The 55649-nt window shown below is 71.3% G+C and carries 56 protein-coding genes (2 of these 56 cut by a window edge); 31 read left to right on the top strand and 25 right to left on the bottom strand.

Annotation, left to right across the window (positions count from 1 at the left end):
- Positions 1-189 carry the final stretch of a tetratricopeptide repeat protein gene (locus GQF42_RS12870; RefSeq protein WP_158919770.1) on the top strand. It extends 192 nt beyond the left edge of the window, so only the last 189 of its 381 coding nucleotides appear in the window; its start codon lies off the left edge, out of view; its stop codon occupies positions 187-189.
- An 82-nt stretch (positions 190-271) separates the two neighbouring features.
- Here GQF42_RS12870 and GQF42_RS12865 read toward each other — a convergent pair whose 3' ends face one another.
- The gene (locus GQF42_RS12865) at positions 272-595 is read right to left on the bottom strand and encodes a DUF6343 family protein (RefSeq protein WP_158919769.1); all 324 of its coding nucleotides are present in this window, start codon (positions 593-595) and stop codon (positions 272-274) included.
- A gap of 127 nt (positions 596-722) precedes the next feature.
- Between GQF42_RS12865 and GQF42_RS12860 the strand changes: the two genes are divergently transcribed.
- The 3 genes from GQF42_RS12860 (at position 723) to GQF42_RS12850 (ending at position 3007) form a co-directional block, all read left to right on the top strand.
- Positions 723-1679: an acyltransferase domain-containing protein gene (locus tag GQF42_RS12860; protein ID WP_158930084.1), complete on the top strand. Its 957-nt coding sequence runs from the start codon at positions 723-725 to the stop codon at positions 1677-1679.
- An 84-nt stretch (positions 1680-1763) separates the two neighbouring features.
- Positions 1764-2483: a class I SAM-dependent methyltransferase gene (locus GQF42_RS12855; protein WP_158919768.1), complete on the top strand. Its 720-nt coding sequence runs from the start codon at positions 1764-1766 to the stop codon at positions 2481-2483.
- Between the two features lie 65 nt (positions 2484-2548).
- Positions 2549-3007, top strand: a complete 459-nt coding sequence (locus GQF42_RS12850; protein WP_158919767.1) for a DoxX family protein — start codon at positions 2549-2551, stop codon at positions 3005-3007.
- Positions 3008-3100: 93 nt separating this feature from the next.
- On the opposite strand, the gene GQF42_RS12845 is transcribed toward GQF42_RS12850, so the two are convergent.
- A complete protein-coding gene (locus tag GQF42_RS12845; protein ID WP_158919766.1) occupies positions 3101-3883 on the bottom strand; it encodes an RNA-binding S4 domain-containing protein in 783 nt (260 codons plus the stop codon).
- 191 nt (positions 3884-4074) lie between these two features.
- On the opposite strand from GQF42_RS12845, the gene GQF42_RS45850 reads away from it, so the two are divergent.
- The 3 genes from GQF42_RS45850 to GQF42_RS12835 are packed head-to-tail and all read left to right on the top strand — an operon-like array spanning position 4075 to position 5521.
- Positions 4075-4359: a hypothetical protein gene (locus GQF42_RS45850; RefSeq protein ID WP_233273333.1), complete on the top strand. Its 285-nt coding sequence runs from the start codon at positions 4075-4077 to the stop codon at positions 4357-4359.
- Positions 4360-4399: 40 nt separating this feature from the next.
- Positions 4400-4789 (top strand): M20/M25/M40 family metallo-hydrolase, encoded by a 390-nt coding sequence (locus tag GQF42_RS45845; protein WP_325100410.1) that lies wholly within the window; start codon positions 4400-4402, stop codon positions 4787-4789.
- 36 nt (positions 4790-4825) lie between these two features.
- Positions 4826-5521, top strand: coding sequence for a uracil-DNA glycosylase (locus tag GQF42_RS12835; protein WP_158919765.1), 696 nt, complete (start codon positions 4826-4828; stop codon positions 5519-5521).
- A 10-nt stretch (positions 5522-5531) separates the two neighbouring features.
- On the opposite strand, the gene GQF42_RS12830 is transcribed toward GQF42_RS12835, so the two are convergent.
- Positions 5532-6185: a GntR family transcriptional regulator gene (locus tag GQF42_RS12830; RefSeq protein WP_158919764.1), complete on the bottom strand. Its 654-nt coding sequence runs from the start codon at positions 6183-6185 to the stop codon at positions 5532-5534.
- 191 nt (positions 6186-6376) lie between these two features.
- On the opposite strand from GQF42_RS12830, the gene GQF42_RS12825 reads away from it, so the two are divergent.
- Entirely contained in the window at positions 6377-7831 is a 1455-nt protein-coding gene (locus GQF42_RS12825) for an NCS1 family nucleobase:cation symporter-1 (RefSeq protein WP_158919763.1), read from the top strand.
- Positions 7832-7835: 4 nt separating this feature from the next.
- Positions 7836-8558, top strand: a complete 723-nt coding sequence (locus GQF42_RS12820; protein WP_158919762.1) for an aspartate/glutamate racemase family protein — start codon at positions 7836-7838, stop codon at positions 8556-8558.
- 68 nt (positions 8559-8626) lie between these two features.
- Here the strand turns inward: GQF42_RS12820 and GQF42_RS12815 are convergent, their stop codons facing one another.
- Both GQF42_RS12815 and GQF42_RS12810 read right to left on the bottom strand, forming a co-directional pair.
- Entirely contained in the window at positions 8627-9085 is a 459-nt protein-coding gene (locus tag GQF42_RS12815) for a GNAT family N-acetyltransferase (RefSeq protein WP_158919761.1), read from the bottom strand.
- Entirely contained in the window at positions 9082-9498 is a 417-nt protein-coding gene (locus GQF42_RS12810; RefSeq protein ID WP_158919760.1) for a RidA family protein, read from the bottom strand. Before GQF42_RS12810 ends, GQF42_RS12815 begins: the two co-directional genes overlap by 4 nt.
- 209 nt (positions 9499-9707) lie before the next feature.
- Between GQF42_RS12810 and GQF42_RS12805 the strand changes: the two genes are divergently transcribed.
- From GQF42_RS12805 to GQF42_RS44910, 5 genes are all read left to right on the top strand, one after another.
- Positions 9708-10469: a nucleotidyltransferase domain-containing protein gene (locus GQF42_RS12805; protein ID WP_158919759.1), complete on the top strand. Its 762-nt coding sequence runs from the start codon at positions 9708-9710 to the stop codon at positions 10467-10469.
- Positions 10470-10611: 142 nt separating this feature from the next.
- Positions 10612-12675 carry an FUSC family protein gene (locus tag GQF42_RS12800; protein WP_199272662.1) on the top strand — a complete coding sequence of 688 codons (2064 nt, stop codon included), beginning with the start codon at positions 10612-10614 and terminating at the stop codon, positions 12673-12675.
- Between the two features lie 348 nt (positions 12676-13023).
- On the top strand, positions 13024-14190 hold the full coding sequence (locus GQF42_RS12795; protein WP_158919758.1) for a cytochrome P450 family protein: 1167 nt from the start codon (positions 13024-13026) through the stop codon (positions 14188-14190).
- Between the two features lie 138 nt (positions 14191-14328).
- Positions 14329-14973: a DUF899 domain-containing protein gene (locus GQF42_RS12790; RefSeq protein WP_158919757.1), complete on the top strand. Its 645-nt coding sequence runs from the start codon at positions 14329-14331 to the stop codon at positions 14971-14973.
- A gap of 153 nt (positions 14974-15126) precedes the next feature.
- The gene (locus GQF42_RS44910) at positions 15127-15303 is read left to right on the top strand and encodes a hypothetical protein (protein ID WP_199272661.1); all 177 of its coding nucleotides are present in this window, start codon (positions 15127-15129) and stop codon (positions 15301-15303) included.
- A 258-nt stretch (positions 15304-15561) separates the two neighbouring features.
- On the opposite strand, the gene GQF42_RS12785 is transcribed toward GQF42_RS44910, so the two are convergent.
- Entirely contained in the window at positions 15562-15960 is a 399-nt protein-coding gene (locus tag GQF42_RS12785; protein ID WP_158930080.1) for a hypothetical protein, read from the bottom strand.
- A gap of 176 nt (positions 15961-16136) precedes the next feature.
- Positions 16137-17033: an ATP-binding protein gene (locus GQF42_RS47670; RefSeq protein ID WP_407699490.1), complete on the bottom strand. Its 897-nt coding sequence runs from the start codon at positions 17031-17033 to the stop codon at positions 16137-16139.
- Positions 17034-17272: 239 nt separating this feature from the next.
- On the opposite strand from GQF42_RS47670, the gene GQF42_RS12775 reads away from it, so the two are divergent.
- Together GQF42_RS12775 and GQF42_RS12770 are read left to right on the top strand one after the other, a co-directional pair.
- Positions 17273-18133 (top strand): helix-turn-helix domain-containing protein, encoded by an 861-nt coding sequence (locus GQF42_RS12775; protein ID WP_158919756.1) that lies wholly within the window; start codon positions 17273-17275, stop codon positions 18131-18133.
- Positions 18134-18388, top strand: a complete 255-nt coding sequence (locus GQF42_RS12770) for a DUF397 domain-containing protein (protein ID WP_067042896.1) — start codon at positions 18134-18136, stop codon at positions 18386-18388.
- Positions 18389-18513: 125 nt separating this feature from the next.
- On the opposite strand, the gene pdxR is transcribed toward GQF42_RS12770, so the two are convergent.
- Entirely contained in the window at positions 18514-19989 is a 1476-nt protein-coding gene (gene pdxR, locus GQF42_RS12765) for a MocR-like pyridoxine biosynthesis transcription factor PdxR (RefSeq protein WP_158919755.1), read from the bottom strand.
- A gap of 46 nt (positions 19990-20035) precedes the next feature.
- On the opposite strand from pdxR, the gene GQF42_RS12760 reads away from it, so the two are divergent.
- Positions 20036-20554, top strand: coding sequence for a carboxymuconolactone decarboxylase family protein (locus GQF42_RS12760; protein WP_158919754.1), 519 nt, complete (start codon positions 20036-20038; stop codon positions 20552-20554).
- Between the two features lie 118 nt (positions 20555-20672).
- Here GQF42_RS12760 and GQF42_RS12755 read toward each other — a convergent pair whose 3' ends face one another.
- From GQF42_RS12755 to GQF42_RS12745, 3 genes are all read right to left on the bottom strand, one after another.
- A complete protein-coding gene (locus GQF42_RS12755; protein WP_158919753.1) occupies positions 20673-22160 on the bottom strand; it encodes a glutamate synthase subunit beta in 1488 nt (495 codons plus the stop codon).
- A 111-nt stretch (positions 22161-22271) separates the two neighbouring features.
- Positions 22272-22751, bottom strand: coding sequence for an anthrone oxygenase family protein (locus GQF42_RS12750; protein WP_158930078.1), 480 nt, complete (start codon positions 22749-22751; stop codon positions 22272-22274).
- A 230-nt stretch (positions 22752-22981) separates the two neighbouring features.
- A complete protein-coding gene (locus GQF42_RS12745) occupies positions 22982-23683 on the bottom strand; it encodes a DUF2293 domain-containing protein (RefSeq protein WP_158919752.1) in 702 nt (233 codons plus the stop codon).
- Between the two features lie 915 nt (positions 23684-24598).
- Between GQF42_RS12745 and GQF42_RS12740 the strand changes: the two genes are divergently transcribed.
- On the top strand, positions 24599-25231 hold the full coding sequence (locus tag GQF42_RS12740; RefSeq protein ID WP_158919751.1) for a nucleoside/nucleotide kinase family protein: 633 nt from the start codon (positions 24599-24601) through the stop codon (positions 25229-25231).
- A gap of 118 nt (positions 25232-25349) precedes the next feature.
- Here the strand turns inward: GQF42_RS12740 and corA are convergent, their stop codons facing one another.
- On the bottom strand, positions 25350-26477 hold the full coding sequence (corA, locus tag GQF42_RS12735; protein WP_158919750.1) for a magnesium/cobalt transporter CorA: 1128 nt from the start codon (positions 26475-26477) through the stop codon (positions 25350-25352).
- A gap of 216 nt (positions 26478-26693) precedes the next feature.
- Between corA and GQF42_RS12730 the strand changes: the two genes are divergently transcribed.
- A complete protein-coding gene (locus GQF42_RS12730) occupies positions 26694-27488 on the top strand; it encodes a methyltransferase (RefSeq protein WP_158919749.1) in 795 nt (264 codons plus the stop codon).
- Positions 27489-27630: 142 nt separating this feature from the next.
- On the opposite strand, the gene GQF42_RS12725 is transcribed toward GQF42_RS12730, so the two are convergent.
- Both GQF42_RS12725 and GQF42_RS12720 read right to left on the bottom strand, forming a co-directional pair.
- Positions 27631-28566 carry a carbohydrate kinase family protein gene (locus GQF42_RS12725; RefSeq protein WP_158930076.1) on the bottom strand — a complete coding sequence of 312 codons (936 nt, stop codon included), beginning with the start codon at positions 28564-28566 and terminating at the stop codon, positions 27631-27633.
- Positions 28551-29459 carry a pseudouridine-5'-phosphate glycosidase gene (locus GQF42_RS12720; RefSeq protein ID WP_199272660.1) on the bottom strand — a complete coding sequence of 303 codons (909 nt, stop codon included), beginning with the start codon at positions 29457-29459 and terminating at the stop codon, positions 28551-28553. Before GQF42_RS12720 ends, GQF42_RS12725 begins: the two co-directional genes overlap by 16 nt.
- Before the next feature lie 108 nt (positions 29460-29567).
- Between GQF42_RS12720 and GQF42_RS12715 the strand changes: the two genes are divergently transcribed.
- Positions 29568-29999, top strand: coding sequence for a VOC family protein (locus tag GQF42_RS12715; RefSeq protein WP_158919748.1), 432 nt, complete (start codon positions 29568-29570; stop codon positions 29997-29999).
- A gap of 12 nt (positions 30000-30011) precedes the next feature.
- Here the strand turns inward: GQF42_RS12715 and GQF42_RS12710 are convergent, their stop codons facing one another.
- Positions 30012-30566: a methylated-DNA--[protein]-cysteine S-methyltransferase gene (locus GQF42_RS12710; RefSeq protein ID WP_158919747.1), complete on the bottom strand. Its 555-nt coding sequence runs from the start codon at positions 30564-30566 to the stop codon at positions 30012-30014.
- Between the two features lie 41 nt (positions 30567-30607).
- Positions 30608-31480 carry a glycerophosphodiester phosphodiesterase gene (locus GQF42_RS12705; protein ID WP_158919746.1) on the bottom strand — a complete coding sequence of 291 codons (873 nt, stop codon included), beginning with the start codon at positions 31478-31480 and terminating at the stop codon, positions 30608-30610.
- A 281-nt stretch (positions 31481-31761) separates the two neighbouring features.
- Here GQF42_RS12705 and GQF42_RS12700 point away from each other — a divergent pair, with 281 nt between their 5' ends.
- The 6 genes from GQF42_RS12700 (at position 31762) to GQF42_RS12675 (ending at position 40023) form a co-directional block, all read left to right on the top strand.
- Positions 31762-32619, top strand: a complete 858-nt coding sequence (locus GQF42_RS12700; RefSeq protein WP_158919745.1) for an MHYT domain-containing protein — start codon at positions 31762-31764, stop codon at positions 32617-32619.
- Positions 32620-32668: 49 nt separating this feature from the next.
- On the top strand, positions 32669-34807 hold the full coding sequence (uvrB, locus tag GQF42_RS12695) for an excinuclease ABC subunit UvrB (protein ID WP_158919744.1): 2139 nt from the start codon (positions 32669-32671) through the stop codon (positions 34805-34807).
- Positions 34808-34963: 156 nt separating this feature from the next.
- Positions 34964-35542: a TerD family protein gene (locus GQF42_RS12690; RefSeq protein ID WP_158919743.1), complete on the top strand. Its 579-nt coding sequence runs from the start codon at positions 34964-34966 to the stop codon at positions 35540-35542.
- A 58-nt stretch (positions 35543-35600) separates the two neighbouring features.
- On the top strand, positions 35601-37553 hold the full coding sequence (locus GQF42_RS12685) for a TerD family protein (RefSeq protein ID WP_158919742.1): 1953 nt from the start codon (positions 35601-35603) through the stop codon (positions 37551-37553).
- Positions 37554-37774: 221 nt separating this feature from the next.
- Positions 37775-38776, top strand: coding sequence for a TerC/Alx family metal homeostasis membrane protein (locus GQF42_RS12680; protein WP_158919741.1), 1002 nt, complete (start codon positions 37775-37777; stop codon positions 38774-38776).
- 146 nt (positions 38777-38922) lie between these two features.
- The gene (locus GQF42_RS12675) at positions 38923-40023 is read left to right on the top strand and encodes a calcium:proton antiporter (protein WP_158919740.1); all 1101 of its coding nucleotides are present in this window, start codon (positions 38923-38925) and stop codon (positions 40021-40023) included.
- Here GQF42_RS12675 and GQF42_RS12670 read toward each other — a convergent pair.
- Positions 40013-41284 (bottom strand): MFS transporter, encoded by a 1272-nt coding sequence (locus GQF42_RS12670; protein ID WP_158930072.1) that lies wholly within the window; start codon positions 41282-41284, stop codon positions 40013-40015. The genes GQF42_RS12675 and GQF42_RS12670 overlap by 11 nt on opposite strands.
- Before the next feature lie 209 nt (positions 41285-41493).
- Between GQF42_RS12670 and aroQ the strand changes: the two genes are divergently transcribed.
- Positions 41494-41967, top strand: a complete 474-nt coding sequence (gene aroQ, locus GQF42_RS12665) for a type II 3-dehydroquinate dehydratase (protein WP_158919739.1) — start codon at positions 41494-41496, stop codon at positions 41965-41967.
- Positions 41968-42015: 48 nt separating this feature from the next.
- Here the strand turns inward: aroQ and GQF42_RS12660 are convergent, their stop codons facing one another.
- From GQF42_RS12660 to GQF42_RS12640, 5 genes are all read right to left on the bottom strand, one after another.
- Positions 42016-42768 carry an amino acid ABC transporter ATP-binding protein gene (locus tag GQF42_RS12660; protein WP_158919738.1) on the bottom strand — a complete coding sequence of 251 codons (753 nt, stop codon included), beginning with the start codon at positions 42766-42768 and terminating at the stop codon, positions 42016-42018.
- Entirely contained in the window at positions 42765-43685 is a 921-nt protein-coding gene (locus tag GQF42_RS12655; protein ID WP_158919737.1) for an amino acid ABC transporter permease, read from the bottom strand. Before GQF42_RS12655 ends, GQF42_RS12660 begins: the two co-directional genes overlap by 4 nt.
- Entirely contained in the window at positions 43682-44566 is an 885-nt protein-coding gene (locus tag GQF42_RS12650) for an ABC transporter substrate-binding protein (protein WP_158919736.1), read from the bottom strand. Before GQF42_RS12650 ends, GQF42_RS12655 begins: the two co-directional genes overlap by 4 nt.
- A 384-nt stretch (positions 44567-44950) precedes the next feature.
- Positions 44951-45607 (bottom strand): MBL fold metallo-hydrolase, encoded by a 657-nt coding sequence (locus GQF42_RS12645; RefSeq protein ID WP_158919735.1) that lies wholly within the window; start codon positions 45605-45607, stop codon positions 44951-44953.
- 46 nt (positions 45608-45653) lie between these two features.
- Positions 45654-46340: a maleylpyruvate isomerase family mycothiol-dependent enzyme gene (locus GQF42_RS12640; RefSeq protein ID WP_158919734.1), complete on the bottom strand. Its 687-nt coding sequence runs from the start codon at positions 46338-46340 to the stop codon at positions 45654-45656.
- 224 nt (positions 46341-46564) lie between these two features.
- On the opposite strand from GQF42_RS12640, the gene uvrA reads away from it, so the two are divergent.
- A complete protein-coding gene (gene uvrA / locus GQF42_RS12635) occupies positions 46565-49612 on the top strand; it encodes an excinuclease ABC subunit UvrA (protein ID WP_158919733.1) in 3048 nt (1015 codons plus the stop codon).
- 150 nt (positions 49613-49762) lie between these two features.
- On the opposite strand, the gene GQF42_RS12630 is transcribed toward uvrA, so the two are convergent.
- Positions 49763-50674 carry a carbohydrate kinase family protein gene (locus tag GQF42_RS12630; protein ID WP_158919732.1) on the bottom strand — a complete coding sequence of 304 codons (912 nt, stop codon included), beginning with the start codon at positions 50672-50674 and terminating at the stop codon, positions 49763-49765.
- On the bottom strand, positions 50671-51801 hold the full coding sequence (locus tag GQF42_RS12625) for a LacI family DNA-binding transcriptional regulator (protein ID WP_158919731.1): 1131 nt from the start codon (positions 51799-51801) through the stop codon (positions 50671-50673). Before GQF42_RS12625 ends, GQF42_RS12630 begins: the two co-directional genes overlap by 4 nt.
- 486 nt (positions 51802-52287) lie before the next feature.
- On the opposite strand from GQF42_RS12625, the gene GQF42_RS12620 reads away from it, so the two are divergent.
- On the top strand, positions 52288-52713 hold the full coding sequence (locus GQF42_RS12620; RefSeq protein ID WP_158919730.1) for a Rieske (2Fe-2S) protein: 426 nt from the start codon (positions 52288-52290) through the stop codon (positions 52711-52713).
- Between the two features lie 59 nt (positions 52714-52772).
- Here the strand turns inward: GQF42_RS12620 and GQF42_RS12615 are convergent, their stop codons facing one another.
- Positions 52773-53720: a hypothetical protein gene (locus tag GQF42_RS12615; protein ID WP_158919729.1), complete on the bottom strand. Its 948-nt coding sequence runs from the start codon at positions 53718-53720 to the stop codon at positions 52773-52775.
- Between the two features lie 392 nt (positions 53721-54112).
- Here GQF42_RS12615 and GQF42_RS47665 point away from each other — a divergent pair, with 392 nt between their 5' ends.
- Both GQF42_RS47665 and uvrC read left to right on the top strand, forming a co-directional pair.
- On the top strand, positions 54113-54565 hold the full coding sequence (locus tag GQF42_RS47665) for an acyl-CoA-like ligand-binding transcription factor (protein WP_375998794.1): 453 nt from the start codon (positions 54113-54115) through the stop codon (positions 54563-54565).
- Positions 54475-55649 carry the 5' portion of an excinuclease ABC subunit UvrC gene (gene uvrC, locus GQF42_RS12605; RefSeq protein ID WP_158919727.1) on the top strand. 955 nt of this gene lie beyond the right edge of the window, so 1175 of the gene's 2130 nt are visible here — the first part of the coding sequence; its start codon is at positions 54475-54477; the stop codon falls past the right edge of the window. The genes GQF42_RS47665 and uvrC overlap by 91 nt, the downstream gene beginning before the upstream one ends.

Genomic DNA, 55649 nt, shown 5'->3' with positions numbered 1-55649 from the left:
CTGCGGCCCGCCGAGCTGGAGTTCACCATCGTGCTGGAGCGTGAGCCGGACAACGCGTTCGCGCACTTCGCACTGGCCCGCACCTACGAACGCCAGGGCCGCTCCGACCAGGCCAAGCGTCACTTCCGGCTGGCGGCGGCACTCGACCCCAACCCGAGCTACCTCAAGGCGGCACGCTTCGACGACTGAGCGGCGGCGCGGGCCCTGGCGCGCGTCCGTCCCGGTCCCTGCGCCGGCCACCGATGCCGGTTTCCCGGCAGGCGCGGGACGCTCACGGATGCCTGTGCCGCGGCGGGCGGGGGAACGGCGGCCGGGCCGCCGGGGGCCCATACCGGGGTCCGTCCTGCGGCGGCTGGTACGGCGGTACGTCGCGGCCCGGCTGGTAGTGCGGGCCCTGCCGCATATGTCGGAGGATCATGGTCATGTCGACGGTGACCACCAGCCACAGCACTCCACAGGCCGCCGCCCAGCCGGGGCGGCCGACGAGCGCGAACGCGGCCGTGCCGAAGATCGCCCAGACCAGCCCCCACAGGCTCAGCCAGAAACGCGCCCGCAAGGCACTGCGCGCGGTCGACGGTTCACTGCCGGTACGCATGGGATACCACTCCTTCTAGAAACGTACTCTTCGGTGACGGCGTTCACCAACAGCGCGCCTTTCGCTCGCTCGTCCCGTGCCTGGTGGTGTGCCCGTCGTCCGTCCGTTCTCACTGGAGGGGGACCCCTTGCTGCCGGACGCCGACGATCTGCCCGGACTGCTCCTGGACCTCGCCGTGCCGCACGAGGACATCAACGGCCTGGTGGCACAGCGGCGCAGGATCACCAGGGATCCGGGCCTGCTGCGACTCCTCGAGGAGTGTGTCGAGGAACTGTTCCGGGGCCCTGAGGGGACCGGCCACCCGCCCGACCTCGCCGAACTCTTCGACGGGGCACCGGCCGATCTGAACCGCACCTTCCCCGTGTACGTCTTCGCCGCCGCGGTCCCGCGCGCCCTCGACCGGCACCGGGAACGCGGCATCCCGCCCGAGATCTCCCGGCGCACCCTGGCCGACCTGGGCCGACACATGGCGGCGCACCGCAGACGGCACGGCACGACCGGTGTGCGGGCGGGGCGCTGGCTCGTCCGGCACTTCCGCGGTGAGCTGTTTCAGCTGGGCCGCTTGCAGTTCGAGCGGGCGCGGCTCGGGCGGCGCTCGGCACCGGTGATCGCGGCGGCCGGACTGGACGCGGTGCCCGGCACACCCTGCCTGAACCTGCACATCCCCGACTTCCTCGGCCCGTTGACGCCGTCCGCCTGCGACCGTTCGCTGGTGTGGGCCCGGGAGTTCTTCGCCCTGCACTTCCCCGAGGAGCGGCCGGTGGCGGCGCTGTGCCACTCCTGGCTGCTCGACCCGCAGTTGAGGCGCTATCTGCCGGTCGACTCCAACATCATCCGTTTCCAGGACCGGTTCCATGCCGTCCGTGAGGACAGCGAACCGGCCGACACCGAGCCCGTCCAGTTCGTCTTCGGGGACCCCGACCTGGCGGTGGCGCAGTTGCCGCGGCGCACGTCCGTCGAGCGCGCGGTGGGGGACCATCTGCGGGCGGGCGGGCACTGGTACATCGGGCACGGATGGTTCCCGTTCCCGGTCGGGCAGGCCCAGGTGCGGCGGGCCCAGGCCCGGCAGGCAACGGTCGAATAGCTCGGCGTAACTCGAACGGGTGAACCGGCGGGGGAGGGGAACGGGGGTGCGGGGGCGGGCCGTTGTCCGGGCATGACGGTGGAAATGCGTGAGGGACACGAGGGCACGGGACCTGGAGCGATCACCCCGGACGGCTGCGCGGTCGAGCTGTACGAGCGGCTGCCGGTGGGCGACGAGCCGGACATCATCGCCGCGGCGGTACCGGCCGGGGCGCGCATCCTGGAGCTGGGCAGCGGAGTGGGCAGAATGACCCACCCTCTGCTCGAGCGGGGCTTCACGGTCACGGCGGTGGACGAGTCCGCAGAGATGCTGGCCCGGATCCGCGGGGCACGCACGCTGTGCACCCCGATCGAGGAACTGGACCTGGGCGGCGAGAAGTTCGACGTGGTGATGCTGGCCTCGTTCCTGGTGCACGCCGGTGACGAGGAGGTGCGCAGGGCCCTGCTGCGTGCCTGCGCCCGGCATGTGGCGGAGGGCGGCTGTGTGCTCATCCAGCGGGAGGGCGAGGACTACCACACGAACGTGCCCAGGGAACGGGTCGATCCGAGCGGCTTCACCCTACGGATCGTGTCGGCGGAGCCCGTTGGAGACGGCGTGAACGCGGTCCGTGCCGAGTACGCATTCCCCGATGCGGTCTGGACCCAGACGTTCCTGGCCAGGCCTCTGACGAAGGAGCAGTTCGAGGCGGCACTGGCGGAAGCGGGGCTGGAGGTGGACACGTATCTGACACCGGACCGGATATGGGTGCGGGCGGTGCCGAAGCCTGGCGGACGCCCGGTCGCGCCGGACGGACGGGGCCGATGAGTTTCCGGGCCCTGCCAGGTCCACCTGAGTGAAAGCAAACGGCACGTTCTTCCCAGGAGACCTACATGTCCCAGGCCACCGCTCCCATCGGCTCCACGACGTCCGCCGCCTCTGCCGACCCCACCGGCTCGCACACCGGCCGGACGCGGCCGGCTCGGGTGGCACTGCGCTCGGTGCAGGTCCTGCTCGCCTTGTTCTACGGCATCGCGAGCGCCCTGCCCAAGCTCGTCGCGCACTCCTCGGCCGTCGAGTCCTTCGACAGGATCGGCTGGGGCAGCGGGGCCATGTACACGATCGGCGCGCTCGAACTCGCCGGAGCGGTCGCCCTGTTGATACCGCTGCTCCAGTCCGTGGCCGCAATCGCGCTCGGCGCGCTCATGGTGGGTGCGTTCATCGTCCAGATCACCGTTTTCAACGGTCAGAACGCGGAGACCCCGCTGATCCTGATGGTGCCGCTCATCGTGATCGCCTGGGCGCGCCGCAGGTCCACCGGGGAACTGCTGCGGTTGGTGCGGCGCAGGTGAGCCCGGTCCGCGCAGGCGCCGGTGGGCCCGGGGGCCGGGCGCGGAGCCCGGTCGACGCCGTTGGTGCGTGCCTGCGGGGCATCGCCCTCGGATTCACCGTCCCCGGGGACGCCCATCGGTCCCGCCGGACCCGGACCCGGATCCACCGCGCCGGCCGGCTCCTCCGGTTCCACGACGTCCCCCCGAACCACCATGGCCACCCGATCCGGCGCCGTCAGTGCTGTCCCGGCCGCCCGACCCGGCACCAGCCCGGCCCCCGGCCCCACCGGGGCCGCCGAGACCGGTGAAGCCGCCGCTGGCGCCCGTGCCTCCGAAAGCACCGAAGCCGCCCGGTCCGCCGGGACCCCCGAGGCCGCGGAGGCGCTCCATGTCGCGGCGGTCCCGCTTGGTGGGGCGGCCGGCGCCACGGTCGCGGAGGCCGGCGGGGGCGGCGGTCTCGCGGAGCGGGGGCGGAGGGGAGTTGTCGATGTAGCACTGGGCGGCCACGGGCGCGCCGACCCGCTTGCGGATCAGGCGCTTGACGATCACGATCCGTTCCCGGCCCTCCTGCCGCAGGCGCACCTCGTCGCCGATGCGCACGGAGTAGGCGGGCTTCACCCGCTCACCGTTCACGTGCACATGGCCGCCCCGACAGGCGGTGGCGCCCAGGGAACGCGTCTTGATCAGGCGTACGGCCCAGATCCAGCTGTCGATCCGGACCGTTTCACCGGTCGCCGGGCCCGCGGCCTCGGCGGCGGCCGTCGCGGCGGCGATCTCGGGATCGAGGGGTGACCGGTCGGCGGAAGGGTCGGCCCCGGCGGTCTCCCGTGCGAGGCCCGCTCCGTCCGGTCCGCCGGTGCCGCGCTTCACGCTGTCGTCCGCATCCTCGGAAGCCATGCCCCGACCTTAGCTCGCGGGGCCGGTCGCGCCGGACGTGTTTTTCCGGGAGCCGGGAGTGCAGGGGCACAGGGGTGAGCGGGGAGCAGGGTGTGCTGTCGGGCCGTACCCCCTGGCCCACCCCCGGATGCGCCGCACCCGCGCACCCCGGAGGCTGTTGTCGGTGATCGAACTCGAGTGCGGGAGGTGACATGGACGCCGCGGACAGGGTGGACGCGTTGATGGAGGGCCTGCAGGCCGATCTGGTGCGGCTGGCCCGGATTCCTTCCGTCGCCTTTCCCGGCTACCCGGCGAAGCCGGTGCACGCGGCGCACGACCTCCTCGTGGAACTGCTGCGCGGCGTCGGCGTGGAGCGCATCGAGCGAATCGACCTGCCCGGCACCGCGCCGGTGATCTTCGCGGAGATCCCCCCCGGCGGATCCCGCCGCACCGACCGTCCTGCTCTACTCCCACTACGACGTCCAGCCGGCCGGTGACGAGGAGCTGTGACTCTCGCCGCCGTTCGAGCCCACGCCGATCGAGGGCGGTCTGCGGGGCCGTGGCATCGCGGACGACAAGGCGAACGTCATCGCGCACCTCGGGATGCTGCGGGCGTACGGCGGGCGGCCACCGGTCGGGGTGAAGATCGTGTTCGAGGGGCAGGAGGAGTACGGCAGCCCGTTCGACGCATACCCGCCGACCGAACCGGAACGGTTTGCCTGCGACGCCATGGTGATCGCCGATCTCGGGAATCTGCGGCCCGGCACTCACTCTGACCACCGGGTTGCGCCGGCCTTCGCCCCGCTCGCGGACCTCGCCGGGGTCTGCCGGGCGGTCGTGGTCAACACCTGGCAGACGGCGAGCGGCTGGATGAACCTGCCCACGCCCATCTGCGGGTGCACGGCGCCGGGCGCCGGATGCGGCTGAACCCTGCCCGGCGGGGAGGGGGCATACGGTGGGCGCATGGACGACAGCAGCGCCCTCGCCCGGCTCGACCGGCGTGTCGCGGACTGCCGGGCCTGCCCCCGGCTGGTCGAGTGGCGCGAGGAGGTGGCGCGGACCAAGCGGGCCGCGTTCGCCGACTGGACGTACTGGGGACGGCCGGTGCCCGGTTTCGGTCCGGCCGACGCCCGGCTGCTGATCATCGGGCTGGCCCCGGCGGCGCACGGCGGCAACCGCACCGGCCGAATGTTCACCGGAGACCGCTCCGGAGACGTGCTCTACCAGGCGTTGTACGACGTGGGGCTCGCCTCGCAGCCCACCTCCGTCAGCGCCGACGACGGACTGGAGCTGTACGGGGTCAGGGTCACCGCGCCGGTGCACTGCGCCCCGCCCGCCAACAGGCCGACCCCCGGTGAGCGTGACACCTGCCGTTCCTGGCTGGTCCAGGAGCTGGAGCTGCTGCGGCCGACGCTGAGGGCTGTCGTCGTCCTCGGTGCCTTCGGCTGGCAGGCCGCGCTGCCCGCGTTCGCCGAGGCGGGCTGGAGCGTGCCCCGGCCCCGCCCGGCCTTCGGCCACGGCACCCGGGTCGCGCTCGACGGCCTGGACCTGTTCGGCTGCTTCCACGTCAGCCAGCGCAACACCTTCACCGGGCGGCTCACCCCCGAGATGCTGCGCGAGGTGCTGCGCACGGCAGCCACGGCTGCCGGGCTGCCGTAGCGCACCTTGGTCAGAGGGCGTCCTGCCCGAACAGGTGCCGTACCGTCGAGCGGTAGTTGGCGCGGACGTGGCCGAGGGCGTGGGCCCGGGCCTGCTCGGGGTCGCCGGAGGCGATGGCGTCGTACAACTCGCGGTGTTCGGCGAGGAGTTGGGGCCACTCCTCGTTGCGTCGAGTGAGCCAGCGCAGCCGGCCGTCGACCGGCTCCATGACCGAGATCAGCAGGCTGTTGCCGGCCAGGGTGCGAATGCGGTCGTGGAAGCGGGTGTTGATGTCCGTGATCGCCTCGGCGTCGCCCTCCTTCGTCGCCCGCGCCGCCTGCTCCAGCAGCTCCCGCAGCTCCGCCAGGGCCTGCGCCGTCACCCGGGTCGCCGCCAACCCTGCCGCGTACACCTCCAACGCCTCGCGCAGCTCGAAGAGTTCCCTGACATCGGTCGGGGTCAGCCGGCGTACGACCGTGCGGCGGGCCGACTCGAACAGGACGAAGCCCTCGGCGACCAGGGCGCGGATCGCCTCACGCACCGGCACCCGCGAGACGCCGAACCGCTCGGCCAGCTCCCGCTCGACGAGCCGGTCGCCGGGGGCCAGGCGCCCGGCGATGATGTCCTCCCGCAGGCTCGCCAGGACCCGCTCGCGCACCGCGCCCAGGGGTTCGATCTTCGTCATGGGCCCATCTTCGCCGACGCGAGGCGACTTTTACCGGGCCGTAACGGCAACGACATCGGTCCGAACGCTTGACGGCGGCACCATGTCGGCAGTTTGGTATACCAAACGCGGCTCGCTGCGGTCTCCAAGGCCTGCAGCCTGTCCGGGTTTCTGCGGTATGGCCCCTTCGTCCCCCCTGTTCAGGAGGCCCCGTGTCCCTCGCCGACCGCGCCGAAGCCACCGGCGCCCCCGCGTTCGTCCCCGACCCTCGCCTCGTCAACGAGGACCTGGCCCCCGCCGAGCAGCGGAACTGGAAGGTCTTCGACCTGTTCGCCATGTGGATGTCCGACGTCCACAACCTCGGCAACTACACCTTCGCCGCCGGCCTGCTGGTCCTCGGCATGAACGTCTGGCAGGTCTTCACGGCCCTGCTCGTCGGCTTCGTGCTCATCTACGTCGGCATGAACCGCATGGGCAGGATCGGCCAGCGCCACGGCGTGCCGTTCCCCGTCGTCAGCCGCATCAGCTTCGGTGTGTGGGGCGCAAACATCCCCGCACTGATCAGAGCCGTGATCGCCATCATGTGGTACGGCATCCAGACCTATCTGGCCTCCGTCGCGGTCAACGTGATGCTGCTCGCCGCCTGGCCGGGTCTCACGTCCCTCACCCACCACTCCTTCCTCGGCCTCGACGCGCTCGGCTGGATCTCCTTCGTCTCACTCTGGCTGGTCCAGTGGCTGATCATCAGTCAGGGCATGGAGGCGGTGCGCAGGTTCCAGGACTTCTGCGGCCCGGTGATCTGGCTGGTGATGATCGCGCTGGCGGTCTGGGTCCTGGCCAAGGCCCACTGGAGCATCTCGCTCACCTCCACCCCGCATCCGGTGAGCAGGGGCGAGCAGTGGCGCCAGTGGTTCGGCGCGATCGGCCTGATCCTCGCCACCTACGGCACGCTGATGCTCAACTTCTGCGACTTCTCCCGCTTCGCACCCGACTACCGGACCGTCCGGCGCGGCAACTTCTGGGGCCTGCCCATCAACTCCACCGCCTTCGTCGTCGTGTCGGTGATCGTCACGGCCGGCTCGCTGAAGGCGTTCGGACAGGCCATCACCGACCCGGCGGAACTGGTCGCCAAGGTGGGCAACACCTGGGTGCTGGTCGTGGCCGCGTTCGCCTTCGCGGTGGCGACCATGGGCGTCAACATCGTCGCCAACTTCGTCTCACCCGCGTACGACCTCGCCAACGTCTGGCCGCAGAAGATCACCTTCAAGGTCGGCGGCATGATCAGCACGGTGGCCGCACTGGTCGTCACTCCTTGGAACCTCTTCTCCAACCCGACCGTCGTCAACTACTTCCTCGGCGGTCTCGGTGCCTTCCTGGGCCCTCTGTTCGGCGTGATCATGATCGATTACTACTGGGTCAAGCGCGGCAAGGTCGACGCCGATGCCCTCTTCGACGCCCGCCCGGGCAGCCCGTACCACTACCGCAAGGGCGTCAACCCGAAGGCGCTGTGTGCGTTCCTGCCCTCCGCCGCGGTCGCCGCCGTGCTGGCGCTGGTGAAGAGCTTCAGCGATGTGGCGCCGTACTCCTGGTTCATCGGCACCGCACTCGCCGCCGCCCTGTACACGCTGGTGAACCGCCGTGAGCGTGCGGCGCAGCAGGAGGCCTGAGGCCATGCGGATCATCGTCACCAACTGCAACACCACGCAGGAGATGACCGAGGAGATCGTCCGAGGCGCCCGGGCCGCCGCGGGCCCGGGCACCGCCGTGGCGGGTCTGACCCCCGCCTGGGGCCCGGCGTCCGCCGAGGGCTGGCTCGACAGCTACCTCTCGGCGGCGGCCGTCCTGGACGCGCTGCGCACCTACGACGGACCGCCGTACGACGCCGTCGTCCTGGCCGGATTCGGCGAGCACGGCCGGGAAGGCGTACGGGAGTTGGTCGACGTCCCGGTCGTGGACATCACCGAGGCCGCCGCCCACCTCGCCTGCCTGCTCGGCCGCCGCTACGGCGTCGTCACCACCCTCGACCGCTCGCGCGGCCAGATCGAGGACAGCCTGGAGACCGCCGGCGTGGCCCGAAACTGCGCCGCCGTCGTCGGCACCGGCCTGGGTGTCCTCGACCTCGCCGACGACCCCGGCCGCACGGAGTCCGCGTTCCTGACGGCGGCCGAACGGGCCCGGGACGCCGGGGCCGAGGTCCTCGTCCTGGGCTGTGCCGGCATGACGGGCCTGCAGCGCACGGTGGGTGAGAAGCTCGGGCTGCCGGTGGTGGACGGCGTGGCGGCGGCGGTCCGGCTCGCCGAGTCCCTGGTGTCCCTGGGCCTGACGACCAGCAGGGCGGGCAGTTACGACAGACCGTTGCAGAAGGAGAGGAGGTGGGGTCGGCCGCCCCGGTGAGCCGTGAGCCGTGAGCCGTGAGCTGGTGAGCTGGTGAGCTGGTGAGGTGCCGATCTGTTGGGCCGGTGTCAGGGAGCGGGCCGCCAGACATAGCGCACGTCCGGCTCCCGCTCCTCGTTGCCGCTGCCGTCGGTGAACTCGACGGCCGTGAAACCGTGCCGCTCGTAGAACCGGTGGGCGGGCTTGTTGACCTGGAAGGTCCACAGGGTCAGCCCACCTGGGCTGCGCTCCTTGGCCAGCGCGACGAACCGGTCGCCGATGCCCCGTCCCCGCCACGCGGGATCCAGGTACAGCTGGGACAGTTCCTCCTCGCGCAGGACCATCACCCCGACGATCCCGCCGCCGGCCGCCTGCGCCACCCAGGTCTCGCGCAGCGGCACCACGACCTCCCGGAAGTACTCCCGTACCTCGTCGTCGTTGCGTGGCCGGACGACGGTGGGCAGCGCGGCGGTGAAGGACCGCAGCCAGACGTCGGCACCGGCCCGGGCGTCCGCCGCCACGGCCCGCCGGAGAACGACGTCGGTCATGACAGGCCCGCCTCCTGAGGCACCACGGCCGTGGCAGTGATCTCCACCAACTGCCCGGGGTACCCGAGGCAGGCGACGCCGAGCAGCGTCGACGCATGCGGTCCGGTGCTCAGTTCCGATGCCTCCACCACGTCCCACACCGCCGACAGATCGGCCGGCTCGCTGCTGACGACGTACACATCCGTCGCGATCACATGAGTCAAGTCGCTGCCGACAGCCTGCAGTTGCTCCCGCAGGTTGGCGATCACACGCTCGGCCTGCCGTACGGGATCGCCCGGGCCGACGATCCTCCCGTCCGCGTCCAGCGGCACGGCCCCGGCGAGAAAGGCGAGCCCGGTGCCCGCCTCCACCACCGAGGCGTGCGCGTAGGCGGGCGGTGGGAAGAGACCGGCGGCGTTCACTCGTCGGATCATGGCGGCTCCTCGAGGGGCGGCGGAAATCGTCGGCCTCCGATCATCGACGGCCTGCACGGCCGGCGCACCCGGTTTTCCGCCGTCCCGCACCCCCTGGCCCGTGCGTCACGCCCCCCGGCGGTTGAACGCCCCGTTCCCCGAGTCGCCGGGAGTCCCGCCCGCGCCCTACGCTGCCTTGGCCGTGCCCGTGCGACCGGAGGTCCTGCTCCATGTCCCGCCTGCCCGACCCCGAGTTCCTGGCCGCCACCGCCGACCGCCTCGCCGCCCTGCCCACCGTCCGGGCCGTCGCCCTCGGCGGTTCCCGGGCGCAGGGCACGCACCGCCCCGACAGCGACTGGGACATGGCGATCTACTACCGCGGCCCCTTCGACCCGGAGGACCTGCGGGCCGTCGGCTGGCAGGGCGAGGTCGGCGAGGTCGGTGGCTGGGGCGGCGGGGTGTTCAACGGCGGGGCCTGGCTGAGTGTCGACGGGCGCCGGGTCGATGTGCACTACCGCGATCTCGACGTGGTCGAGCACGAGCTGGCGGAGGCGGAGGAAGGGCGGTTCCGGGTGGAGCCGTTGCTCTTCCATCTCGCCGGCATTCCCACGTACCTGATCGTGGCGGAACTGGCCGTCAACCGGGTCCTCCGAGGCACACTCCCGCGCCCGGCGGGCTACCCGGCCAAGCTGCGCGCCGCCGCCGAGCGGTGGTACGGCACCGCTCGCGCCACCCTCGCCTACGCAAAGTCCAACCACGCTCCCCATGGCCGCCTCACGGAGACCGCCGGGGCCGTGGCCACGGCTGCCGCTCAGGCCGCGCACGGGGTGCTCGCGGCACGGGGAGAGTGGGTGACCAACGAAAAACGGCTGCTGGAGCGGGCCGGGCTGCGCGAAATCGACGATGTGGTGGGTGAGTTGCGGGGCGAGCCCGCTGTGCTGATCCGTGCCGTCACCGAAGCCGAGAGGATCCTCGGGGCATTGCGTTCATAAAGAAACCGGCCACCCGGGCATCTTTCACATGCGCGAAACCTGACCGCCCGGTTCTCCTCGCAAACCCGCCCTACCGTGGAAGCACGGTCCGCCGGCCACCGTCGTCCGAGGCCCACCCCGCCGTCGTACGAACAGGAGCCCCGTGTCCCGGCCCGCCGTACCCCTCTGGCTCGCCCACGCCCTCAGCGCCCAGCGCGGTCCCGTCCCCTGGAGTGCGGTGACCCGCGGCGCCCTCGCAGCGGGGCCCTTGCTGCTCGCCGCAGTGGTGGCGGACCGACTGCCCATGGGCGTCCTCGCCGCCATCGCCGCGATGCTCGCCGGCATCAACGACCGGCCCGGCAGCCGCCGTGCCTCCGTCAAGCGGCTCGGGGTGCCCGCGCTGGCCGGGGCGCTCGGCCTGCTCACGGGGACGTACGCCGGGCAGGCGCTGGCCGCCGTACCGCTGACCCTGGCGCTCACCCTGCTCGGGCTGGTCGCCGGCGGCATCAGCGCGGTCGGACCCGTCGCCTCCGCCGCCGGAACGCAGTTGCTGGTCGGCGCAGCGCTCGGCGCCGGGATGCCCGCGTCCGAGAGCGGCTGGCAGCGGACGCTCGCCTTCCTCGCCGGGGCCGGCTGGCTGATCCTGCTGAGGCTCGCGCTGCCCACGCCCGGTTCACTCGCCGGGGACTTCCGGTTCGACGGGGAGCGGCAGGCTGTCGCCGAGGTGTACGACGCCGTCGCCGCTCTGGTCGAGACCGTGGGCGGGCCGCGGGCCACCGCGCGGCGGACCGCGCTCACCACCGCCCTCGACCACGCGCAGGACGCCCTGGCGGGGCCCCGGTTGCGCCGGTACGCCAGTTCCGTCGCCGAGCGCCGACTGCACGCGCAGTACGCCGCAGCGCTGCCGCTGGCCGAGGCCGCCACCGCACTGTACTGGGCGGGGGAGCCCGTCTCCGCGCGCGCGGCGGAAGGCGCCCGGCAGCTCGCCGCCGCCGTCCGCGGCAACACCGGCACCGGTCCGCTGCCCGCTCCCAGCCGGTCCGTTCCCGCCTTGCGCGCCCTGGACGACGCCCTGCTGCGCGCCGCCGAGGTTTTCGACCAGGGTGCGGGGGCCCAGCACCGGCTGTTCGCCCGGCGCCGAGGTGTCCGGGACGCGGTCCGCGCCGCGTTCGGCACCGGTGGACGCGAGTACGGGCTGCGGGTGGCCCTCTGCTTCGGGGCCAGCGCCGCCATCGCCCAGGCGCTGCACCACACCCGCTGGTACGGCCACCACCAGCACTGGTACTGGCTGCCCGCCACCGCCGTCTTCCTCGTCAAGCCCGATCTCGGGCCGCTCGCCTCCCGCGTGCTGTGCCGGGCCGCCGGGACCGTGCTCGGCGCCCTGGTGTTCGCCGGGCTCGCCGCGCTGCTGCCGCGCCCGGCGGGGCTGATCGCTCTGGTCGCGGTCTGCGGGGCGCTCGTCCCGGTCGCCACTCGGCACTTCGCCGCACTGACCGCCGTCGTCACCGTGCTCGTCCTCGCCCTGATCATGGTCGGCGGCGAACCGCAGGCCTCGCTCAGCCGGATCGGCGAGACGCTGCTCGCGTGCGCGCTCGTGCTGGTCGTCGGGCATCTGCCGATGCCGGGGGAGCGCGGCGGCGGGGTTCGGGCACGGCTCGCCGCGGCGGCACGCGCCGCGCACGCCTATCTGGAGCACGTCGTTGGGGAGTCCGGCTCTCTTGGTGGGTCCGGCGATTCCGGCAGGACGAGCGACCTCGGCGATTCCGGGCAGGCTCGTGACCTCGGCGAATTCGGCAAGCATCGCGACCTGGGCGACCTCGGTAGGTCCCGCGACCTCGGTAGGTCCCGCGACTTCGGTAGGTCCTGCGACCTCGGTAGGTCCTGCGACCTCGGTAGGTCCCGCGACGTCGGTAGGCCCTGCGACCCGGGTCAGTCCGGCAGCCGTGTCGAGCGGTGGGCGCTGCGTCGGGAGGCCTACCGAACCCTCGCCGAGGCCCGCACCGCGATCGCCCTCGCCGCCGCCGAACTGCCCGCCCTGGCCCGGCACACCGCGGGCACCGACGCCGTCGCGGACTTGCTGGAGCGACTTGTCGACACGACCACGGCCTGTGCCGTCCACCTCGACGACACCGGCACGCTCACGCCCCGGCACATCCGGCAACTACGGGAGGCGCTGGGCGAATTGGAACGGCAGGGAGTGGAGCTGCGGCCGCCCGTGGCCGCATAGCCGCCCGGTGAGTCCATGCGCGTGGCACCCGCAGACCTCGTCCATGGCGAGGAAGAGCGGACCGGGCATCATCACCACTGCCCTGGCCCGACACTTCCCCCTGCACCGTCACTGACCCCGACCCCGACCCCGACCCCGACCTCGGCCCCGACCTCGGCCCGGGCCTCGCCGCCACCGCCGCCCCGCCCGTACGAACGGCCTGCCCGTTCACCGCCACGCCGCCGAGAACCCCGATCTGTCGCCCGCGTAAGGGAATTGGAGGCGTGTCTGGCCGCGCTGACCTGCCCAGCGGGGGCACGGGTGGCGCGTGCCGCAGTGCGACACCTGACGCCCCGTAGGCTGAGGGACATGGAACTCGCGGACGGCCTTATCGCCCACCCTTACGACGTCTACCGGCTCCTGCGCGACACCGCGCCCGTGCAACGCATCACCGGACCCGACGGCACTGCCGCCTGGCTCGTCACCCGGTACGAGGACGTCCGGGCCGCGCTCGCAGATCCGCGGCTGTCGCTGGACAAGCGGCGCGGCGCGCCCGGTGCGTACAAGGGCCTCTCGCTGCCGCCCGCCCTCGACGCCAACCTCCTCAACATGGACCCGCCCGACCACACGCGCATCCGGCGGCTGGCCGGCCGCGCCTTCACCCCGCGTCGCGTCCAGCAACTGCGCGAGCCCATCCGGCGTACCGCCGACCAGCTTCTCGACGCACTCGGCCCGCACGGCAGTACCGACCTCGTCGCCTCCTACGCCGCCCCGCTGCCCATCACCGTCATCTGCGACCTGCTCGGCATCCCGGAGGGGGACCGGCTCGACTTCCGGCAGTGGACCGACGGCCTCACCGCCCCCGACCCCGCCCGGCCGGGTGCCTCGAAGGAGGCGATGGCGGCCATGCTCGACTTCCTCACCCGGCTCCTCGGGGCCAAGCGCCGCACGCCCGCCGACGACCTTCTGTCGGACCTGATCGCCGTACGCGACGAAGGCGACCGGCTCAGCGAGGAAGAGCTGATGTCGCTGGCCTTCCTCATCCTGTTCGCCGGGTACGAGAACACGGTCCAGCTCATCGGCAACGCGGTGCTCGCCCTCCTGGAGCACCCGGACCAGCTCGCCGCGCTGCGCGAGAATCCCGCTCGACTTCCGGCGGCGGTCGAGGAGTTCGCCCGCTACGAGGGGCCCATGCTGTTGGCCATGCGCCGGTTCCCGGTCGAGGACGTGACGATCGCCGGGGTGACCGTCCCGGCGGGCGAGACGGTCTGGGTCTCGCTGTCCGCCGCCCACCGCGACCCCGCCCGTTTCCCCGACCCCGACCGGCTCGACCTCTCCCGTGACGCCGCCGGGCATCTCGCCCTCGGCCACGGCATCCACTACTGCCTCGGCGCGCCCCTCGCCCGTGCGGAGACGGAGATCGCCCTGGCGGCCCTGCTGGAACGCCTGCCCGAACTCGCCCTGGGGCAGGGCGAGCCGACCTGGCGTCCGTCGATGCGCGCTCGGGGCCTGAAGGCCCTGCCCGTGACGTACTGACGCCGTACCGGAAGGTGCCGACAGACGGCCGAACCGAACAGGCTCCGAGAACCGGGGCAAGAAATCTTCGCGGACAGCGATGAGTTCCGCTCCCGCCGACGGTCACCACCCCGAACCGAGCGTCGGACAGGAGGGCCCATGTCGCTTCCGGAGATCGTCGGGCGTGCGCAGTGGCGCGCGGCGCGCGAGGAGTTGCTGCGCAAGGAGGAGGCGGTCAGACGGGCGCGCGAGGAGCTGGGCGTGCAGCGGCGGCGCCTGCCCATGGTCGAGGTCGACACGGAGTACGTCTTCGAGGGTGGCGACGGCAAGGCCACTCTCCTCGACCTCTTCGAGGGGCGCGCCCAGCTCGTCGTGCACCACTTCATGTTCGCGCCGCAGTGGGAGACGGGCTGCCCGTGCTGCGCGGCCTTCCTGGACCAGCTCGGCCACCTCGCCCATCTGCGTGCCCGGAACACCTCGTTCGCGTCCGTCTCCCGGGCGCCGTTCACCCGGATCCTGCCGTTCAAGGCGCGGATGGGCTGGGCGATGCCCTGGTACTCCTCGTCCCACGGCGACTTCAACCGTGACTTCGAGGCCACCGTGGAGTCGGACAAGGGCCTGGTCGAGCGCCCGGGCATCAGCTGCTTCCTGCGCGACCACGACCGGGTCTTCCACACCTATTCGGCCTACGGCGAAGGGCTGGACGGTGCCTGCACCCTCGGCGGCCTGCTGGACCTCACCGCCCTGGGTCGCGATCCCGCGGGCGGCGACCGGCTCCGCCTTCACGACGAGTACGACAATTGACACAGAGTGTGCGGATGGCGTCACAAGGTAAACGGATTCTTATGGTCCGCGCCGAACGGGTGTAGGTAATGTCTCAGTCCCGTCACTGAGCGAGGCGTTTCTCTTCTCCAGGGCGTTAACTCCAATAAGAACGACGCTTTCTGGAGGTGCGAGATGGTGAACGGGCGAACGGTGCTCGAGCGCTTTCCCGCCGGCGGTCCGCGGGGATCCCGGCCCGCGGAGGAGTTCGCGCACGCGCGGCGCCTGGAAGGCCTGCCCGCCGAGGTCGTCATGGACCTCGTGACGGACACGTTCCTGGTGATCGTACGCGGCGGCGACGCCACGGAGTGAGCCGCGAGGCGCAGTGAGCGGGGGCGCGGGCCAGGCGCGAGTTCGCTGTGGCTCGGCATCGACGGGGTGCGACGCGAGGCCGACGCCGGATCCGCTCGGATTCGGATTACGCCGACCACGGTGATGGTGTGGCTTGGACGAGACCGTGATGATGCGGCTCGGATTGGGCCGAGAGCGGTAACGGTGCGGCTCGGATTACGCCGAGAGTGGCGACGATACGGTTCGGATCACGCGAGAACGGCAGCGGTGCGGCTCGGATTACGCCGAGACCGCCCGTGACCAGTCCGGGGCCGTCCCGGTCGCCCGGCACAGGGCCAGGTACAGCGGGATCGGCGGGGTGTACGGGGCCGTGCCCTCGGGTCGGTGGATGAGCCGCGCGGGGCCGGTGACCAGGGCGCCGGGGGCGTACTGGGCGGGGGCCGGCCAGGGAAGGGCGTAGTCGGAGTCCGACGGAACGATCCACCACCAGTGCGCGCCGTCGGTGTACACACAGCCCAGCCGGGGGAGCCGGGAGACGACGAGCGGGCCGAGGCGGTCCGGTACGGCCACGGCATCACAGCCGAGCGGGGCCGTCATGCCTTCCGGCAACTGCAGCCTGCGAGGCACCTCCGGGGCGGGCCGCCGGCGCTGCAGACGCACGAGGGTGTCAAGGGCGATCGGGCTCGTGCGGTCGGGTACGGCGGCGGCGGTGCGGGTGCGAGCAGGGGTAGGGGTAGGGCCAGGGGCTCGAGGAGTGCCGGTCGGGCCGGGTACGTCCGGACCTGCGGTGCCGGGAGCGTCCGGGCCGACACCGTTGCCGTACACACCCCGACGGATGAGGTCGCGTCCGCTGGTCACGGGCGCTCTCCGGCACGGCGCTGCTCGGGCATCCGGTGCAGCGGCTGGTGCCAGGGGCGGTCCGGGAGCCGGTAGCGATGAGGCTCCGGGGCGCTGTGCCGGTACGGCTCCGGTACCCCGTGAAGGTGCTGCTCGGAGGCCTGGTGCACAGGGCGCTCCGGCACGGCGTACCAGTGCTGCCGCTGCGGTTCCTGGGGCAACGCCTGCCCCGGGATCTCGCGGCGGATCTGCGCCGGAGCCCGGTGGCCGCCGTCCTCGTTCCGGTGCCGTTCCGGGGCCCCGTGGGTGGTGGCCTGCTCCGAGCCCTCATGGCTGGCCTCGGCCGCTTCGTCGTCGGAGGGGTCCGGACGGCCCGACTTGGGGCGGGCGCCCCAGCCGAGGTCACCCCGCGGCTCGGCGGTGTCGTGGGCCGGGCCGCTCTGCCGGTCCAGGTCGGCCCAGACCAGCAGGCCGGGGCCGTGCTCCTGCGTACCCCAGGCCCGGCACAGCGCGTCGACGAGAAGCAACCCCCTCCCGTGCTCCTCGTCCGGTCGCTGCGGGGACGGGTGGGGTTCGCCGGGAGCACGGCCCTCGTCTTGTACGGCTATGCGCACGATGTCGTCGTGATCGTGCAGCTCGCACACGACGCGACTGCTCGCGGTGTGCACGATCGCGTTCGTGACCAGCTCGGATACGACCAGAGCCGCACTGTCGCAGGTGTCCGCGCACACCGCCCAGCCGGTCAGCCGGGCATGTGCCAGGCGTCTCGCCTGGGCGACGGAGCCCGGATGTGCGGCCAGCTCGAAGCGGAACCGGCGCTCGGCAGCGCCCCGCCGAGGGGCTGCTCCCTGCGCGGCGCCGAGACCGGGACGGTCTGCGGCGGTGTCTGTTCCTAAGGGCGCGGACGGAATCACGCTTGCCACTATCTCCCCGCCGTGAACACTTGGCAAGTGTCACTCTGAAAAATGCAGAGTGCTGTGTGACTCGGTCAGGGGCCGTGGCACACTGCTCGCAACAGCATGTCGAGCGGCGCCAATTGGGGTCATCGGAGATCCACCCAATCTTCGAATGAGCCTTCGAATGGCGCCGCAGGGCTGTCGGGAAGCAGTGCGGCAGAGGTTGTCCGGTAGGGGTTTTCGGTGGAGGTGGCAGCGTGAGCGAGCCGCGGTCCGCGCCGACGGTGGGCCAGGTGGTCCTCGGCCGGCGCCTGCTGGACCTGCGGGAACGCGCCGGGCTCAAGCGCGAGGAGGCCGCCCGCGTGCTGCGCGTCGCCCCCGCCACCATCCGCCGTATGGAGATGGCGGAGGTCGCCCTCAAGATCCCGTATCTGCAACTGCTGTTGAAGGCCTACGGCGTTCCCGACGGTGAGGCCGACGTCTTCGTCCGGCTCGCCGAGGAGGCCAACCGGCCTGGCTGGTGGCAGCGGTTCCACGACATCCTGCCGGGCTGGTTCTCGATGTACGTCAGCCTGGAGGGCGCGGCCAGCCTGATCCGCTCGTACGAGCCGCACTTCGTCCCCGGACTGCTCCAGACCGAGGACTACGCGCGCGGGGTGCTCAAGTCCGGTGCCATCGGCGAGACCAGCCCGGACGACATCGAACGGCACGTCGCGCTGCGCATGCAACGCCAGGAACTGCTCAGCCGTACCGACGCCCCCCGCTTCTGGGCGGTGATGGACGAAACCGCCCTGCGCCGCCAGGTCGGCGGACCGGACGTGATGCGTGCGCAGATCGACAAGCTGCTGGAGGCCACGAAGCTGCGCCATGTGACGCTCCAGGTGGCCCCGTTCGCCAATGGGCCGCATCCGGGGACGTACGGGCCCTTCGTGCTGTTCCGATTTGCCATGTCAGAACTGCCGGACATGGTCTACAGCGAGTACCTGACCGGCGCCGTCTACCTGGACGCGCGCAACGAGGTGGCGACACACCTCGAGGTCATGGACCGCATGGCGGCGCAGGCCGCTACGGCGCAACGCACGAAGGAGATCCTCCAGGATCTCCGCAAGGAGCTGTGAATGGATCGCATCAAGCCGCGCGGACACGTCTACAACGGCATGCCCGCGCGGGAGCTGGGCAGCGAGGGGTGGCACAAACCCTGGAGCGGCGGCAACGGGGGTAACTGCCTGGAGGCGATGAAGCTGGCCGACGGACGGATCGCCGTGCGCCAGTCCACCGACCCGGACGGCCCGGCGCTGATCTACACCATGGACGAGATGACCGCGTTCATCGAGGGTGCCAAGGCGGGGGAGGCCGACTTCCTGCTGTCCTGAGCCTGCGCCTGCTTATGCCTCTGCTTCTTGTCCTTAGGTCGACTTCTGTTTGTCCTTGCCCCCGGGTATCGGTGATGGCCCGGGGGCAACCGCGTGTTCGTGCACGATCTCCGAAGCGCCGCCCCTCACCCGGGCGGCAGCACCCCGCACAGCGCCTCCAGCGCCGCGCCGTAGGCGTGTTCGGCGGGGGCCGCGTATCCGACCACCAGCCCATCGCCCAGCCCATCGCCCAGTCCGTCGTCCGGCCCGTCGCCCAACCCGCCGTCCGCCCCCGTCCCGGCCGCCGGATGCCGGAACGCGGCGAGTCCGTCCAGGGCGATGCCCTGCCACGCGGCGGCCTTCACCGTGGACCACTCGGTGCCCGGCGGCAGCCGCAGCACCGCGTGCAGACCGGCCGCCAGCCCCGTCACCTCGACGTGCGGCGCATGCGCGGCGAGCGCGGCGACCAGCCGGTCGCGCCGACGCCGGTAGCGCTGCCGCATGTGCCGCACATGGCGGTCGTACGACCCGGAGACGATGAACTCCGCGAGCGCGAGCTGGTCCAGGACGCTCGCCCAGCCCTCCCGCTCGCCCTTCGCCTCGAGCACGGGCCCGACGTACCGCTCCGGCAGGACCATCCAGCCCAGCCGCAACGCCGGAGACAGGCTCTTGCTGACCGAACCGATATGGATCACCCGCTCCGGATCGAGGCCCTGGAGCGCGCCGACAGGCCTGCGGTCGTACCGGAACTCACCGTCGTAGTCGTCCTCCAGGACCACCGCCCCACGCGCACGTGCCCAGTCGATCACGGCCGCCCGGCGCTCCGGATGCAGCGGGCCGCCGGTCGGGAACTGGTGCGCGGGCGTGAGCAGCACTGCCCGCTCCCGCCCGAGCACGTCCACACGCGCGCCGTCCTCGTCCAGCGGCAGCGCGATCGTGCGCACCCCGGCCGCTGACAGCAGCTTCCGGTGGAACTCCAGCCCATACGCCTCCACGCCCAGCGGACCGCGCAGTACCCCGCCCGCGCCCTGGCCGAACAGCAGCCGCAGCGCGTGCGCGAAGCCCGAGCAGACGACGATCCGGTCCGGCTCGGCCCGCACGCCACGCGCGCGTGCGAGATATTCCGCCAGTGCCTCCCGCAGCTCCCGGCGCCCGGCCGGATCCCCCGGCCCGAACGCCTCGCTCGGCGCATCCTGCAGCGCCCGCCGGTAGGCGGTCGCCCAGGCGGCCCGCGGGAACGCCGACGCGTCCGGCGCGCCCTGCCGCAGATCGTGCCGCGGCCCACGCGCGCGTGCGGCCCTTCCCACGTTCACGGGCGTCCGTACGGTCCCTCGCAGCGGCTCCGCCCGATCGGCTACCCGGGTGCCCGAACCCTGGCGGGCGGTCAGCCAGCCCTCCGCGACCAGCTCCGCGTACGCGTCGGCCACCGTGTTGCGGGCCACGCCCAGGTCGGCTGCGAGTGATCGGTACGGCGGCAGGCGCGTGCCCGGGGCCAGCCGTCCGCTGTGCACGGCCTCCCGCAGCGCCCGGATCAACGCGGCCCGCCGCCCGCCCGGACCCGACAGCTCCAGATGCAGGTCGGCGCCAATCCGCGCGGCGTAATTGACCCATGATTCCGTCATGGAAATGCACCCTACAACCGGTCTATTCGGCCCATAGGTTGGAGTCATGACGACGAACACGATCACCACGGATGCCGACGTCAACACCGCGATCGCCGCCGCGGAGGCAGCCCGCGCCCGACTCGACTTCGCCAGGTCCGCGCCCAAGGTCTTCCGCGCCGTCGTCGGTCTCGACGCCGCCGCCCGCGAGGGCCTCGACCCCGCGTTGGTCGAGCTGATCCAGATCCGTGCCTCGCACCTCAACCACTGCGCCTACTGCCTGCACATGCACACCAACGACGCCCGCAAGGCCCGCGAGAGCGAGGACCGGCTCCACATGGTCGCCGTCTGGCGCGAGGCCCGGCACTTCTTCACCCCTGAGGAACAGGCCGCCCTCGCACTAACGGAAGCGGTCACCCTGGTCGCCGACGCGGGCGTCCCCGACACCGTCTACGCCGAGGCCGCCGCCCACTTCGACGACGGGGAACTGGCCCATGTCCTCGCCCTGATCCTCACGATCAACACCTGGAACCGGGTCGCCCTGTCGACGGGGAAGGTGGCGGGCACGGACGAGCGCAACGGCTGACCGGCTGCCTTCATGGTGTGGGCTGTGGGCTTCGGTGGGCTGCTGTGGGCGGTGGCGGTGGGCTGTGGCCGTGGGCCGGCCGAGGGCGCGGGGCGGCCACCAGCCCGTCGGCCGGTGTCTACACCCGCATCGGCCGATCCCTCGGAGACACCGGCGCGGGCAGCCGTGAACTCCCCGTCAGATAGTGGTCCACGGCCGCCGCCACCGCCCGTCCCTCCGCGATCGCCCAGACGATGAGCGACTGTCCGCGTGCCGCGTCCCCGGCGGCGAACACCCCGGGCACGTTGGTCGCGAAGCCGTCGTCCCGGGCGATCGTGCCGCGCGCCTCGAGCGCCAGCCCCAACTGCTGGATCAGCCCGTCCTCCTGGTCCGGCCCGGAGAACCCGAGGGCGAGCAGCACGAGGTCCGCGGGAAGCGCCCGTGCGGTGCCCGCCACCGGCTGCCGCCGCTCGTCGACCTCCACCAGATGCAACGACCGCACATGCCCGCTGCCGTCACCGGCGAAGTGGAGCGTGGACGCCGCGAACAGCCGCGCGTCCGCGTCCGCCGCCGGTGCCGTACGCAGGTCCCGCGCCTCCTCGTGCGCGGCCGACAGCCGGTAGATCTTCGGGTACGTCGGCCACGGCTCGGTGTCCTCCTCCCGCTCGGCACCCGGCTGCGCGTAGATGTCCAGCTGGGTCACGGACGCAGCCCCCTCCCGCACCGCGGTCCCCAGACAGTCCGCACCGGTGTCCCCGCCGCCGACAATGACCACGTGCCTGTCGGCCGCCGACAACGGTGAAACCTCCAGATCCCCCTCACACACCCGATTGGCCAGCGGCAGATACTCCATCGCCTGGTGTATCCCGTCCAACGCCCGGCCCGGCACCGGAAGTTCCCGCCACGCCGTGGCACCCGTGGCGACGACCACGGCGTCGTACCGTGCGCACAGTTCCGCCGCCCCGACATCCCGTCCGACCACCGTCGACGTGCGGAACTTCGTCCCCTCGGCCCGCATCTGCCCGATCCGCCGCTCAAGATGGCGCTTCTCCATCTTGAACTCGGGGATGCCGTACCGCATCAGCCCACCGAGCCGGTCGTCCTTCTCGTACACGGCGACCGTGTGCCCGGCCCGGGTCAGCTGCTGCGCCGCGGCGAGCCCGGTGGGCCCGGAACCAATGACGGCGACCGTCTTCCCCGACAGCCGCTCGGGCGGCCGTGCCGGGACGAAACCTTCCTCCCACGCCCGGTCGGCGATCGCGCACTCGACGTTCTTGATGGTCACGGCGGGCTGGTTGATCGCGAGGACACACCCCGCCTCGCAGGGCGCCGGACACAACCGCCCGGTGAACTCGGGGAAGTTGTTCGTCGCGTGCAGCCGGTCGCTCGCCGCCCGCCAGTCCTCCCGGGACACCAGGTCGTTCCACTCGGGGATCAGATTGCCCAGCGGGCAGGCGTCGTGGCAGAACGGGACGCCGCAGTCCATGCAACGGTCGGCCTGCTTGCTGATGATGGGCAACAGCGCGCCCGGGACATACACCTCGTCCCAGTCCCGCACCCGCTCCTCGACGGGCCGCCGCGGCCACTCCTGGCGCGGCGTGGTCATGAAACCCTTGGGATCGGCCATGATCGTCGCCACTCTTCCGCCGCTCTTCCGGCCACGATACGTCCGCGGCGCCGACGGCGCAGAGTGGCGGACAGCGCTTTCCCGCGGGGCTCCGGCCAGGGGCGGGACGGGTCAGGTGAGAGCCAGGACGTAGACGACCGTGGCCGCTGCGGAGGCGACCGCGCGGACGTCGTTCCACAACGTCCATTCGCGCACATACACCGGCCAGTACAGGGCCGCCTCCGGCGCGCCCGGTGTCAGGCGGGCCAGTCTTTCGTTGCGGGGGACGTTCGCGACCACGGTCAGCCCGAACGAACCGAACAGATACAGCGCGCTGCCCAGGAGCAGCTCGACCGTCCCGTCGTCCGGCCACACCACGAACGTCACCACCGCGATCATCGCGCTCAGCACCGCCGCGCCCATGAACACCGTCATGAAGGCAGGCCGTATCGCGGCGACGTTGATCGCGTTCATCGCGGCGACCCCCTGCGCGGGCGGCAGCGTGGCGAGCCCCCGCGTCACGAGCACCGAGAAGGCGCAGAAGATCCCGGCCATCAGCCCGGTGCCGAGGACTCCCGCCACAACCAGCACGAAGAACGGCCCTTCGATCATCTTCACGCCCCCCCTCATCACGTCTCGCTCCACCCGGGCCGGGCCCGGTGCCACCGCCACTGCCCGTCCAGGCCCGGGGCGGCGCGCCAACCATGGCCGAGCCGAGGCACCCGGCACCATGGTCGGCCGTCTCTCCCGCCTGCTGTCCTTCCCTCCCCTTGCACGGTTCTCCCGCGCGGCTTCCACTTGGCTTCCGTTCGGCTTGCACTCGGCTTGCACTTGGCTTCTGCTCAGCCGACATCCGCTCCGGCGCCCTGCCAGGCCCGCAGCACGCCCTCCACGGCCGGGGCGATCCGCCGCCGGGCCTCGTAGCGTGGCACCCCGTTCATCAGCAGCTCGTCGTACGGCGTGTCCACATGCCGTACGGCCGCCACGACCGCCGAGGTCACCGCCCCTTCCGTCAGCGCCCGCCCGGCCGCGCTGCGCCCGACCCGTCCGCTGCCCCGCACGGATGCGTGCGCCGCGACGGCCCGGGCCCGCTCGGCCGGGCAGCCGGGAAACAGCCGGACGATCTCGGCCGCGAACGCCGCCACGAACCGCTCGTCCTCCGCCGCCCTGCGCCGCCCGTCCCGCGCCCGCCGCCGGCGCCGTGCCTCCGCGTCCGCCAGACAGCGCGCCTCGGCGCGCGCCAGCGCCTCCTCCTCCACGAGCACGCCCTGCCGCTCGTAGCGGCTCTTGCGCCGGTTGAAGCGCACCACCACCGCCGACAGCGTGCTCTCCTCCCGCGACCTGCGGGTCAGAGCCGTGTCACCGCGTGGCAGGAACACCAGGTGGCCGAGGTCGGCACAGTCCAGACAACGTGGTGCCCCGTCCTCCAGCACGAGCAGTGACAGCGGCCCGCGCCGGCAACCGGCACACCGCTTTCCCTTCGCACTCTGGACGACGACAAGTCGTCCGGAGATGTGGGGAGTTGGCGTCGGGGGAGGGGTCATACGCGGTACTTTCCCCACCGCCGCCCGCTCCTCCCACGCCTGCCCCGCTCCCTGCCTCCTCTCACGTCCTCCGTTCCGCGCCTCAGGTGAACGCCGGGACCGGTGCGCGGTGCCGCACCAGTCCCGATCTCCACCGCCGCCACCGCGAGAGCGGCGTACGACTGCCACGGCTCACCAGCGTGGTCGCCCCCGGTCACCGCCCGTGCCCCGGCCGCCGGGCAGACACTCTCCGCCGACGCGGTACCGCTCCGTACACGGCAGGTCGCGCTCCGGGAAACCGGCACGCGTCAGCATCACCCGGCCGACAACTCCGGGCCTGTCGGCTCCCCGTCGGGGAGCTACGGAGCCGAGCCGTCCCGGCTGCTCCCCGACGGCGGGAGCGCGGCCCGGGACCTCGCCGACCGGAGCAGGATTGGAGGGAGACCGGATCGGGATCGGAGTGGAACCGGATCCGGTTCGCAGCGGCGGGGATGCCGCCCGGTGGTGCCACTGGTCGCGCCGGTCGAACCGGACGCGGCAGGCCAGGACCGTCCTTCGTCCCGGCGCAGCCAGTGCCGGTGACCTCGGTTCCCGGTGCCGGCGACCTTGGTTCCCGCGGCCTCCGTTCCCGGCTGCGGTGCCCCCCGTCTCCGGCCGCCGCAGGCTCTGTCTCCGGCCGCAGCGGACCCGGCCCCCGGCCGCTGTGCGCCCGGCCTGTGGCCGCAGTGGACCGCGTCCTTGGCTTTAGCGTCCCATCTGTGGTCGTGGCGGTCCCTGCCCCGGGCTCGCCGTTGCTCTGTCTGTGGCCGTGGCGGTTCTGGTCCCGGGCCGCAGTGCCCGTCTGTGGCCGAGGCAGTCCCCGTCCTTTGTGCAGACCACTCCCTTCTCCGGCAGGCGCCGTCTTCGCACGCCCCGCCACCCGGCATCATGTGCCGTGTGCGACTCGAAGCGATCACCTGGGACCGGCTCGCGGAGCAGCTGGCCGACCGGCTGGCCGCTCTGGAGGCGGCCGACGGGAGTGCCTGGCCGCGCGTCGGCTTCGACGGGGCCCCTGCCGCGCATCCCGGAGCCCTCGCCGAGCGGGTCGCCGAGGCGTTGCGCGTACGCGGCCGGCCCTCGCTCGTGGTCGACGCCGAGGGCTTCCTGCGTCCCGCCTCGCTGCGCCTCGAACACGGGCGGCGGGACGCGGAGTCGTACTACGGCGGTTGGTTCGACACGGGTGCCCTGTGGCGAGAGGTCTTCGGCCCGCTCGACCCCGGAGGCAGCGGGCGCGTCCTCCCTGACCTGTGGGATCCGGCCACCGACCGCGCGACCCGCAGTCCCTACGTCCATCTCCCGTCCGGCGGGATCCTGTTGCTCCATGGCCCCCTCCTGCTGCGTCACTGGTTCCCCTTCGACCTGACCGTGCACCTCCTCCTGTCTCCGGCCGCCCTGCGCCGGCGCACTCCCGAGGCCGACCACTGGACGCTCCCCGCCTTCGAGCGCTACACGTCCGAGATCGACCCCGCGGGTACGGCGGACGTCCTGGTGCGCGCGGACGACCCACGCCATCCCGCCTGGAACGGCTGATTCGGACAGCCCGTCGACGGTCGCCTCCGCCCGGGCGCCCACTCAGACCAGTCGGCTCGGACCTCTCCTGCTCCGGATCTTTCCTGCTCCGGACCTCTCCTGTGCCGGCCCGCTCCGCTCAGAGCCAGCCGATGCGCCGAAAGCCCCGGTACAGCGCCAGGCACGCCACCGCCATGACGGTCATGACCAGCGGATATCCGAACCGCCAGTGCAGCTCCGGCATATGGTCGAAGTTCATGCCGTACACCCCGCACACCATCGTCGGCACGGCGATCACCGCGGCCCAGGCCGTGATCTTCCGCATGTCCTCGTTCTGCGCGACGGTCACCTGCGCGAGGTGGGCCTGGAGGATGGAGTTGAGCAGTTCGTCGAACGCGGAGATCTGCTCCTTGGCCCGGATCAGATGGTCGAGCACATCGCGGAAGTACGCCTGTATCTCCGGAGGAACAACCTTGATGGGCCGGGTGGCGAGGTCTTCCACCGGGCGGCCCAGCGGGACCACCGCCCGCTTCAGCTCGAGCAGTTCACGCTTCATCTGGTAGATGCGGCCGGGGTCGAGCCGCGCGCCGTCCTCCGAGAAGACGTCCGTCTCGACCTGGTCGATATCGGCCTGCACCGCGTCCGTCACGGTCAGATAGTCGTCCACGACGTGGTCGGCGATCGCGTGCAGCACCGCCGCCGGGCCCTTCGACAGCTGGTGCGGATGAGCCTCCAGCTCCTCGCGCAGCGGGCCCAGCGAGCCGTGCCGGCCGTGGCGCACCGTGATGACGAAGTCCTCGCCGACGAACACCATGATCTCGCCGGTGTTCACCACCTCGCTGGTGGCCGTCAGCCGTTCGTGCTCCACGTAGCAGACGGTCTTGAACACCGCGAAGAGCGTGTTTCCGTAGTGCTCCAGCTTCGGGCGCTGATGGGCCTCGACCGCGTCCTCCACCGCCAGCGGATGCAGGTCGAACAGCTCCGCGATGCCCGCGAACTCACGGTCCGTCGGCTCGTGCAGTCCCAGCCAGACGAATCCCTCGCCCGTCTTGCGCACCATCTTCACGGCGTCCACGAGGTCGGTGCAGGCCGGCACCCGTACGCCGTCCTGATAGGTCACGCAGTTGACCACCGAGGATCCCAGCGGTGACCTGGCGGGATGGCTCAGGTCAACACGCGGCTGCCGCCGGGCCAACTGCGCCACCCTGCGCAGGCCGCCCACCTTGCCGAGTCCGGTGACCTTTCGCAGATTCCCCGCCATGGACATCTGGGTCTCCTCGCATGGATCTCCTCGCGTAACGCTTCCGCGCCTTGCCCGGCAAGTCTGCCAGCCGAGGGCACAACGCGGGCAAGCCTGTGGGAACAGCAGATTCCGTTTGGTTCCCGCCTGTGGAAAGAGCCCGGGCGCCCGGTCCTTTCCGGTCTCGACCGGTCCGGAGCGTCGGACGATCCGGGCCGGCCGGGCGGCTGAGATGATCCTGACATGACGCCATCCGACGGGTACCTCCTGGACAACCGGCAGAACGAGGCAGGGCAACGCTTCGACGCCTTCGCCACCCTCTTCGATCCCGTTACCTTCCGGCACCTGGAGGCCTTCGGGATCGGACCCGGCTGGCGCTGCTGGGAAGTCGGCGCGGGCGGCACCTCCGTGGTGACCTGGCTCGCCGACAAGACCGGTCCCACCGGCAAGGTCGTCGCGACCGACATCGACACCTCGCTGCTCGCCGCCGCGGCCCGGCCGCCGGTGGAGGTCCGCGTCCACGACGTGGGCACCGAGGAACCGCCGGGCGAGGGCTTCGACCTGGTCCACGCCCGGCTCGTCCTCGTCCATGTCCCGGACCGGGAAAGGGCGTTGCGATCCATGATCCAGGCGCTGCGGCCCGGCGGACGGCTGCTTGTCGAGGACGCCGACCCCGCCCTCCAGCCGCTGATCTGCCCCGATGAGCACGGCCCCGAACAGCGGCTCGCCAACCGGCTGCGCCACGGCTTCCGCAAGCTGCTGGCCGAACGAGGCGCCGACCTGTCCTACGGCCGCAAGCTTCCGCGCCTGCTCCGTGAGGCCGGGCTGCACGAGGTGGAGGCGGATGCGTACTTCCCGATGACATCACCCGCCTGCACCGCGCTGGAGGCCGCGACGGTCCGCCAGATCCGCGGTCGCCTCGTCGCCGCCGGACTCGCCACCGACGAGGAGATCGACCAGCACCTGGCCAACCTCGAGGCCGGTTCGATGGACCTGGCCACCGCACCGATGATCTCGGCGTGGGGGAGAAAGGCCTAGGCGCCGACGACCAGGCACGTGAACGCGGAGGGTTCACGCACCCTGCACGGGAGTTGCGCGGGTGCTCACGGTACCGAGCATCCGACGGCGCCCCCCAGGCACTCGCACCGCCGGGCAGCCGGCGGCCGTGGGGCCAGGCGTGCTAGCGGTCGCTCCCCGTTCGAGGCGGTCTGGCGCCCACCCGCCGTACCGCCTCCGCGCCCGCCCGGCAGCCCCGGGACGCCGCCTCCTGCGGATCCGCGCCCGTGAGCAGAGCGGCGAGGAACGCGCCGGTGAACGCGTCACCGGCGCCCGTGGTGTCCCGGGGGGCGGCCGGTGTCGCCGGAATCCGGACGGGCGTCGCGCCGGAACGCGCCACCAGCGCCCCGTCCGCGCCCGCTTTGACCACCACCAGCGACACGTGACGGCTCAACTTGGCCGCCGCGTCCACCGGATCCGGCAGCCCGGTCAGCAGACACGCCTCGTCCCGGCTGGGCAGCAGCACGTCCAGCCCCTCCGCGAAGGCGAGGAACCGGTCCACCCCGAGCCGAGCCAGGAAACCCGCCGACGCCGGATCCAGACTGACCGGAACACCACGCGCGCGTGCCGCCGCGAGTGCCGTGCGCGCCAGCGCTCGGCTCGGCTCCGTGAACAGCAGATAGCCCGACAGATGCAACCGGGCGACCCCGTCGAGCCAGGCGTCCGACCAGTCGGCCGGCTCGAGCCGCAACGACGCCCCGCTGTCCGTGAGGAACGTACGCTCGGCCGCCGCCCCGGTGTCGACTAGACAGATCACCGTCCCGGTCGCCGCCTCCGGATCAACCACCAGCCGGGGACGCACCCCGGCCGCGACCAGCTCCCGCTCGTGCCACGCGGCCGTGTCCGCACCCACTCGCCCGAGGAGGCGTACGTCCGCACAGCCCGCGTGGGCGGCCCAGCAGGCCACGTTCGCTCCCGCGCCGCCGGGCAGCGTCCGGATCGTGGCAGCCGTGTCGGTGCCGCCCGCGAGCGGTCCCCGGTGCCGGGCGACCACGTCCGTGACCACGTCCCCGACGACCAGCAGGGCCCCCTCCCGGCTCGCGGTCACCTCCGGGCCCAGGCGGCGGCGATCCGTGCCGCCAGCCGTACGTTGCCGCCCACGGCCGCCAGATTCGCGTTCAAGGAGGCGCCGTCCGTGTGCCGGACCAGGTAGTCCAGCAGGTACGGCGTCACCGCCTGCCCGGTGACGCCCTGCTGGGCGCAGGCGCGCAGCGCGTCGGCGAGCACGCGTGCGTGCAGCTCGGGATCGAGCTGTTTCGCCTGCGGGACGGGGTTGGCGACGATCAGCGCCGACTCCGGCGCGCCCAGCCCGTCCTGCGCCCGCATGACCTCGGCGACCTGTTCCGGACTGTGCAGCGTCCAGTCGACCGGATGCCCCGAGTCGGACAGATAGAAGCCGGGGAACCGGTCCGTGCCGTAGCCGGCGACGGCCACGCCCAGCGTCTCCAGCCGCTGCAGCGTCGCCGGCACGTCCAGGATCGACTTCACGCCCGCGCAGACCACCGTGATCCGGGTGCTCGCCAGCAGGCCCAGGTCGGCCGATTCGTCCTGCGTCACCGTCCACTCCCGGTGCACACCGCCCAGGCCGCCGGTGGCGAACACCCGGATGCCCGCGAGGGCGGCCAGCTGTGCCGTCGCCGACACGGTGGTCGCCCCGCTCACCCCCGCGGCCACGGCGAGCGGCAGATCGCGGTGGCCCAGCTTGCGCATGCCGTCCTCGTTCGCGACCCGCTCCAGCTGCTCCTTGCCCAGCCCGATGCGGGGGCGGCCGTCCAGGACGGCGATGGTCGCCGGAACGGCACCTTCCTGCCGCACCGCGTCCTCCAGCTCCAGTGCCACCTGCAGATTGCGCGGGCGGGGCAGGCCGTGCGCGATGATCGTGGACTCCAGGGCCACCACCGGCCGTCGTGCGTCGATCGCTTCCCGGACCTCTTCCGACACCACGAGCACCACGCGCACCGCCTCCTGTCCGTCGGCCGTTCCCGTCCCTTGGATCTCTGGCGGGTACCGGTCACGGCTAAACGCTTGCAGCCTGTGGGGGACGCCACCAGCCTGGGCCACATGACGAAGAACAGCATGTGTCTCGACCACGTCGTCCTGTGGGTGTCCGATCCGGTGGCCGCGGCCCGCTTCTACACCGAGGCCGTCGGTCTGGACCCCGTGAGGGTCGCCGAGTTCGTCGCGGAAGAGGTGCCGTTCCCCTCCGTGCGCGTCAACGAGGAGACCATCCTGGACCTCGCCCCGCGCACCTTCGCGGAACACATGAGGATGCTGCCGGGTGCGGCCGACAGCGCCGGCCACCCGGTCAACCACGTCTGCCTGTCCCTGCCCACCAACGCCTTCGACGCCCTGCGCGCCCGGCTGGAGCAGCACGGCGTGCCCCTGTCCGAGATCGGCCACGACTCCTACGGCGCCCGTGGCAACGCACCGCGCACGTTCTACTTCCGGGACCCCGACGGCAACGTCTTCGAGGCCCGGCACTACGACGAGTAGCCCCGGGGCCGGTCAGAACAGCGGCTCGGGCAGCACGCCCTCCAGTGCGAGCAGCTTCCGCTTGGTCTCCAGCCCGCCCCCGAAGCCGCCGATGCCGCCGTCGCTCTCCACCACGCGGTGACACGGCACGACCACCGGCAGCGGATTGGCGCCCATCGCCGCGCCGACCGCCTGCGCTCCGCCGGGCTGTCCGACCCGCCCCGCGAGATCCCCGTAGCCCACCACCGTGCCGTACGGCACCCCGGAGGCAAGCTCGCGCAGCACCTGCCGGTTGAACCCGGAGATCAGCGACCAGTCCAGCGGCAGGTCGAAGTCGTGCCGCTCGCCCGCGAAGTACGCGCGCAGCTGGTGTATCGCCCCGGCCAGCAGCGGCGAGTCCGGGGCCTCGACGGGTGCGTCGCCGAGCCGGGACGCCAGCCGCTCCAGGGCGCGGTCGCGCACCGCGTCCGTGGCATGGAAGACGACGTTGACCAGGCCGTCACGGGTCGCGGCCAGCATCAGCGGGCCGATGTCGCTGCCGACGACGGCCCACACGACCTGCTGCTCATCCTGCCCTTGGCTGTCCATGCGACCACGGTACGGCCCGCCACTGACAACGCCCGCACGGCTCAGTCCGAGCGCAGCGCCGCCCGCACCTTGTCGGGCTTGTTGGTGATGATCCCGTCGACGCCGTAGTCCGCGAGCGTACGGGCGGTGGCCGCGTTGTCCACCGTCCAGGCGAACACCCCGAGCCGCCTGCCGTGCGGCCCGCGGATGGTGTGCACGGCCGCGACGTAGCCCCGGGAGAGCGGCCCGTACGAGGGATTGATGAGATCGGCGTAGCGCGCGCACTGGGGCAGCTGGGCCACCTTGGGCGCGCCGAGCATAGCCGTCGTGACCGCGGGCTTCAGTGCGTGGACGGTCCGGATGCTGTCGGCGCTGAAGCTCTGCACGATCAGCCGCTCCAGGTGGCCGTGGTCCAGCCAGCCCTCGTTGCCGAGGAGCTTCAGGGTCTGCTGCTCGATGCCCGGGTACAGCTCGGGATTCTTGATCTCCAGGAGCAGTTTCTCGTGGTTGTGCTCGATCCTGCGCATGTACTGCGCGAGCGTCGGCACGCGCGTGCCCGCGTACGCGGGGGAGTACCAGCTGCCCGCGTCCAGCCGGGCGATCTCGGCCGCGGTGAAGTCCTTCACCTTCCACGGGCCACGGCCGGGGAAGACCTTCGCGACGTTCGTGGTGCGCTTCAGACTGTCGTCGTGGATGACGACCAGTTCGCCGTCCTTGGTCCGCTGGACGTCGTTCTCGACCCAGGTGATGCCCAGCTGCGCGGCCTTGTCGATCGAGGGCAGCGTGTTCTCGGGAGCGTAGGCGGCGGCACCCCGATGACCGATCACCGTCGGCTCGCCGGCACCGCCGGCCCGGGCGTCGGAGGTGGGGCTCAGCAGGACCGCGGCGACCCCCAGGACCGCGACGGCCGTGGTGGCCACTACGCGCGCGTGCATGCAAACTCCTCGCGTCGAGCGAATATCGACTGCCACCAGACTGACAGCAGACCGTCAGTGGCACGTGGGCGCACGACGACCACGGATCGCAGACAGATGTCCAAGTCCGCTCACCGGGACCGCACAAGTGCGGCAGGGCCGTGTTTCTTTGCCGGAAAATCGTTCGACCATTCCGGTGGCAGTCATACTCTCTGCGACAACCCTGACCGCCCGCGCGGTCCTGGGGCCGGGGGAACGTTTCAGGTATTCCAGGACGCAAGAGGGCGGAAGGGCAACCGCGGATGCAAGGCACGGTCGACGGATTCAGCTACGGGGCCGTCACCCCGTTGGTGGCCTATCTGATGGCCTGCCTGGGCGGTGCCCTCGGCCTGCGCTGCACCACCAGGGCGCTGCTGGTCACGCACTCCCGGCGGCCGGCCTGGCTGGCCCTCGGCGCCGCCGCGATCGGCTCCGGCATATGGACCATGCACTTCGTCGCCATGATGGGCTTCGCCATCAAGGAGACACCGATCCACTACGACAAGCCGATCACCTACGCGAGCCTCGGCCTCGCCATCGTCATGGTCGGCGTCGGCATCTTCGTCGTCGGCTACCGCGGCGCCACCGGAGCCGCGCTCTTCACCGGCGGCACGATCACCGGGCTGGGGGTCGCCTCGATGCACTACCTCGGCATGGCAGGCGTGCGCTTCCACGGACGGTTCACCTACAACACGCTCACCGTGGCCGCCTCCGTCGTCATAGCGGTCGTCGCCGCCACCGCCGCCCTGTGGGCCGCCGGACGTGTCCGGGGCTTTTTGTGGAGCGTGGGGGCGAGCCTCGTCATGGGGCTCGCGGTCAGCGGCATGCACTACATGGGCATGGCGGCCCTGGGCGTCCACCTCGACGGCCCCTCCCACGCTGCCGGCGCCGCGCCGGAGCCGTCCGCGCTGGTACCGATGCTGATCGGCCCGCTCGCCTTCCTGCTGCTCGCGGCCGTCGTCGTGGTGTTCGACCCGATGATGGTCGTGGGACGGCCCGTCCGCATGCCCGACGAGCGCAAACCGGGAGTCCCGGCGGCCAGGGTCCCCTCCCACCTGGACCGCCGTCCCGCGCTCCACGAGGGGCGCCGACCCGAGCACCACGGCTCCCGTAGCCGGTAAAACCGCTGATCCGGGCCCGTTGTCAGTGGGGGGTCGTACGGTGGATGGCATGCGGCCCGTTTCCCACATCGAACGCACAGTGGCGCCCTTCGAGGTCGTCAGCCCGTACCAGCCCAGCGGCGACCAGCCGGCGGCCATCGCCGAGCTGGCCAAGCGCATCGAGGCCGGTGAGAAGGACGTCGTCCTGCTGGGCGCGACCGGCACCGGCAAGTCCGCCACCACGGCGTGGATGATCGAGAAGCTCCAGCGCCCCACGCTCGTGATGGCGCCGAACAAGACGCTGGCCGCCCAGCTGGCCAACGAGTTCCGCGAGCTGTTGCCGAACAACGCGGTCGAGTACTTCGTCTCGTACTACGACTACTACCAGCCCGAGGCCTACGTCCCGCAGTCGGACACCTACATCGAGAAGGACTCCTCGATCAACGAGGAGGTCGAGCGTCTGCGCCACTCGGCGACGAACTCGCTGCTCACCCGCCGTGACGTGGTCGTGGTCGCCTCGGTGTCCTGCATCTACGGCCTCGGTACTCCGCAGGAGTACGTGGACCGGATGGTCCCCCTGAAAGTCGGCGACGAGATCGACCGGGACGAGCTGCTGCGCCGCTTCGTCGACATCCAGTACACGCGCAACGACATGGCGTTCTCCCGTGGCACCTTCCGGGTCCGCGGCGACACCATCGAGATCTTCCCGGTCTACGAGGAGCTGGCCGTCCGCATCGAGATGTTCGGCGACGAGATCGAGGCGCTGTCCACGCTGCACCCGCTCACCGGCGAGATCATCAGCGACGACGAGCAGCTGTACGTCTTCCCCGCCTCCCACTACGTGGCCGGCCCCGAGCGCATGGAGCGGGCGGTCAACGACATCGAGAAGGAGCTGGGGGAGCGCCTCGCCGAGCTGGAGAAGCAGGGCAAGCTCCTGGAGGCCCAGCGCCTGCGGATGCGCACCACGTACGACATCGAGATGCTCCGCCAGATCGGCACCTGCTCCGGTGTGGAGAACTACTCGATGCACTTCGACGGCCGCCTGCCCGGCTCCCCGCCGAACACCCTGCTCGACTACTTCCCGGACGACTTCCTGCTCGTCATCGACGAGTCGCACGTCACCGTCCCGCAGATCGGTGCCATGTACGAGGGCGACGCCTCCCGCAAGCGCACCCTCGTGGAGCACGGCTTCCGGCTGCCCTCCGCCCTGGACAACCGCCCGCTGAAGTGGGAGGAGTTCCAGGAGCGCATCGACCAGACCGTCTACCTGTCGGCCACCCCGGGCCCGTACGAGCTCTCGCGCTCCGACGGCGCGGTCGAGCAGATCATCCGCCCCACCGGCCTCGTCGACCCGGAGGTCGTCGTCAAGCCCACCGAGGGCCAGATCGACGACCTGGTGCACGAGATCCGCAAGCGCACCGAGAAGGACGAACGCGTCCTGGTCACCACGCTCACCAAGAAGATGGCCGAGGACCTCACCGACTACTTCCTGGAACTGGGCATCCAGGTGCGCTATCTGCACAGCGACGTCGACACCCTGCGCCGCGTCGAGCTGCTGCGCGAGCTGCGCAGCGGTGAGTTCGACGTCCTGGTCGGCATCAACCTGCTGCGTGAGGGCCTGGACCTGCCCGAGGTGTCTTTGGTGGCGATCCTGGACGCCGACAAGGAGGGCTTCCTGCGCTCCGGCACCTCGCTGATCCAGACCATCGGCCGCGCGGCGCGCAACGTCTCCGGCCAGGTCCACATGTACGCCGACAAGATCACCCCGGCGATGGAGAAGGCCATCGAGGAGACCAACCGCCGCCGGGAGAGGCAGATCGCCTACAACAAGGCGAACGGCATCGACCCGCAGCCCCTGCGCAAGAAGATCAACGACATCGTCGCGCAGATCGCCCGTGAGGAGGTCGACACCGAGCAGCTTCTCGGCAGCGGCTACCGCAAGTCCAAGGACGGCAAGGGTGCCAAGGCCCCCGTACCGTCGCTCGGTGACAAGGCGGCCAAGGGCGCGAAGGCCGCCAAGACCGCCAAGGGCCAGACGGTACCCACGGACCGTCCGGCGGCCGAACTCGCCGAGCAGATCGAGGAGATGACCGAGCGGATGCGTGCCGCCGCCGCGGAGCTTCAGTTCGAGATCGCGGCCCGGCTGCGCGACGAGGTGTCGGAGATGAAGAAGGAGCTGCGCCAGATGCGGGAGGCAGGCCTCGCCTGAGCCCCGACACCCCAGCGGACCTCGGCATACGCGTCAAGTGTTGCAACACCGACACAAAGCGCGGGCCGGGGTTCGGCCCTGTCGGTGTGCCTGCGTAGGGTTTTGGTCAACCGCGTACTGCGCGGCAACAGGGGACCATCGAGAGGGGAATCAGCGGTGTCCGTCAACTTGAGCAAGGGTCAGGCCATCAGCCTGGAGAAGAAGGACGGGGCCACCCTGACCGCGGTCCGCATGGGGCTGGGCTGGCAGGCGGCGAAGCGGCGCGGCCTGTTCGGCTCCCGTACGCGGGAGATCGACCTGGACGCCTCGGCTGTGCTCTTCGCCGAGAAGCAGCCGGTCGACGTCGTCTTCTTCCGCCACCTGGTGAGCGATGACGGCTCTGTCCGCCACACCGGGGACAACCTCGTCGGCGGCGTCGGCCAGGGCGGGGACGACGAGGCGATCCTGGTCGACCTGCAGCGCGTTCCGGTCCACATCGACCAGATCGTCTTCACCGTGAACTCCTTCACGGGGCAGACCTTCCAGGAGGTGCAGAACGCGTTCTGCCGCCTCGTGGACGAGACCAACGGCCAGGAACTCGCCCGCTACACGCTGGACGGCGGCGGTGACTACACCGCCCAGATCATGGCCAAGGTGCACCGCGCGGGCTCGGGCTGGACGATGACCGCCCTGGGATCCCCGGCCAACGGCCGCACCTTCCAGGACCTGATGCCGGCGATCCTGCCGCACCTGTAGGACCGCCCGCTCAATCGGAGGGGCGCGCACGACACGGCAACACGGGGGGGCAACGGCGATGACGGCCGAACTGGTGCGGGGGCAGAACCACCCGCTGTCCCAGGTCCGGCTGACCATCCGGGTCTCGGCCGGGGTGCCGGTCCTGGTCGGAGCCACGCTCGGCGACGAGAACGGTACGGTGCACGGCTCCCCGTGGGTGGCGCATCCCGGCGCTCCGGCCCCGCCCGGCGTCGAGGTGTCCCGGCAGGCCGTCGCCGAACACCGGCTGGCCGTCGACCTGGACGCCCTGCCGGAGGCCGTCCACCGCGTCGGTGTGTTCCTCGCGCTGCCCACCGGGTCCGCAGGCCCGCCCCGGTTCGGTGCCGTCGCCGCTCCGCACACCACGGTCGAGAGCCATGACGGCACCGAACTCGCCTGCTACACCCTGACCGGCCTGGACACCGAGACGGCCGTGATCGCCCTGGAGCTGTACCGCAGACAGGGCGCCTGGAAGGTCCGCGCGATGGGCCAGGGATACGCCACCGGGCTGCCCGCTCTCCTGGCCGACCAGGGGCTGCAGGACGCCGGCGAGCTGGCGGCCGCCATCCAGCACACGACGGCCCACACTTCGGCGCCCTTCTCGCTGCAAGCGGTGCACGACGCCCCGGCGCCCCAGGACTCCTCGGCCCACGGCGCGCCCGGGCCGACGGGCCCGTACGCCCCTGACCGCCGGGAGCATCCGGAACCGGCACCCTCGTGCGAGGCACAGAACCCGTACGACCCCCAGGCACCCGGCGCCGCTCCGCGAGCCACCGGCGCCCCGGTGGACTACACGCACCCCCGACGCCCGCACAGCGCCCCGCAACCGCCGCCCCCGGCTTCCGCGGCCGCCGGCGACCGGCCCGCACCGCCGGTCGCGGGCGACGCCGTGGGCTGGTCGGTGGAGGAGCGCCTGTACAACCAGGTCTGGGGCATGTTCGAGGACCTGGCCCGCAGCGCGGCCGCGTACCGCAGCGCCGTCGAATTCGCCGATTCCCGCCTGGAGAAGGAGCTGGACCAGGTCCTCGCCGACCCTCGAGGCCGGCTCGGCACGGAGGGCGACGCCGCGCGTGAGGCGGCCCACTCCCGACGGGCGCAGCTGGTCGACCAGGCGCGCGCGGCCTTCGACCGCGACCTCGCCCAGCTCACCGCCGAGTCGGACGTGGTCGAGCCCGCGCTCTCGCCCGCATACGCCCGCTGGGACAACCCCGTGTGGCACGGCTACCGGGTGCCCACCGAGCCGCCGATGGCCCTGCGACTCGGTGATCTCCATCTGCCCGAGAGCGTGCCGCTGCGCATCCCCATGCTGGTCAGGCTGCCACTGGAACAGGGCCTGTGGTTCGACAGCGGCCCGGAGGCGTCGGCCGACGGCTTCCCCGACCCCGCCGAGCTGCGGCACCTGGCCATGGAGGCGGCGGTCGCACTCGCGGCGCGGCTGCTCGCCGTGCATCCGCCGGGGGACTTCGCCCTCCACGTCATCGACCCGGCCGGAGACGGGGCCGCGGCGCTCGGAACACTGACCCGGTCCGGAGCGCTCGCCGCGCCGTCCGCAACCGGAGCGGCGGGTGTGGCGGAGGTACTGGAGAGGCTCACCCGACGGGTCGACCTGGTGCAGATGGCGCTGCGCGCCGGTACCCCCGAGGCGCTCCCGGCCGACCTCGACACCGCGCGACAGCTGTTGATCATCAACGACTTCCCGCACGGTTTCGACGAGCGAGCGGTGACGCGGCTGCGCTATCTCGCCGACGAGGGGCCCGGTGTGGGCGTACACCTCCTGCTGGTGGCGGACCGCGGGGACGCCGCCGCCTACGGCCCGCTGCTCGATCCGCTGTGGCGTTCGCTGTTGCGACTCACACCCGTCTGCGACGACCATCTCGCCGACCCCTGGGTCGGGCACGCCTGGACCTATGAACCCTCACTGGTTCCGCCCGGCAGCCAGATCGTGCAGCACGTGCTCACCGAGGTGGCCAGGGCGCGCACCAAGCGTAAGTAAAGTCGCCTGAACAGCATGTTTTTGTTTTCCTTTACTCGTCACTTTACCTTTCCTTGGTGATTGGGTATCGTCTTCCGTACGGAGGGGAGTACTCCCTGACTGCGGCGCACCCGTCAGTACGGACCGGTTCGGTCCCGGGGCGTCGGCCCTTCGCGGGTGGAAGAGACCTCCGGCAGCGACAACGCTGAAAGTGTTTGCCGTTACGTAATGCCGGAGGAGCAGTGGACGTTTCCGTGACCCTGTGGGTGCTGACCGTCGTGGGCCTGGCCGCCCTGATCGCCGTCGATTTCTTCATCGGCCGCAAGCCGCACGAGGTGTCGATCAAGGAAGCCGGCATCTGGACCGTCGTGTGGATCGTCCTGGCCGGACTCTTCGGTCTGGGCCTCCTCGTCTTCGGAGGCGGGCGGCCCGCCGGTGAGTTCTTCGCCGGCTACATCACCGAGAAGTCGCTGAGCGTCGACAACCTCTTCGTCTTCGTCCTGATCATGGCGAAGTTCGCCGTGCCCGCCCGGTACCAGCAGCGCGTGCTGCTCGTCGGCGTGCTCATAGCCCTGGTGCTGCGGGCGATCTTCATCGCCGCGGGAGCCGCCATCCTCGCTAGCTTCTCCTGGGTGTTCTACCTCTTCGGCGCCTTCCTGATCTGGACCGCCTGGAAGCTCATCCAGGAGGCCCGCGCGGACGAGGCGGACGAGGAGTTCGAGGAGAACAAGCTGCTGAAGGCCGCTGAGCGCAGGTTCGGCGTCGCCGACCGCTACCACGGCACCAAGCTGTGGATCCAGGAGAACGGCAAGCGGGTCATGACCCCGATGCTGGTCGTGATGCTCGCCATTGGAACCACGGACGTCCTGTTCGCCCTGGACTCCATCCCCGCGATCTTCGGTCTGACGCAGGACCCGTACATCGTCTTCACCGCCAACGCCTTCGCCCTGATGGGGCTGCGTCAGCTGTACTTCCTCATCGGTGGTCTGCTGAAGAAACTGGTCCACCTCTCGTACGGCCTGTCGGTCATCCTCGGCTTCATCGGCGTCAAGCTGGTGCTGCACGCCCTGCACGAGTCCGGGGTCCACGTGCCCGAGATCAGCATTCCGGTCTCGCTCGGCGTGATCTGTGCCGTCCTGGCCGTCACCACCGTCACCAGCCTGATGGCGAGCAAGAAGCGGACGGCCGCCGAGACATCGGGTGCCGGTGGCGAAGGCACCGCAAAGGACAGCATCGACGCCTGACCCGGCCGGCGGTGGAGCAACCCCGGTGGGAGCGGGACTGCGGGAGCAGTTCCCGCTCCCGCTGCCGCGTGAACGCAATGGAAAGGACGAGGAGTATCCGAAAAGAGCGGAATGCGAATCCCGTACGCCTCTGCGACCATCGCCGCATGATCACTAGGCTTCGGTCGCTCACCCGACAGTGGACCACACTCGTGCCGGTGCTCGCAGTCGTCCTCCTGGTCTTCACCTGGGGCCGTGGCCTGCCGGGCCTGGCCGTCGCCCTGATCACCCTCGTGCTCGCCGGATCCGTCCTCGCCGCCGTCCACCACGCCGAGGTCATCGCCCACCGTGTCGGCGAGCCCTTCGGCTCCCTCGTACTGGCCGTCGCGGTCACGATCATCGAGGTCGCCCTGATCGTCACCCTCATGGCCGACGGCGGTGACAAGAGTTCCACTCTCGCGCGCGACACCGTCTTCGCCGCCGTGATGATCACCTGCAACGGCATCGTCGGGCTCTGCCTGCTCGTCGCCTCCCTGCGGCACGGCACCGCGGTCTTCAACCCCGAGGGCACCGGCGCCGCCCTGGCGACCGTCGCGACGCTGGCCACGCTGAGCCTGGTGCTGCCGACCTTCACCACCAGCAAACCCGGGCCCGAGTTCTCCACGGTGCAGCTGACGTTCGCCGCGCTGTCCTCACTCATCCTGTACGGCCTGTTCGTGACCACGCAGACCGTGCGCCACCGTGACTACTTCCTGCCGATCACCCGACAGGGCGAGGTCATCACCGCCGACGCCCACGCCAGGCCCCCCTCCGCGCGCACGGCCCGGATCAGTCTCGGCCTGCTCGGGCTGGCCCTGATCGGCGTGGTCGGCCTGGCCAAAGGCGTCTCGCCGACCATCGAGTCGGGTGTGGAGGCGGCCGGCCTGCATCACGCGGTCGTCGGTGTGATCATCGCCCTGCTGGTGCTGCTCCCCGAGACGATCGCCGCGCTGCGCTCCGCCCGCCGTGACCGGGTCCAGACCAGCCTCAACCTCGCGCTCGGCTCCGCCATGGCCAGCATCGGCCTGACCATTCCGGCCGTCGCCCTCGCCTCGGTCTGGCTGTCCGGCCCGCTCGTCCTCGGCCTCGGCTCGACCCACATGCTGCTGCTTGCGCTGACCGTGGTGGTCAGCTCCCTGACCGTGGTGCCAGGACGGGCCACGCCCCTGCAGGGCGGCGTCCACCTGGTGCTCTTCGCGGCGTACCTGGAGCTGGCGATCAACCCGTAGCAGGCTCCACCACCGGCACGGGCACCGGACGGGTCTCGGGCAGCAGGGCGAAACACACCAGACTGAACAGTGCGACGCCGGTGAGGTAGACGCCCACGCCCCAGGGGACCCGCCCGCCGTGCTCCGCGAGCGCCGTGGCCACGATCGGAGTGAGAGCACCGCCCAGGACTCCGCCGAGGTTGTAGCCCACCGCGGCGCCCGTGCACCGCACCCGCGCCTCGTACAGCTCCGGCAGGTAGGCGGCGATCACCGCGAACATGGTGATGAAGGAGACCAGGGCGCCCAGGATGCCGAGGAACATCAGCAGCGGCTGGCCGGTGCCCAGCAACGCGACCATCGGCAGCATCCACAGACCGCAGGCCGTGCACCCGGTCAGGCACATCGTCCGGCGCCCGTAGCGGTCGGCGAGCACCGCCATGAAGGGCGTGAGGGACGCCTTCACCACCACCGCGGCCATGACACAGGTCAGCATGATCGTCCGGCTCACCCCGAGCCGCTCCGTCGCGTACGCCAGCGACCAGGTCGTCACCGCGTAGAAGACCGCGTACCCCGCGGCCAGCGCTCCGGCCGTCAGCAGCACCAGCCGCCTGTGATGCCGTACGACCTCGACGAACGGCACGCGCGCGTGGTCGTCGATCTCCAGGAACCGGGGGCTCTCGGCAAGTGACGAGCGCAGCCACAGCCCGCTCAGCGCCAGCGCACCGGCCGCCCAGAACGGCACCCGCCATCCCCAGCGCGCGAACTCCGCGTCGGACAGGGTCGCCGACAGCGCGAGCACCATACCGTTGGCGAGCACAAAGCCCAACGCCGGTCCCATCTGCGGAAAGCTCGACCACAGGGCGCGTCGTCCGGGCGGCGCGTGCTCGGCGGTCAGCAACACCGCCCCGCCCCATTCCCCGCCGAGTCCCAGCCCCTGCAGGAAGCGCAGGGCGAGCAGCAGCACGGGCGCCGCGACGCCGATCGTCCCGTACGACGGCACACAGCCCACCGCGACCGTCGAGGCGCCGGTGAGCAGCAGTGAGAGAACCAGCACCGGCCGCCGCCCGCGCCGGTCGCCGAGATGCCCGAACAGTACCGAGCCCAGCGGCCGGGCGACGAACCCCGCCCCGAACGTCCCGAACGCCGCCAGTGTTCCCGCGAGCGGCGAGAACGTAGGAAAGAACAACGGCCCCAGGACCAGGGCCGCGGCCGTGCCGTAGACGAAGAAGTCGTAGAACTCGATCGCGGTTCCTACCAGGGAGGCCGCGGCAAGCCGCAGCATCGACGGTGTGCCAACGGTGCGTACAGGGTGCATGCCGCGTCAACTACCCATGGTGATCAGCGGTTACGGGGGCGCATGGGGGTGATCGGGCGACCGGTGCGCGCGCCGAGGCAACGGCGCACAGGGCTCGTCGTCCGCTCCGGGCACCGTGATAGACCGGGTGCGAGCGGCGGTCGTCGAGGCACCGCCCCGAACGGACCGGAGGAACCGTGCCCCGCACCCTGGCCAACGCCCCGATCATGATCCTCAACGGGCCCAACCTGAACCTGCTCGGTCAGCGCCAGCCCGAGATCTACGGCAAGGACACGCTGGCCGACGTGGAGGCGCTGTGCGTCAAGGCGGCGGCCGTGCACGGCGGCACGGTGGACTTCCGGCAGTCCAACCACGAGGGCGAACTGGTCGACTGGATCCACGAGGCGCGCCTGAACCACTGCGGCATCGTCATCAACCCCGCCGCCTACACGCACACGTCGGTCGCGATTCTGGACGCACTGAACACCTGCGACGGCATGCCCGTGCTGGAGGTGCACATTTCCAACGTCCACCAGCGCGAGTCGTTCCGGCACCACTCCTACGTCTCGCTGCGCGCCGACGGAGTGATCGCGGGCTGCGGCGTGCAGGGCTACGTCTTCGGCATCGAACGGGTCGCTGCCCTGCTGGCGGTCGCGCAGCCCGACGCGTAGCCGCCACGCGCGCGTGGCGGCCGCCCGCGCAGGGGTCGCGCCACGGCCTCACAGACGGCCGGCCTCCACGATCCGCCGCAGGAAGCGCCGAGTGCGTTCCTGCTGCGGATCGCCGAAGACCTGCTCGGCGGTGCCGCGCTCGAGCACGACGCCACCGTCCAGGAAACAGACCTGGTCGGCGACGTCCCGCGCGAAGCCCATCTCGTGCGTCGCCAGCATCATGGTCATGCCGTCGTCCTTGAGGCCACGCACCACCTCCAGCACCTCGCCCACGAGTTCGGGGTCGAGCGCCGCCGTGATCTCGTCCAGCAGCAACAGCCGGGGCCGCACGGCGAGGGCCCGTACGATCGCCACACGCTGCTGCTGGCCGCCGCTGAGGCGGTCCGGGTAGGCCTTTGCCTTGGGACCCAGTCCGAGGCGCTCCAGCAGCTCCCTGGCGCGTTCCTCGGCCTCGTCGCGGGGGACCCCGTGCACCCGCCGCGGCGCCAGCGTCACGTTGTCCAGCACGGTCATGTGCGGGAAGAGGTTGTACGACTGGAACACGACACCGATCCTGCGCCGCACTGCGTCCTGGTCGACGCGGGGATCGGTGATCTCCTCGTCGTCCAGCCAGATCGCGCCGTCGTCGATCTCTTCCAGCAGGTTGGCACAGCGCAGCAGCGTCGACTTGCCGGAACCGGAGGCCCCGATCAGCGCGGTCACCGTGTGCGGCGCGACCGCCAGTTCCACATCACGAAGGACCACGGAGCCCGCGAAGGTCTTGCGGACGGACTCCATGCGCAGGACGGGCGCGTCGCTCATAGGGATCCTCCCTGGGCCCGCTGCCGGTCCATCCGGGCCGTCACCCAGTCCGTGAAGCGGGTCATCGGAATGGTCAGTGCCACGAACACCAGCCCGGCGACGATGTAGGGCGTGTAGTTCAGACTGCGGCCCACGATGATGTCGGCCGCCCGTACGGCATCCACCGCGCCGCCGATCGACACCAGACCGGTGTCCTTCTGCAACGACACCAGGTCGTTGAGGAGCGGCGGCACTTGACGGCGCACGGCCTGCGGCAGCACGACGTGGCGCAGCGCCTGTCGGTTGGTCAGGCCCAGTGAGCGAGCCGCGGCACGCTGTGAGGGGTGCACGGACTCGATGCCGGCCCGGAACACCTCGGCCACGTACGCAGAGTACGTCAGCGTGAGCGCCGTACCGCCGAGCAGCACCGGATCGACCGTCACGCCCTGCAGACGCAGCGCCGGCACGCCCAGGACCACGATCATCAGGTTGATGATCAGCGGAAGGCCGCGGAAGAAGTCGGTGTACGCCGCCGCGAGCACGCGCAGCGGGAAGAACACCGGGCCGCGCAGGGTGCGCGCGATGGCGATCAGCATGCCGAGGACCAGAACGGCGGCGCCGCAGATCACCAGCAGCCGGACGTTCAGCCACAGCCCTTGAAGGACCTTCGGGAACGCCTCGCGCGCGTACTGCGCACTGAAGAAGGTCTCCTTGGTGCGCGGCCAGCCCGGCGCGCTGATGACGACCACGTAGAGCACGACGGCCGTGACGAGGGTGGAGAGCGCCGCCACGGCCGTGGCGCGACGGGCACGCGCGCGCTTGTAGCGTTCGCGCTCCAGCCGCCGTTCGGAGGGGACGTAGCCGTCACCGGCGCCGCCCGTCATGTCTGCCTCGCCGTCGGCTCCCTCCGGCACCGACTCGCCCTTGGTGACCGTCACTTGAGCACCGGGGCGTCGACGGCGTCCGAGAGCCACTGCTTCTCGAGCCGGGCAAGCGTGCCGTCCTTGCGCAGGGCGTCGACGGCACCGCTCACACACCCGGTCAGCGCGCTGCCCTTGTCCAGCACCAGCCCGAACTGCTCAGGCGTACCGCCCATGTTCTCGAACTGGCCGACGATCTTCGCATCCGTCACCTCGGCCCCGGTGATGTAGAACGCGGTCGGCAGGTCGACGACGATGGCGTCGACCTGGCCGTTCTTCAGCGCGGACTTGGCCTGGTCGTTCTTGGCGAACGCGGCGGGCTCCTGCTTGGGCTTCACCACGTCGGTGATGTAGTCGAGGCTCGTGGTGCCGACCTGGGCACCCAGTTTGAGGCCCTTCAGGTCCGCGACGCTCGTCGCTCCGGCCGCCTTGCTGCCCTTCAGGGCGATCACGGCCTGGCGTACGTCGTAGTAGCCGGAGGAGAAGTCCACGGCCTTCTTGCGCTCGTTGCTGATCGAGACCTGGTTGACGTCGAAGTCGAACGTCTTCACGCCGGGCGCGAACGCCTTGTTGAACGGCACGCTCTGCCACACGACCGCGTTCTCGCCGTACCCGAGTTGCTTGGCCACGGCGTAGGCGACCGCCGACTCGAAGCCCTTGCCGTTGGCGGGCTTGTCGTCCTTGAACCAGGGCTCGTACGCCGGTTCGTCCGTCGCGATGGTGAGCTTTCCGGAGGTCCTGGTGGCCAGCTTTCCCTGGGAGCAGCTCTTCGCGGCCGCACCGGACGAAGTGGCCGACGCCTTGGCGTCGGGCTGCGGAGCACAGCCGACAGCGGTGGTGAGCAGGGCGATGGTGGCGGCGGCTGCCGCACGGCGCGGAGTGCGGAGGGCAGGGTACATGGCGGGAGATTGGCAGCGAACCCACCGTTTGTCCAGGTCACAACAGTAACTGTCCGCATAGTGGGAACGGGTGTTGCAGGTGCGTGAACAACCGCCGTGCCGTGCCCCGCAGGCCCGGGCCGCCGGTCGAGGGCTGGGTGGGAGGACCGGCGGCCCCTTCGCACGGGAGCCGTCATCCCGTGCGGGGCTGCTACCAGTTGACTGCGTGACACCGACAGGCGGGAGCGCGCGCGGGAGACCAGCGCGTGTGAACCGTTCACACGGGGCGCGCGCAACGGAACGCGCGCCGGGCGCACACAAGAAGCATGCGCGCGGCGCGCGGAAGCCGGACTGTGCAGCATTCGGACTACGGGGCGCTCGGCCCCGCACCGCCCGAGCGTGTTCTCACCACCCGCGCGCGTGCCACTCCGGAAGCTGTGGCCGTTCCGCGCCCAGTGTCGTGTCGTTGCCGTGCCCGGGGTACACCCAGGTCTCGTCGGGCAGTGCGCCGAAGATCTTCGTCTCCACGTCGTGGAGGAGGCTGGCGAACGCCGCTGGATCGTCGTGCGTGTTGCCGACGCCGCCCGGGAAGAGGCAGTCGCCGGTGAACACGTGCGGGTGGCCGTGCGGGTCGTCGTAGACCAGCGCGATCGAACCCGGCGTGTGCCCGACCAGGTGGCGCGCGGTGAGTTCCACGCGTCCCACCCTGATGACGTCGCCGTCGTCCACGAGCACGTCGGTGGGCACCGGGATGCCGGGCGCGTCCTCCCGGCCGGCATGTGTACGCGCGCCCGTGGCCGCGACGACCTCGGCGAGCGCCTGCCAGTGATCGCCGTGCCGGTGTGTGGTGACGACGGACGCGATGCCGTCGTCACCGATCATGCCGAGGAGCGTCTCCGCCTCGTTGGCGGCGTCGATCAGAAGCTGCTCGTCGGTGGCGCGGCAGCGCAGCAGATAGGCGTTGTTGTCCATCGGGCCGACCGCGATCTTGGTGATCATCAGGTCTTTCAGCTCGTGCACGTCCGCCGGTCCGCCGACCTTGACCTCTCCGGTGTACGTCATGGCGATCAGCCTATAGCGGGGCCGGGGCCCGCGGACCGAGGTCGGCCTACAACGCGGGCAGCTTCGGCAGGGCGCCGTTCACGGTCAGGCCGGAGCCGTCGCGCCGGCCCGCGAGCCAGCCCAGCAGGTCGGCGGGCGTACCCTCGACCGCCACCGGTGCGCCCTGCGCGCCGCCGCCCGTGGTCCAGACGCGGCCGTCGCCGGCGGACAGGCCGGTCGAGGCCACCTCCTCGTGCCCGGCGAAGCGCCGCGCCAGGAAGTCGATCTCCCGTTCCGTGAACTCCGCCGGAAGCTGCTCCAGCTCGTACCCGATCCCGAGGTCCACGTGGTGCAGCTCCACCTCGGCCCACCGGCGGAACGGCACCCCCGACGCGGAGTCCGTGACGCCGTTGCGCAGCTCGACGGTGCGCGACCAGTCCGCGGGCATGTCCCCCACCGCCTGGAAGCGGGCCATGCTCTCGCGCAGGTCGGCGAGCTGGGTGTCGAGGGCGCGCGGGGCGTCGCGCTCGATGTCGGCGTCGCGCGCCTCGGCGCTCGGATACATCGGCCGGCCCTCGAGAACGTTCACGAGCGCGTCGGCGTTGCGGGCAAGGTGGGCGAGGACGTGACCGCGGCTCCAGCCCGGAAGCCGTGACGGCTCGGCGAGCGAGGCGTTGTCCAGTTTGGCGACCGCGTCGAGGAGTCGTTCGGTCGCGTCACGTACACATGCCAGGTCATGAGCGTGATCAATCATGACGCCGACCCTAGTCCCGTCACACCTTTGGGTGAAGCTGGCGAACCCCGCCCGCAAATCGAAAGTGCGTGCTATATCGTCGGGGGTGGCGTCGGGCATGCTGGATGGCCAGGGGTTGTTATGCAACCGGGAAATCCGACCGGCGTTGTCAGTGGCTCCCCCTAGTCTGAAGAACGACGGGGGCCCCGCCCCTGTCACTTCTCTCAAGAAAGGTGCGGACCGGCGTGGCCGACCGTCTCATCGTCCGTGGCGCGCGCGAGCACAACCTCAAGAATGTCTCGCTCGACCTGCCTCGTGACTCGCTCATCGTCTTCACGGGCCTGTCCGGGTCGGGCAAGTCCTCCCTGGCCTTCGACACGATCTTCGCGGAGGGCCAGCGCCGCTACGTGGAGTCGCTCTCCTCGTACGCCCGGCAGTTCCTCGGCCAGATGGACAAGCCGGACGTCGACTTCATCGAGGGCCTCTCCCCGGCGGTCTCCATCGACCAGAAGTCGACCTCGCGCAACCCGCGCTCGACGGTCGGCACCATCACCGAGGTCTACGACTACCTGCGTCTGCTCTTCGCGCGCATCGGCAAGCCGCACTGCCCCGAGTGCGGACGCCCGATCTCACGCCAGTCGCCGCAGGCCATCGTGGACAAGGTCCTGGAGCTCCCGGAGGGGAGCCGTTTCCAGGTGCTGTCGCCGCTGGTGCGCGAGCGCAAGGGCGAGTTCGTCGATCTCTTCGCCGACCTCCAGACCAAGGGCTACTCCCGCGCGCGCGTGGACGGCGAGACGATCCAGCTCTCCGCCCCGCCCACGTTGAAGAAGCAGGAGAAGCACACCATCGAGGTGGTCATCGACCGCCTCACGGTCAAGGACTCCGCCAAGCGCCGCCTCACCGACTCCGTGGAGACCGCCCTCGGCCTGTCCGGCGGCATGGTCGTACTCGACTTCGTCGACCTCCCGGAGGACGACCCCGAGCGCGAGCGTATGTACTCGGAGCACCTGTACTGCCCGTACGACGACCTCTCCTTCGAGGAGCTGGAGCCCCGCTCCTTCTCCTTCAACTCGCCCTTCGGTGCCTGCCCCGAGTGCACCGGTATCGGCACGCGCATGGAGGTCGACCCCGAGCTGCTCGTCCCGGACCCGGACAAGTCCCTGGACGAGGGCGCCATCCACCCCTGGTCGCACGGCCACACCAAGGACTACTTCGGCCGTCTGATCGGCGCCCTCGCCGACGCGCTCGGATTCCGCACGGACATCCCGTTCGCTGGTCTGCCCCAGCGCGCGAAGAAGGCCCTGCTCTACGGCCACAAGACCCAGATCGAGGTGCGCTACCGCAACCGCTACGGCCGAGAGCGCGTGTACACCACGCCCTTCGAGGGCGCGGTGCCGTTCGTCAAGCGGCGGCACAGCGAGGCCGAGAGCGACGCCAGCCGCGAGCGCTTCGAGGGCTATATGCGCGAGGTGCCCTGCCCCTCCTGTGAGGGCACGCGCCTGAAGCCGATCGTCCTCGCGGTCACGATCATGGACAAGTCGATCGCCGAGGTCTCCGCGATGTCGATCAGCGACTGCGCAGACTTCCTGGGCGAGCTCAAGCTGAACGCCCGCGACAAGAAGATCGCCGAGAGGGTGCTCAAGGAGGTCAACGAGCGGCTGCGCTTCCTGGTCGACGTCGGCCTGGACTACCTCTCGCTCAACCGCGCGGCCGGCACCCTCTCCGGCGGCGAGGCCCAGCGCATCCGCCTGGCCACCCAGATCGGATCCGGCCTCGTCGGCGTGCTGTACGTGCTGGACGAGCCGTCCATCGGCCTGCACCAGCGGGACAACCACCGGCTGATCGAGACCCTGGTCCGGCTGCGTGACATGGGTAACACGCTCATCGTCGTGGAGCACGACGAGGACACCATCAAGGTCGCCGACTGGGTCGTGGACATCGGCCCCGGCGCGGGCGAGCACGGCGGCAAGGTCGTGCACAGCGGCTCCCTGAAGGAACTGCTTGCAAACACCGAGTCGCAGACCGGCGCGTACCTCTCCGGCCGCAAGGCCATCCCGCTGCCGGACATCCGCCGCCCCCTCGACCCGTCCCGCCGGCTCACCGTCCACGGCGCCCGCGAGAACAACCTGCAGGACATCGACGTGTCCTTCCCGCTGGGTGTCTTCACGGCCGTCACGGGTGTGTCGGGCTCCGGCAAGTCGACGCTGGTCAACGACATCCTGTACACGCACCTGGCCCGCGAGCTGAACGGCGCGCGGAACGTCCCGGGACGGCACACGCGCGTGGACGGCGACGACCTGGTCGACAAGGTCGTGCACGTCGACCAGTCGCCGATCGGCCGGACCCCGCGGTCCAACCCGGCGACGTACACCGGCGTCTTCGACCACATCCGCAAGCTGTTCGCCGAGACCACCGAGGCGAAGGTCCGTGGCTACCAACCCGGCCGCTTCTCCTTCAACGTCAAGGGCGGCCGCTGCGAGAACTGCGCGGGCGACGGCACGATCAAGATCGAGATGAACTTCCTCCCGGACGTCTACGTCCCGTGCGAGGTCTGCCACGGCGCCCGGTACAACCGGGAGACCCTGGAGGTCCACTACAAGGGCAAGTCCATCGCCGACGTGCTGAACATGCCGATCGAGGAGGCCACCGACTTCTTCGAGGCGGTCCCGGGCATCTCCCGGCACCTGAGGACGCTGAAGGACGTCGGCCTCGGCTACGTCCGTCTCGGTCAGTCCGCCACGACCCTCTCCGGCGGTGAGGCCCAGCGGGTGAAGCTGGCCAGCGAGCTGCAGAAGCGGTCCACCGGACGCACGGTCTACGTCCTGGACGAGCCGACCACCGGTCTGCACTTCGAGGACATCAGCAAGCTGCTCCAGGTCCTCGGCGGTCTGGTCGACAAGGGCAACACGGTCATCGTCATCGAGCACAACCTCGACGTGATCAAGACCGCCGACTGGATCGTGGACATGGGCCCGGAGGGCGGCGCCGGCGGCGGCCTCGTGGTCGCAGAGGGCACCCCCGAGGAGGTGGCCGCGGTTCCGGCCAGCCACACCGGCAAGTTCCTGCGCGAGATCCTCGGTGCCGACCGTGTCAGCGACGCGGAACCGGTGAAGGCACCGCGCGCCACCACGGCCCGGAAGACGGCAGCGGCCAAGTCGGCGACGAAGAAGACGGTGACGGCCAAGGCCAACAACACGGCCACGAAGAAGGCCGCCGCGGTCACGAAGAAGGCCACTGCGGTCACGAAGAAGGCCACTGCGGCGAAGAAGGCGACACGGACCCCCAAGGCCTGACACAACATCAAAAAAGCGGCGCCCCGCGGGAACTTCCCGCGGGGCGCCGCTCGTTCCACCAGCAGCCGGCCCGGTTCAGCGGCCGGACGAGTCTCCGGGCACTCCGTGGCCCCGCTGCACCTTGTCAACAGCACAGGGAAGAAAGACAGTTCACCATTCACCCAGCTCGGCTGCGTACGGAGGCTCCGCCCCTGCCCGCGAGCAGGTGATCGCCGCAGCCCGTGCCGCGAAGCGCAGCAGCCGTGTCCAGCCCTCCGCCCCGAGAGAGGCGAGCGCTTGCGCAGACAGCACGTCCTGTGCGGACAGCCCGTGCAGCAAGGCGGCGTTCACCGTGTCACCGGCGCCGATGGTGTCCACCACGGTGACCTTCTCACCGGGCACGGAGTGCTCCCCTCCGTCCCGGGTGAACACGCTCAGACCCTCTTCGCCCCGGGTCACCACGACGGCCGACGGTCCCGAGGCCAGCCACTCGCGCGGGGTGCCACCCAGCCACTCCGCGTCCTCCGCGGAGAGCTTCAGCAAGGTCACCGAGGGCAGCCAGCTCTTGAAACGCGCCCGGTAGGCGTCCGCGTCCGGGATCAGTCCCGCCCGGATGTTGGGGTCGAGCGCGGTGAACAGTCCCTGCCCGGCCGCCGCGCGCATCAGCTCCTCATACGCGCTCGCCCCCGGTTCCAGGACGAGCGAGCAGGTACCGAAGGACACCGCGCGCGTGCCGGCGGGGAGGGCGGCGGGAGCGGTGAACAGACGGTCGGCGGTGCCGTCGACATAGAAGGAGTAGGCGGCGGAGCCGCCGGCGTCGAGCGTGGCCACCGCGAGGGTCGTCGGCTCCGGCCCGCGCTGTACGCCCGACACATCGATCCCTGCTCGCCGCAGCCCGTCGAGCAGGGCCTCACCGAAGGCGTCGTGCGAGGTCCGCGAGCAGAACGAGGTGCGGGAGCCGAGCCGGCCCAGCGCCACGGCGGTGTTGTACGGGCCGCCGCCGAGCGCCGGCTTCAGGTCGGCGAGGGCACCGGGGCCCTGCGGTACCAGGTCGATCAGTGCCTCACCGGCGACGACGATCACGAGACGGTTCCCTTCTCGGACAGGGTGGATGGTTCGGGGCGCTCGGGTCTTCCGGCTCCGCCCGGCTGCTCGGGGCAGCCGCAGGATGTGCGATGCACGAGCGCGCACGGCAGGCGTACCGTCCGGGCCGGTCGCCGTGGCTCCCTCAGCCGGTCCAGGAGGACCCGGACGGCCCGGGCGCCCAGCTCCCTGCTGGGCTGGGCAATGGCGGTGAGCCGGGGCGAGAACAGGTCGGCCCAGGCGAAGTCGTCGAAGCAGCCCAGGGCGATGTCGTCCGGCACGGACAGGCCCTGCCGGTGCAGGGCGCGCAGGGTGCCGATGGTCATCGCGTTGTTGGCGGTGACGAGAGCCGTAGGGGGGTCGGGCAGCGCGAGCAGGGTTGCCGTGGCCTGCTCGGCGCCGGCGGACTCGGAGTTGCCGGAGACGACAAGTCGTTCGTCGTGCGCCAGACCGGCACTGCTGAGGCCGTCCAGATAGCCGCAGACGCGCTCCTCGGTGGTGCTGAGCCCGGGCAGGCCGGCGACCATGCCGATCCGGCGGTGGCCCACTGCGGCGAGATGGGTGACCAGAAGCGCGGTCGGTGCGGCGCTCTCGGTACAGACCTGGTCGCACCAGGGCATGCCCCCGTCGGTAGCGGTGCCCCCTTCTCCGCCCGGCGAAGTGCCGTCCAGCACGTGCGCCTCGATCACCCGGTCCAGGAAGACGGTGGGTACGCGGTGGCGGCGGAGGTAGCCGACAAGGTCGTGCGGATGTGCCGAGGGGGCGACGATCATGCCGTCCACCCGGCGCTCGTGGAGGAGCTGTGCGACCTTGCGTTCGTGCCCGGGGTCATCGTGCGGATCGGCGATGAGCAGGCTGTACCCCGCCTCCAGAGCGGCGGCCTCGACGCCCTGGAGGATCTCCGTGAAGTACGGATTGCTGATCGCCGACACCGCGAGCCCGATGGAGCGGGTGCGGGAGGTCACCAGGGAGCGGGCCAGGGTGTTGGGGGTGTAGCCGAGGGTGTCGATGGCGTCCAGTACTGCCTGGCGGGTGTGGGGCAGCACCGGGCGCGTGCCGTTGAGGACGTGGGAGACGGTCGCCACGGAGACGCCTGCGCTGCGAGCCACGTCCGCCATGGTGGCCATCGCGTTCCCCTCCTGAGCCGACGAGGCTGGGTCCGGCCGCCCCCTGATGGGGCTCCGGCCGGGAACGTATCTCATCGACCACCCTCGCGTAAACGCTTGCGCAAACGTTTACGTCGCCAGCTTCGGCCCACGCCGTCCGCCCCGTGGGCCCGGTCCGCCGCGCAGCCGCCCGCATCCTGCCCCATCTCCGCCGCCGTCCCCGCGCGCCCCCTGGAGCGGGTCTCCGTCCTCCGCCGTGGGCGCCACCCTCCGGAGTCGGTTTCCGTCCGGCGCCGCCGTGCTGCCCGCTCCCCGGAGTCGGTTTCCGTCCTGCGCCGCCGTTCCTGCCCATGCCCCGGAGCCGGCCTCCGTCCCGCGCTGCCGTCCCTGCCCGCCTCGCCCGGAGCCGGTCTCCGTCCTCCTCCGCGGCTGCCGCCCCCGCCGCGGGGCCGGTCCTTCTGCCCGGGTATGGTCGCCCTGCAGAGCCCTTGACCAGTGGAGTCCCAGATGCCCGCTCGACCGTCCGCGAGCCGTCGTACCGTTCTTCGAGGGGCCGCAGTGGTCCCGGTCGCCGGGCTCGGCCTGGCCGCGTGCTCGGCGCCGGGCGGTGCCTCCGCCGCGGCCACCCCGACCGCGCCGGTCGATCTCGGCGCCGAGAGCGAGGTCGCGAAAGGCGGCGCCAAGCTCTTCCGGGAGCACAACGTGGTCGTCAGCCGAGACACGAGCGGCGCGCTGAAGGCGTACAGCACGATCTGCACGCACGCGGGGTGCCCCATCAACAAGTTGCAGGGGACGACCCTGATCTGCCCCTGCCACGGCAGTCAGTTCGACGCCACGACGGGCAAGGTGGTCCAGCAGCCGGCCACCGAGCCCCTCGCCGAGCTGCCGGTGAAGGCGGCGGGCGGCAGGATCATCGCGGGGCCGGACGCCTGAGCGGACAGCAGGCCGGCAACGTCCTGGTGGACATCAACGGGCATGAGCCGAGCGGGACTTCACTCCCAGTCCCACGCGATGCCGACGATGCCGGGCCGGATCCGTGGTTCGACCACGTGGACGCAGTGGTGCGGCCCGGTGAACGGCAGCGCCTGCCGGCCGCTGCGCGGCGCCGCCTCCGAGGGCTGGGTGAAGCGGTGGCAGCGGACCGGGAGTGCGGCCGTGTCGAAGCGCACCTGGAGCGCGTACTGGCCGCCCGGGGAGCAGAAGCGGTGGAGGTATTCGCCGCAGGGGCCGGCCGTGCCGTCCTCGACGCCGTAGCGGAAGAGGAAGGTGTCGCCCGAGCGCAGCCGGGTGCCGAAGAGCAGCTCGGCCACCAGCACCCCGGTGTCCTGGTCCCAACGGACCCGTCCGGCGTGGCAGTTCTCCAACGCCCGCACCCTGATGTGCTGCGGGCGGCAGCCGGGGTCGCCGTGGTGCACGGCGAGGAAGCGGTCGACGCCGTCGCGGTGGGCCCGCACGATGTGGTGGGCCTCGCGGGCCGCAAGTTCGCGCCGGGCGCCGATCCGGACGTATTCGTGGTGGCCGAGGGTGTGCAGCCCGCCGTCGGGGGACCGGCCCAGGTCCGCCCGGAGCCGGTCCAGGACGTCCGAGGCTTCGAGCAGCGAGCGGTAGGAGTGGCCCGCCGACTGGCCGGTCGCCGTGTGCTCCTGGGACTCGGCGAGCAGCCGGATCAGCGACTCGTCCGGCAACTGGAGGATCTCCTCCAGCGCCCGCACGGCCCGCAGTGATTCGGGGCGCTGCGGGCGACGAGCACCCTGCTGCCAGTAACTCAGGCTGGTCACACCGACCTTGACCCCGTGCCGGGACAGATGGTGCTGGACGCGCTGGAGCGGCAGCCCACGTGCGGCGATCGCAGCGCGCAGCGCCACGTGGAAGGGGCCGCCCCGCAGGGCCGTGTCCAGTTCCGTGGTGGGGACGTCCGCGTGCTCGGTGGCATGCCGCATGCCGAGGCGCCTTTCTGTGAGGTGTCGCTACGGCTGGTCAGACCGTCTGCGCTGGTGTGCGGGGCCACCCCCGTGGGCGCTGTGGACGCCCCTGACTGAGCACACCGCGCCCCGTACACGGGCGTGCCCGGCCCCGAGTTCCCCCGCATTGAAGCGTGTTGACCAGACCCCGACAACACCCCGAACCCGCCATGGCATCGGTCGACCGGTCCTCCCTGCCCTTCCGACCCCTTCGCCCAGCCGGAACAAGGAGCCTGATCCGAAGTGAGATGTGACCGAGGTGGTGGACGAGCGGGACCTCCTCCCGACCTCCCCGTTGTCCCAGGCGCAGGCTTCCGGTCCTGTCGGCCCTGACCGCGCAGCGCAGGGTGATCCGGGAGCTGCCGGCAGCCATGTCGCACCAGGAGCTGTTGGCGCGGCGCGAACGCTGGACTCCGGTGCTCGAAGTGCCGGAACTGTGGGCGGCGAGTGTGGACAGCATCAGCCGGACGATCCGGATCATGTCCGAGCGGGCGGCTCGGCGAACCGGACGTGAAGCGGCCGATCCGGCCGTGCGGGTGTTCACCGGTGCCGTCTTCGGTGTGATGCTCGCCGTGGCCCCCGACCGGGCGAGGGACCCGGACGTGGACCACCCGGCCGCCGGGCAGGAGGCGCCGGCCCGTCTGGAGGAAGGACTCCCGCTGCTGGGCGGGACGGCGCGGGCGTTGTCCACAGGCCCGACGCGGTGTCGGTGCTCGCCAGTAGGGTGTGAGACATGGCCGACCCCTCCAGCTACCGCCCCAGGCCGGGTGAGATCCCGGACTCTCCGGGGGTGTACAGGTTCCGTGACGAGCACCGCCGGGTGATCTACGTCGGAAAGGCGAAGAGCCTGCGCCAGCGCCTGGCGAACTACTTCCAGGACCTGGCGAACCTGCACCCGCGCACCCGGACGATGGTGACCACCGCCGCGTCCGTGGAGTGGACCGTGGTGTCCACGGAGGTCGAGGCGCTCCAGCTGGAGTACTCCTGGATCAAGGAGTACGACCCCCGGTTCAACGTCAAGTACCGCGACGACAAGAGCTACCCCTACCTCGCCGTGACGATGAACGAGGAGTTCCCGCGCGTGCAGGTGATGCGCGGTCACAAGAAGAAGGGCGTGCGGTATTTCGGGCCGTACGGGCACGCCTGGGCCATCCGGGACACCGTCGACCTGCTGCTGCGCGTCTTCCCGGTGCGCACCTGCTCGGCCGGTGTGTTCAAGAACGCCGCCCGCACCGGCCGCCCCTGCCTGCTCGGCTACATCGGCAAGTGCTCGGCCCCCTGCGTCGGCCGGATCAGCCCCGAGGAGCACCAGGAGCTGGCCGAGGAGTTCTGCGACTTCATGGCCGGCCGTACCGGCGCCTACCTCCGCCGTCTGGAGAAGCAGATGACGACGGCGGCCGAGGACATGGAGTACGAGCGGGCCGCCCGGCTGCGCGACGACATCGAGGCCCTGAAGAAGGCCATGGAGAAGAACGCGGTCGTGCTGGCCGACGCGACCGACGCCGACCTCATCGCCGTCGCCGAGGACGAGCTGGAGGCGGCCGTCCAGATCTTCCACGTGCGCGGCGGCCGGGTGCGCGGCCAGCGCGGCTGGGTGACCGACAAGGTCGAGGACGTCACCACCGGAGCGCTGGTCGAGCACGCGCTCCAGCAGCTGTACGGCGAGGAGACCGGAGACGCGGTCCCCAAGGAGGTCCTGGTCCCGGCCCTGCCCGAGCCGGTCGAGCCGGTCCAGGAGTGGCTGACCGGCCGCCGTGGCGCGAACATGTCGCTGCGCATCCCGCAGCGCGGCGACAAGAAGGCGCTCATGGAGACCGTGCAGCGCAACGCCCAGCAGGCCCTCGCCCTGCACAAGACCAAGCGGGCCTCCGACCTGACCACGCGCTCGCGCGCCCTGGAGGAGATCGC

The organism is Streptomyces broussonetiae, assembly GCF_009796285.1.
GTDB lineage: Bacteria > Actinomycetota > Actinomycetes > Streptomycetales > Streptomycetaceae > Streptomyces > Streptomyces broussonetiae.
This window is presented reverse-complemented; position numbering and strand designations above follow the sequence as displayed.

Bases quoted from the DNA above. Each gene is read 5' to 3' on its own strand.
- GQF42_RS12670 (WP_158930072.1), bottom strand. From the start codon at position 41,284: ATGCTGCGGCTTGCCGCGGCCTCCCTGGTAGGAACCGCGATCGAGTTC.
- GQF42_RS12675 (WP_158919740.1), top strand. From the start codon at position 38,923: ATGATCACTAGGCTTCGGTCGCTCACCCGACAGTGGACCACACTCGTG.
- GQF42_RS12685 (WP_158919742.1), top strand. From the start codon at position 35,601: ATGACGGCCGAACTGGTGCGGGGGCAGAACCACCCGCTGTCCCAGGTC.
- GQF42_RS12750 (WP_158930078.1), bottom strand. From the start codon at position 22,751: ATGATCGAAGGGCCGTTCTTCGTGCTGGTTGTGGCGGGAGTCCTCGGC.
- GQF42_RS12815 (WP_158919761.1), bottom strand. From the start codon at position 9,085: ATGACCGACGTCGTTCTCCGGCGGGCCGTGGCGGCGGACGCCCGGGCC.
- GQF42_RS12810 (WP_158919760.1), bottom strand. From the start codon at position 9,498: ATGATCCGACGAGTGAACGCCGCCGGTCTCTTCCCACCGCCCGCCTAC.
- GQF42_RS12715 (WP_158919748.1), top strand. From the start codon at position 29,568: ATGACGAAGAACAGCATGTGTCTCGACCACGTCGTCCTGTGGGTGTCC.
- GQF42_RS12790 (WP_158919757.1), top strand. From the start codon at position 14,329: ATGTCGCTTCCGGAGATCGTCGGGCGTGCGCAGTGGCGCGCGGCGCGC.
- GQF42_RS12865 (WP_158919769.1), bottom strand. From the start codon at position 595: ATGCGTACCGGCAGTGAACCGTCGACCGCGCGCAGTGCCTTGCGGGCG.
- GQF42_RS12770 (WP_067042896.1), top strand. From the start codon at position 18,134: ATGGATCGCATCAAGCCGCGCGGACACGTCTACAACGGCATGCCCGCG.
- GQF42_RS12795 (WP_158919758.1), top strand. From the start codon at position 13,024: ATGGAACTCGCGGACGGCCTTATCGCCCACCCTTACGACGTCTACCGG.
- GQF42_RS12730 (WP_158919749.1), top strand. From the start codon at position 26,694: ATGACGCCATCCGACGGGTACCTCCTGGACAACCGGCAGAACGAGGCA.
- GQF42_RS12830 (WP_158919764.1), bottom strand. From the start codon at position 6,185: ATGACGAAGATCGAACCCCTGGGCGCGGTGCGCGAGCGGGTCCTGGCG.
- GQF42_RS12760 (WP_158919754.1), top strand. From the start codon at position 20,036: ATGACGACGAACACGATCACCACGGATGCCGACGTCAACACCGCGATC.
- GQF42_RS12805 (WP_158919759.1), top strand. From the start codon at position 9,708: ATGTCCCGCCTGCCCGACCCCGAGTTCCTGGCCGCCACCGCCGACCGC.
- GQF42_RS12745 (WP_158919752.1), bottom strand. From the start codon at position 23,683: ATGACCCCTCCCCCGACGCCAACTCCCCACATCTCCGGACGACTTGTC.
- GQF42_RS45850 (WP_233273333.1), top strand. From the start codon at position 4,075: ATGGACGCCGCGGACAGGGTGGACGCGTTGATGGAGGGCCTGCAGGCC.
- GQF42_RS12835 (WP_158919765.1), top strand. From the start codon at position 4,826: ATGGACGACAGCAGCGCCCTCGCCCGGCTCGACCGGCGTGTCGCGGAC.
- GQF42_RS12620 (WP_158919730.1), top strand. From the start codon at position 52,288: ATGCCCGCTCGACCGTCCGCGAGCCGTCGTACCGTTCTTCGAGGGGCC.
- GQF42_RS12850 (WP_158919767.1), top strand. From the start codon at position 2,549: ATGTCCCAGGCCACCGCTCCCATCGGCTCCACGACGTCCGCCGCCTCT.
- GQF42_RS12645 (WP_158919735.1), bottom strand. From the start codon at position 45,607: ATGACGTACACCGGAGAGGTCAAGGTCGGCGGACCGGCGGACGTGCAC.
- GQF42_RS12625 (WP_158919731.1), bottom strand. From the start codon at position 51,801: ATGGCCACCATGGCGGACGTGGCTCGCAGCGCAGGCGTCTCCGTGGCG.
- uvrB (WP_158919744.1), top strand. From the start codon at position 32,669: ATGCGGCCCGTTTCCCACATCGAACGCACAGTGGCGCCCTTCGAGGTC.
- corA (WP_158919750.1), bottom strand. From the start codon at position 26,477: ATGTCCATGGCGGGGAATCTGCGAAAGGTCACCGGACTCGGCAAGGTG.
- GQF42_RS12705 (WP_158919746.1), bottom strand. From the start codon at position 31,480: ATGCACGCGCGCGTAGTGGCCACCACGGCCGTCGCGGTCCTGGGGGTC.
- GQF42_RS12855 (WP_158919768.1), top strand. From the start codon at position 1,764: ATGCGTGAGGGACACGAGGGCACGGGACCTGGAGCGATCACCCCGGAC.
- GQF42_RS12845 (WP_158919766.1), bottom strand. From the start codon at position 3,883: ATGGCTTCCGAGGATGCGGACGACAGCGTGAAGCGCGGCACCGGCGGA.
- GQF42_RS12640 (WP_158919734.1), bottom strand. From the start codon at position 46,340: ATGATTGATCACGCTCATGACCTGGCATGTGTACGTGACGCGACCGAA.
- GQF42_RS44910 (WP_199272661.1), top strand. From the start codon at position 15,127: ATGGTGAACGGGCGAACGGTGCTCGAGCGCTTTCCCGCCGGCGGTCCG.
- GQF42_RS12755 (WP_158919753.1), bottom strand. From the start codon at position 22,160: ATGGCCGATCCCAAGGGTTTCATGACCACGCCGCGCCAGGAGTGGCCG.
- GQF42_RS12615 (WP_158919729.1), bottom strand. From the start codon at position 53,720: ATGCGGCATGCCACCGAGCACGCGGACGTCCCCACCACGGAACTGGAC.
- pdxR (WP_158919755.1), bottom strand. From the start codon at position 19,989: ATGACGGAATCATGGGTCAATTACGCCGCGCGGATTGGCGCCGACCTG.
- GQF42_RS12700 (WP_158919745.1), top strand. From the start codon at position 31,762: ATGCAAGGCACGGTCGACGGATTCAGCTACGGGGCCGTCACCCCGTTG.
- GQF42_RS12820 (WP_158919762.1), top strand. From the start codon at position 7,836: ATGCGGATCATCGTCACCAACTGCAACACCACGCAGGAGATGACCGAG.
- GQF42_RS47665 (WP_375998794.1), top strand. From the start codon at position 54,113: ATGTCGCACCAGGAGCTGTTGGCGCGGCGCGAACGCTGGACTCCGGTG.
- GQF42_RS12650 (WP_158919736.1), bottom strand. From the start codon at position 44,566: ATGTACCCTGCCCTCCGCACTCCGCGCCGTGCGGCAGCCGCCGCCACC.
- GQF42_RS12710 (WP_158919747.1), bottom strand. From the start codon at position 30,566: ATGGACAGCCAAGGGCAGGATGAGCAGCAGGTCGTGTGGGCCGTCGTC.
- GQF42_RS12660 (WP_158919738.1), bottom strand. From the start codon at position 42,768: ATGAGCGACGCGCCCGTCCTGCGCATGGAGTCCGTCCGCAAGACCTTC.